Source organism: Brevibacillus laterosporus, assembly GCA_007833815.1.
Classification (GTDB): domain Bacteria; phylum Bacillota; class Bacilli; order Brevibacillales; family Brevibacillaceae; genus Brevibacillus_B; species Brevibacillus_B laterosporus_D.
This window is the reverse complement of record CP033464.1, coordinates 57,672-105,000: the sequence shown is the minus strand read 5'-3', so window position 1 is coordinate 105,000 and position 47,329 is coordinate 57,672. Positions and strand designations below refer to the sequence as shown.

Here is a 47,329-nt window from a genome sequence, read left to right as displayed (position 1 = left end):
TTCGGGAGAAGGGGCGCCTCGGTAGGGTTTATAGCCCGAGGAGGCCGCAGTGAAAAGGCCCAAGCGACTGTTTAGCAAAAACACAGGTCTCTGCGAAGCCGCAAGGCGAAGTATAGGGGCTGACGCCTGCCCGGTGCTGGAAGGTTAAGGGGATGGGTTAGCGCAAGCGAAGCTTTGAACCGAAGCCCCAGTAAACGGCGGCCGTAACTATAACGGTCCTAAGGTAGCGAAATTCCTTGTCGGGTAAGTTCCGACCCGCACGAAAGGCGTAACGACTTGGGCGCTGTCTCGGCAAGAGACCCGGTGAAATCATAATACCTGTGAAGATGCAGGTTACCCGCGACAAGACGGAAAGACCCCATGGAGCTTTACTGTAGCCTGGTATTGAAACTTTGTGCATCATGTACAGAATAGGTGGGAAGCTGTGAAGCGAGGGCGCCAGCCTTCGTGGAGCTGTCGTTGGGATACCACCCTTGATGTACGGAGTTTCTAACTTACCGCCCTTATCGGGTGGAAGGACCATGCCAGGTGGGCAGTTTGACTGGGGCGGTCGCCTCCTAAAGAGTAACGGAGGCGCCCAAAGGTTCCCTCAGAATGGTCGGAAATCATTCGTAGAGTGTAAAGGCACAAGGGAGCTTGACTGCGAGACCTACAAGTCGAGCAGGGACGAAAGTCGGGCTTAGTGATCCGGTGGTTCCGCATGGAAGGGCCATCGCTCAACGGATAAAAGCTACCCTGGGGATAACAGGCTTATCTCCCCCAAGAGTCCACATCGACGGGGAGGTTTGGCACCTCGATGTCGGCTCATCGCATCCTGGGGCTGAAGTAGGTCCCAAGGGTTGGGCTGTTCGCCCATTAAAGCGGTACGCGAGCTGGGTTCAGAACGTCGTGAGACAGTTCGGTCCCTATCTGTCGCGGGCGTAGGAAGTTTGAGGAGAGCTGTCCTTAGTACGAGAGGACCGGGATGGACGCACCCCTGGTGCACCAGTTGTCACGCCAGTGGCACAGCTGGGTAGCTATGTGCGGACGGGATAAGCGCTGAAAGCATCTAAGCGTGAAGCCCCCTTCAAGATGAGACTTCCCATAGCGCAAGCTAGTAAGACCCCTCATAGACGATGAGGTTGATAGGTTCGGTGTGGAAGTGCAGTAATGCATGGAGCTGACGAATACTAATCGGTCGAGGACTTATCCACATTGCCTTTATGCTGACTTTCATTATCCAGTTTTGAAAGAACAACCTTTATTTTTTGTGCCCTTAGCTCAGCCGGATAGAGCGTTTGACTACGAATCAAAAGGTCGGGAGTTCGAATCTCTCAGGGCACGCCATCTATATATCGGGAAGTAGCTCAGCTTGGTAGAGTACTTGGTTTGGGACCAAGGTGTCGCAGGTTCGAATCCTGTCTTCCCGACCATCTAAATAAGCCGGTATGGCGGAATTGGCAGACGCGCGCGACTCAAAATCGTGAGGGAAACCGTGGGGGTTCAAGTCCCTCTACCGGCACCATACATATCAAAGCCTCGAGACGATGTTATCATCTGTCTCGGGGTTTTTTCCATATAGAGGAACGGAACTGTATACTTATAAAAATATTCGCACATATAGATTGAACCTGCGGTAGTAGTATGGTACATTCGGTCATGGTAGAGTCATTTAGATGGAGTGATTACAAGTGATCGGATACACGGAAGATATAAAGCAAGGAAATAAGAAAGCACTACAACAACGAGTGGGGCAGCTAGAACATATGGCGTTGCTTATGCGCCAAAATGGCGATGAGTCACATGCACTCAAAATAGAACAACTTGTGGCAAAAGGGAATGCTGAAGAGATGAGTATTGCTTTTTGTGGACATTTTTCTGCGGGAAAATCTACGATGATTAACACCATACTTGGACAGGAATTATTACCTTCCAATCCAATTCCAACCAGTGCAAATGTAGTAAAAATTCGTGGTGGACAACCTGCCGCCAATGTATATACTCGTCACAGCGGAGTTCTTCATTTTGATCCACAGACGGATCTGGAGGAGTTAAAAAAATTTGCTGTAGACGGTGATCAAGTAGAGTGGGTAGAGATTTGCTATCCAGGACTGTTTCTTGATGAGAAATCAAGTTTATTGGATACACCTGGTATAGACTCAACAGATGCCGCACATAAAGTGGCTACGGAATCTGCTTTGCACTTAGCAGACGCAGTCATATATATGATGGATTACAACCATGTGCAGGCAGAAGAGAACTTTAATTTTACAAAAATGCTTACAGATCGTAATAAACCTGTCTACCTTGTCATTAATATGATTGATAAGCACGTTGATTTCGAATTGGATTTTGATGAATACAAGGAAAGCGTAGAAGAGGCATTTTCCACTTGGAATATCAAGCCTGATGGCATTTTCTATACAACACTAGCTGAACCAGAGCATCCTGAAAATCAATATGATGAATTTCGAGACAAATTGATTAACCTGTATCATCGACGAACAGAATTATTGGCGGACAGTATCCATCATGCCGCGCTTGCTTTGATTGAGGAGCATATCCGCTTTTTCCGTCGTTCCAACCAGGCCCAGCTGGAAGTAGTGGAGGAACAAATAGAGAAAGGATTGGCAGCTCTACAAGAGAAGGGATTCGACGTAACGAGTGAAGAGAGCCTGATACAATTACTAACAGCGACTGAAAAAGAATGGGCTCATTTACAACAAAATAAAGACCAAGCTTATCAAGAGATGGAGAAGGAACTTAGTAGCTTATTACAAAATGCTCGTTTAACTTACTATAGTACCAATCAGGCAGCTGAAGCTTACGTAGAAACACGCAAACCAGGCTTTAAGAAAGGTCTCTTCTTCACAGCTAAAAAGACGGAAGAAGAGCGTCAAGCTAGGTTACAAGCCCTACTTGATGACGTGGTAGAGAAGGTAGCAGGTAATCTTGACTTCCACTATAAGCAATTGTTGTTGGCTTTTGCTGATCGTTATAACGTGCGTGACGAAGCGTACAATAGTGCTGTACATGCTAACCAGATTGAGCTTACGTCTGATTGGCTTGCCTCTTTAGTAAAAGAAGGAGCAGGAACTAGTGAGTATGTCATGAATTTCTGCCAGGATATATCTGACAGCATTAAAACAAGGTATCGAAAACAAGCCCTACTATTCATAGATCAATTGAATTCAAAACTGGCCGAACAAGCGATTGATGAGCAAAGAAAGGTAGGGGAACGGTTGGATGAACTAAGGTTATTACAACAAGCGTTCAAGCAACATAAGGCTTACCTCGACCAGGAAACGAACACGAAACATGAACTCACATCGTTGTTATCAGGGGACATATAAAGGAGACCATTATGAACCAAGTAAAACAGATGTTACGTGCAAGTGCAGGTCAATTACGTGATGCTAGCGAGTTAATCAATCAGATTACTGGGCTAAAACAACAAGCGCAAGCTATGACAGAGCGGGCGCAACGCATGGAGGAAAATCGATTTACGGTTGCTTTGTTCGGTGCGTTTAGTGCGGGAAAATCCTCCTTTGCAAATGCATTAATGGGTGATATGGTACTACCGGTATCTCCTAATCCTACCACAGCCGCCATTAATAAAATTATGCCACCGAGCGATATGTATCCGCATGGAACCGTGCGTGTCGTACTTAAATCACAGGAATCGATCGAACAGGATGTTTTGCGCTCGTTAGCTATATTTGGCAAGCATGCGCATGATTTGGCTAGTGGTTGTGAATCTGTGGCTTCTATTGATGTGTCTGATATCGCTCCGAATGCCAAACCTCATTACACCTTTTTGAAAGCAGTGATAAAAGGATTACCAGAGATTGAGAACCATCTTGGTCAAGAACTTTTGGTAGATGAAAAAGAGTTTAAAAAGTTTGTTGCCAAAGAGGAAAAGGCATGCTTTGCCGATTATATTGAACTATATTACACTTGTCCGTTGACGGAACAGGGCATGGTTTTAGTAGATACCCCGGGAGCAGATTCTATTAATGCCAGACACACAGGTGTGGCTTTTGAATACTTAAAAAATGCTGATGTTATTTTATTTGTGACTTATTATAATCATGCGTTTGCTCAGGCTGATCGAGAGTTTTTATTGCAGATGGGCCGCGTAAAGGATACGTTCGAGTTAGATAAAATGTTCTTTATTGTCAATGCCGCTGATTTGGCGCAAAACGACGATGAATTGCAAGGCGTCCTTACTCATGTAGAGAAAAACTTGCTATCCTGTGGCATCCGCCATCCCCGTATCTATCCAGTATCGAGCCAGACAGCTTTGCTTGCGCATATGCATAAAAATGGGAAGCTTACCTCTTCGTCGGAGAAAATCTATCGACAGCGCACAGGTGTTGATGAGAGTGAATCGCTACCCGATTATCATACAGGTATGAAGTTATCAGGTCTGGATAAATTTGAACAGGATTTCTTGCATTATACGGTAGATGGTCTAGCGCATATGGCTGTAGCGGCAGCTGAAGGAGAGATTAACCGTGCTCGCACGATCTTAGCAGAGTTTCTAGACCTGTCACAACAGGGAGAGAGCGTCAGGGAAGAACGACGTACACATATTGAAGAGGAAAAAGAGACCGTTTTACAACGCATACAAACGGCTCAAATAAGCTCAATTTCTCGTTATATGGAACAAGAGCGAGTCGAGCTCCTATACTATGTGAAGCAACGACTCTTTTTGCGTCTGTCGGAGCTGTTCAGTCAAGCATTCAATCCTTCCATACTGAAAGACGACGGACGAAATTTAAAGAAAACAGCTCAAGCATGTATGGATGACTTTCTTCGTTCGATTGGGTATGATCTAGCACAAGAGATGCGCGCTACCTCTCTTCGTTTAGAAAAGGTGTTACATAAAGAAGGAAATAAGCGTGTTCAGGCTTGGCAACAAGATGTGAGGGAAACCTTTCATGGACTCTTACTTGCTCCCTATACCCAACAGCAGATTGAAACACCAGTAGTACCTGAAAAGATGAAAGAAGTATCCCCTCAGTACTATCAAAGCGCCTTGCAAGTTTTTAAAAACCCACGTGACTTCTTTGAAGGGGAAGGCAGAGGCAAGATGCGAGAGCTGGTAGAAAAACTACTGCAAGAACCGGTAGATCAGCATCTTGCTTGGGGTGATCAAATTTTGGAAGATGTATTTACAAAAGCTGTTGAAGACATGTGGCAAAAGGAAAAGACTAAAGTGGAAGAGCAGGTGGAAGAATACGTAAATGGCTTGTTGGCGGCTTTAGACAGTAATATAGATATAGCCAAACTTCAAGCGGTACAGGCAGAGCTTCTTACAATTTCAACAGGCTCTGCAAGCTAACTAGAGCTCAAGCGTATAAATATTCCAACATTCAAGCCCAAAAGTCCCAGAACCTATTTAAAAATATTAGGTGAATTTTCCTTGCTGTCCCAAAAGCATTTGGGTAGATGCCTGCATAAGATGCTACAAAGCATTTGTTGCTTTACTGATTGTAAGGGAGGCATCTTTGTATGCAAGGAAAGGTAAAATGGTTTAATAAGAAAAAAGGGTATGGATTTATTGAAAGGGAAGGCGGTGCGGACGTTTTTGTTCACTATTCCGGTATTAACGGTTCAGGGTTCCGTAATTTGGAGCAGGGTGAACAAGTATTGTTTGATATCTTAGAAGGACAGCGCGGTCCGCAAGCAGCCAACGTTGAAAAAAACAATCAATAATCTTACACATAAATCACGGCTACTTTTGCCTTTCGAGGCTCAAGTGGTCGTTTTACTTTTTTACAAGACTTTCGTAATGTTCTTTGGTTTGTTATCATCAGAAAAAAGAGACAGAGAGGAGTTTTTGCTTTTGACCAATCAAGTCGTAATGCCTCTAGGTACATATTTGAAGGAATATTTTACTCAGATGGTGGATTGGCGTCGACACTTGCACCAGTATCCAGAGTTATCGTTTAAGGAAGAGAACACGCCTGCGATGATTGCCCGCATTTTAAGAGAAGCTGGCTTAGATCAAGTACGTGAAAAAGTGGGCGGCCGTGGTGTCGTTGGAACTCTAATCGGAGGAAAGCCAGGAAAGACCGTTGCGATTCGTGCTGATTTTGATGCGTTACCAATTCAAGATCAAAAAGATGTGGAGTATAAATCAAAAGTTCCAGGTGTTATGCATGCATGTGGCCATGACGGCCATACAGCAGGCTTGTTAGGTCTTGCTAGCGTTTTAGCACAACATCGTGAAGAGATTTCTGGTACTATCGTATTTTTATTCCAATTTGCTGAGGAAGAGAATCCAGGTGGAGCAACCTATATGGTGCAAGATGGAGCGATGGATGGTGTAGATGCAGTGTTTGGTGCGCATCTTTGGGCTGATTTTCCATATGGTAGTGTAGGTATCGCATCAGGTCCTGTTATGGCTAATGCTGATGATTTTACCATTCAGATTCAAGGAAGAGGGGGGCACGGTGCTCTTCCACATCAAACAGTCGATTCTATCGTAATTGGATCACAAATTGTCAATAACATACAAACGATTGCTAGTCGCAATGTGGACCCACTAGAAAGTGTTGTTGTGACGATTGGAACTTTCAACGCGGGTGATAACTTTAACGTAATAGCCGACTCCTGCAAAATGACCGGAACACTGCGCACTTTCTTGCCGGAAGTTCGTGATTTGGGTGAGAAACGTTTAAAAGAGATCGTGGAAGGTACAGCTGCTATGCTGGGTGGCACAGCAGTTTTGGATTATGACAGAGGATATCCTGCCGTTATCAATACAGCGCAAGAAGCGGAATTAGTACACCAAGCGGCTATGTCCGTTGTTGGTGAAGAGGGTCTCATACCTCTAAAACCGACTATGGGTGGAGAGGATTTCTCTTACTATTTGCAAAAGGCACCAGGAGCTTTTGTTTTTATTGGAGCAAGAAATGAAGAGATCGGGGCTTGTTATCCACACCATCATCCACGTTTTGATATTGATGAGAGAGCCATGCTTGTAGCCGCAGAAGTATTGGGCCGTGCTGCTTTAGCTTTTTTACATGTTCATCAGACCTAATGAAGCTTTTCATATAACAAAAAGGTAGGTGGGAATTATGCAACAAGCTTTTGTGTTACCCCTTGAGGATTCATTTGTGATACGTGGAGATGTGCATACAACAGCGGAGACAGGAGAGAAACAACCTTTATTAATATTTTGCCACGGATTTAAAGGATTTAAGGATTGGGGAAGCTTTCCTTATGTAGCAGATGCGTTGGCAACGAAAGGAGTGACGGTCATCCGATTTAACTTTTCGGCAAATGGGGTCGGAGAGAGCCTGACTGAGTTTGATGAGCTAGAAAAGTTCGGAATCAACACCTATGCACGGGAAGTTGCTGACTTAAATGTACTCATGAGGGCTATTCTGGAACGTGAGCTACCTTTGGCAGAGCATTTTGATACGGAGCAAATCTATGTGATGGGACATAGTAAAGGTGGCGGTGATGCTATTCTATTTGGAGCTAATCATCCTGCTATTAAGGGGATTATTACATGGAATGGTATTGCGCAGGTCAATTTGTTCGACGAAGATTTACGACAAGAATTAAAAGATACCGGCATAGCCTATATTATGAACGGACGAACAGGGCAAAGAATGCCAATCATGCCTGAGGTCGTGGAGGACGTCGATCAGAATGTAGAAGCGTATGATTTGTTGAAGAAAGTCTCCCAGCTTGATAAATCTCTATTGATTGTACAAGGCGAGAAGGATTTTGGACGTTTAGTGCATGGTGCCAAACTGCTGAAGGAAGCTTATCCACAAGCAATTCTACACTGGATTAAAGAAGCGGACCATGTAATGAATACCAAGCATCCATTTACGGGAACCAGTGCAGAGCTAGAAGAAGCGATTGATGTTACTTCACAATTTGTACTTCAATCTACTCGTAAGTAAGTAAGTAAGTAAGTAGGGGAGTCAGCGTCAATATTTTTATTCGCTGACTTCTCTACAAATTAACTTGATCTTTTTAAAATCTTGCTTTATTCATTCAAATGTCCAGCATAATTCCGGTAAATGCCTTTTGTTAGCTCTCTTGCTTATGTTATACTGGTAGGCAAAATAGAGAACATTGAAGGTTGATTTTTCAAAAAAATCTAAAAAATACAGAAAACGGAGAGGGATTAGGAATGACGGGGAGAAAAATCCATCTGTACGATACAACACTACGTGACGGTACGCAAGGAGAGGGCATCAGTCTATCTGTGGAGGATAAAGTTAAAATCGCTGTACGTTTGGATCGATTTGGAGTTGACTATATTGAAGGCGGATGGCCGGGAAGTAATCCTAAAGATATGGCCTTTTTCCAACGGATAAAAGAGGTAAAGCTAGAGCATGCAAAACTTACAGCCTTTGGGAGCACCTGTCGACCAAATGTACCAGCTTCTCAAGATGTAAATTTACGCGCAATTCTGGAAAGTGGTGCGTCTGTAGCCTCAATTTTCGGAAAAGCCTGGGATTTGCATGTATTTGAAGCATTAAAAACTACGCTTACTGAAAATCTACGCATGATTCATGAGTCAGTTACCCATCTGCACGAAAATGGACTTGAAGTGATGTTTTTAGCAGAGCATTTTTTTGATGGATACAAAGCGAATGCGAAATATGCGTTGGATGTATTAAAAGCCGCAGAAGCAGCGGGTGCAGACTGGGTGGTCTTATGTGATACAAATGGAGGAACGCTTCCTCATGAAATTAACGAGATCGTTACACAGGTAAAGGAAGCCTGTAGCAAGCCGCTTGGAATTCATCCGCACAATGATTGTGAGTTAGCAGTGGCAAATGCAATAGCGGCAGTTCAAGCTGGCGCAGAGCAAGTGCAAGGCACCATGAATGGGATTGGTGAACGATGCGGCAATGTGAACTTAGTTTCTGTCATTCCCAATCTACAGCTGAAATTGGGATATAATTGTGTTTCTTTAGAACGATTGCAGCAATTGACCAGTACCTCCCGCTATGTCGCAGAGATTGCTAACATTATGTTACCGGTCAACCAACCGTTTGTAGGTAATAGTGCTTTTGCTCACAAAGGTGGTATTCATGTAAGTGCCGTCATGAAAAACGCTAGTACGTATGAGCACATCGAGCCGGAAGTTATCGGGAATCGTAGACGAATTCTCGTTTCGGAGCTATCGGGACAAAGTAATCTATTGGCCAAAGCAGAAGAATTACAAGTGTGCTTTAATGGGGAAAAATCAGTGTCAAAAGAAGTAGTACAGCGTCTGAAGGACAAAGAGCATGCTGGCTATCAATATGAAGGTGCTGAAGCCTCACTTACCCTAATGATTTTGGAAGCATCGGGGGAAGAAGCTAAGTTGTTTCATTTAGAATCCTTTAAAGTATTTATGGAAAAAAAGCCTGACAAATCAATCGTCTCCGAAGCGATGGTTAAATGTAATATCAATGGACAAACCGTGCATACGGTGGCAGAAGGAAATGGACCGGTCAATGCACTAGATAATGCGTTGCGAAAGGCACTAGAGCAGCACTTCCCGATTCTTAGTCACATGCATTTAAAAGATTATAAGGTGCGTGTACTTGACGAGAGCGAAGCCACATCAGCCAAAGTACGTGTGCTGATTGAATCCACTCATCAGGGGGAGAGCTGGAGTACAGTGGGAGTGTCAACGAATGTGATTGAGGCTAGTTGGGAAGCACTCGCCGATAGTGTTCGCTATTTATTGTGGAAACAAGGTGCAGAAGCTCTTGATGTTGAACGGGAAGAAGTACGGATAGGCATCGTTAATCATTAAAAAACATCGCAAGGCACGACCTATTGTTTCCGCGTATGGTCGTGCCTTTTCATACATAGAATTGGCAAATAGATATATGGCTTGTAAATAAAAAGTAGAGGCACAAGGAGGAATGAATATGTTGAACGAAAAACGAAAAATGACCGCGGAAGATTTATTTCGTTTTGAATGGGTGGAGGATCCGCAAATTTCTCCCGATGGAAATAAAGTTGTTTACATACAAAGAACAATTAATTCAGAGGGAAAATACATTTCCAACTTATTTGTACGCTCTCTAGTAGATTCTGAGGAACGGCAGTGGACTTTTGGTAATCATCGGGATACGCACCCTCGATGGTCACCAGATGGTAATTGGCTTGCATTTGAGTCAGATCGTTCGGGAGATACACAGGTATGGCTCCTTTCAATAAATGGAGGAGAGGCGCGTCAATTAACAGGTAACAAACAAGGTGCTGCTAAGCCAGTTTGGTCACCAGATAGTGAAAAGCTATTGGTTCAAGTAAGGATTTCCCCAAATGAAACACTACACACTATTTTGATTGAACAAGAAGGAGACAGAGTAAGCTCCTCAACTGTAATAAAAGGTAAGCCAGTCTTACAGGTGGATTATATTCGCTATAAATCAGATGAAGCTGGCTTCTGGGATGGTAAATATATCCAATTAGCATTATGTGATCGAGAAAGTGGTCAATTACGTCAGATCACCAATGAAGAGCAGGATCATCTGATGGCTGCCTGGTCACCAGATGGGAAGCAGATTGCTTGTTGTGTTATGGAACGTAAAAATGAGCGGTTTTATCCTACCTGCGATTTATGGATTCATTCATTAGAAGACAATTCTTGGCGCAATTTGTCTGATTCAAAGGGAACGTTTATGTTACCTAACTGGTCACCAGATGGCAAAATAATAGCATGTGTAGGCTATGAGCGGGTATTCGAGCAAGAAAAATTGATGCATGTCTGGCACTTTGAGTTAGAAACAGGAAAGAGACGTTGTTTGACTGAAAAGTGGGATGTACATTTTACAGATGCAATGGTTGGTGATATGCGGAGTGGACATGTCAATCCGGGTGCAGTATGGAGTGCAGATGGTCAAGGGAACTATGTCACTGTCTCGGAACAAGGTCGAGTAAGTCTCTATTATGTAACGATTCAAGGAGAGAATATACCCATTGTTAGTGGAGAACGTCATGTGTATGGATGGACTTTTCATAAAAAGAGCGGTAAGGCTGTCATAGCAGTAAGTGATCCACTGACACCTGGAGATTTGTTTTACATTGATAGTAGTAAAGGGGAAAGTAAGCGTCTAACAACAAGTAATCAGTGGCTAGAAGAAGTGGAGCTATCTAATCCTGAAGTGATTACCTACAAAGCTGAAGACGGTTGGGAGATTCAAGGGTGGATGTTAAAGCCTGCTTTTTATAAAAGGGGTGAAACATACCCACTACTATTGGAAATTCACGGCGGTCCCCATGCTATGTATGGTTATACATTTTTTCACGAACTCCAATTGTTAGCAGCAAAGGGCTACGCTATTTTGTACACCAATCCGCGAGGTAGTCATGGATACGGTCAAAAATTTGTTAATGCAGTTCGTGGGGATTATGGCGGTAAAGATTATGAAGATTTGATGAGTGGAGTTACTTATGTTCTTGCACATTACGATTATTTAGATGAGCAACGGATGGGGGTTACGGGTGGTAGTTATGGTGGATTTATGACGAATTGGATTGTGACACATAATCAACGTTTTAGAGCAGCAGTGACCCAGCGATCTATTTCTAATTGGATCAGTTTTGCTGGAGTAAGCGATATTGGGTATTATTTTGCAAAATGGGAGGTTCAAGGTGATTTAGTCACAGATCCAGATAGACTGTGGCAACATTCTCCGTTACGCTATGCTCAACATGTTGAAACACCATTACTTATTTTACATGGCGAGCGTGACTATCGATGCCCAATTGAACAAGCAGAGCAATTTTTCACTGCCATTAAACAACATAAAAAAGCCCCTGTTCGTTTTATGCGTTTTCCAGATGCAACGCACGAATTATCTCGAAGTGGAGATCCAGCCCATCGGATTGCTCGGTTACAGGCGATTGTTGGGTGGTTTGAAGAATATATATAGGAATATAGGCAAAAGGACCACATTCCTAGGTGAACTGCACCCTGTCAAGTAGACAGTACAAAAAATAAAAAACAGTTAAGCAGCCTTAGTTCTGTATTCCATTGGACTAAGGCTGTTTAGTTTTACCTGTAATCGGTCGTTATTGTAAAAGTACATGTAGTCATCAATGTCTTTCTTAAGTTCCTCGAAGGTACTATATGAATGCAAATAATACTTCTCACATTTAAGGGTTCCCCAGAACGCTTCCATTGGACCGTTATCAATACACCTGCCAACTCGGGACATGCTGTGGGTTAGTTTGTCGGCAAATAACTTTTTGAACCTGAAAGAGGTATATTGAAAACCTCGATCACTATGAAGCATAGGCTTACTTCCTGGTACCGCTTGCAAGGCCAAATTCACTGTTTTAAACACAAGGCTATTGTTATTGGAATGGCCTAAAACATAGGAGACAATCGAGTTATCATGAAGGTCTAAGATAGCACTTAAATAGGCCTTCTGGCCACTTCCGTACTTGAATTCCGTTATATCGGTTACCCACTTCTCATTCGGTGTTTTCGCATAAAACTCACGATTTAACAGATTCTCAGCAACTTGCTGTGGAGTTGAACGCGCATATTTTTTTCTCTTTCTGCGGATCACCGATTGGATTCCTTTTTTCTTCATAAGACGTTGTATTCGCTTATGATTGATCCGTCGCTGGGTCTGGCGGCGCAAATGGAGGGTTAACCGACGGTACCCGTAGATGCCATCAACCTTCTCGTATAACGAGAGCATGGCATCAGTGAGTTGTTGATTTTCCAGTTCACGAGAACTGGTTTTGCGATTGAGCCATTTGTAATAGCTTGACCGTGAAATCTTTGCGATTTCACACAATACCTGCACGCTACATTGTTCTTCTTGCCAAACAGCTTGAATGGCAAGGTAGACATTCTCCTGCCGGTATTGGCTTAACGTCGCCACCTTTCGATTTCCTGTAACTTTTTTAAGAAAGCGTTCTCTGCTCGAAGCCGCTCATTTTCATACTCCAGCTTTTTCATTGCGAACTTTTGGCGATCCGCTTCGGTTAACTCCTCAAGCGCTTTTTTTCTTCCCCGCCCATCCTGTAAAGCATCCTGACCGTCATTTTCATACTTCTTTACCCATTGGTACACTTGTTGGTAGGAGACCTGGTACTGCTCCGCTGTCTTTTGATAGTCATGATGATGGGTAAGACAATAAAGAACAATATCAATCCTCTCCTGCCAAGTTGTAGATCGACCTTTCGTCATAGCTTTCACTCCCCCTGTATAGGTTTTTAAGCTGCTATGACCATTATACTTCTTTACCCAGTTGGAGAGTTGTGTTCGGCTGGCTATCTTGTACTTATCGATGATCTGATATTGTGACAATCCCCCATAGAGATAATCCTTCACCGCTTGAAGCTTTAGTTCCGCAGAATAACTTCTATTGTGGGTTCGAACCTCTAACCCTTCGTATCCATACACTTCATAACGACTTCGCCATTTCGCTAAGGTTGATTTGTTAATCCTGTATTTTTTAACTGTAGCCATAAGACCCAACTGGCCACTTTCAACTTCTTGTAGGATGGCGAATTTCTCTGGCGCACCATATTGTACTTTAGGCATGAAAAAGCTCCCCTCACAGTAGCAGGTTTTATTATTTCACCTGTCTACCTTTAGGGGAGCATATCAAGGGAAAGTGGTCCTTTTGCTGATTCATTTTTTCAAATATGATCTTGGATACATTCTAATTGGTCTTACGCATGCTACCTAGCTCTTCGACGATAGCAGTCATCTCGTTAACACTGAAGCTAGTTTTCTTTTGCACCATGTTATATAGATATAACAGGTCTTCATAGCTATCCATTTTAAAATCCTCTGGGCGCATTACTTGGGTATTCGCCATGTTTAGCTTGCTTTTAATTCCCTCGATAATGACAGTCAGGTTTTCTAGGGTCGCTTCTTGTAAATTGGCCATGATCTACTCTCCCTCTGTACTCATTAGTTTTGTCTATTTGGTTAGTTGTCCACGTGTTACACCAAGTTGATTTGTTGCTTTTAACGTCTTCCATACTTTTGTGCCAGAAATCTCTCCGCGTAAGGCTTTGCGATACAAGTGAATTACTTCTTGTACGCGAGAAGGGTCTTCCTCTAAGAATTCTATGCGGTAAGCCCCTACTCCTAATCGTTTAAATTCTGGAAGATATTCGGCACCGGATTGGTCAATCGCATTATAGACCGTATTACGGCAACCTGTATCTACACGGACAGGGTGAGAGAAGCCAACGCGATCTTGCAAGGAGGCACGTGATGTTTCACAAGGAGTACCACAATTCGTGTGATCTGTCCCTTCACTCATGAATGTACAATAAATGCAATGCTCGGTATGAAACATTGGCATATGCTGGTGAATGACTAATTCTAATGGAGCTGCGTCTGTATGCTCTAGCATGTCGACCATCTGTTGAATATTTAAGTCATAGGATGGTGTGACGCGCTCAAGCCCATAGCCCATAAATAATTCTACTGCTTTATGATTAGCAATATTCAAAGAGAAGTCTCCGATCAACGGAATAGGAATTTCAACACGTCGTGAGAGATAGTAGTACAAGGCTCCTGTGTTACGAATCAGAATGGCGTCCGGATTGCTTTTTGCAATAAGAGCAAGTACTCCATTTTCATCTGGCATATGAATACGCATAGTAGCAAGCGCAATTTTTTTGCCGTATTGATGCGCTAACTTAACTGCTTGCGGATATTGTTTTACAAATTCGAAATCAGCATATATAAAGTCAACATCGGTTTGTGCTGCTGCTTCTATCTGTTCCAATGAACGGCAAAGCACGGTTAGTAGCGGATTTTCCACTGGTTGATTTTTGGACACACTGGCATAAACGTCTAATTGATTTTTTTGATAAACAGGTGGTTTGCGGCGAAGATAGAGCAGTTGCTCGGTTGCTTCACGGCGCATCCGATTTAGTTCGCTGACTGGAATGATAACCTCGCCCTCCAAGTCTAGAGATAGACGATCCTCAGAAAGATGGAATAAGGTACCACCTAGTCTGCTAAATTGATCATATAAGGAGGCTTGGGTCATTGGACGCTTCATCGCCTGTTCTAAAGGCATAGTAGAAGCAATTGTTACCGCATGGTTGGCTTGCTCGTCAATCCAAACAGTTTGTAGCGGTTCTCCTACACGTCCAGAAACATGCAAGGCCACTGGGAACGTTGTATAGGGCTTTTCAGTCTCAAAGGTTTTACGGAGACGCTTGTTTAATTCGGGATCATTGGTCTTCCATACCCGATCACCTACATGGATACGACCTAGTTTAACATCATTACGGCCCATGACAATTTCGTATAAGCCTTCCTGTACTTGGCCTTCTACTTTATCCCCATGCAGTAAAATATCATAGACACGACCGCCTTCTTCCTTTTGTGTCGGATCACCTGCGTCAAATACGATGCCATCACCGCGTTTTAGTGGAGTATTGATCTCTACTAAGAGGGCGTGTTTCAACACCTTTTTTACGATACCGAGATAGACACCACGACTCTTCGGGAAGCTTCCATCTAATAAGAGGCGATTATTGGTTCCATCAAGAAAACCATGGGTGAATCCCCGTGAAAAGCTTTGTTGTAGCTCACGAATTTCATCTTTACTCGGCTTAGCATTGTTTCCAGCAAAATATCTGTCGATTGCTGCTCGATATTTGCTAACTACATTGGCTACGTATTCCGGAGTTTTCAGGCGTCCTTCAATTTTAAAGGACGTTACTCCTGCTTCAATTAATTCTGGTACGATTTCAATAGCAGCCAGATCCTTTGGGGAAAGTAAATAAGCGATGTTACCCATCTCTTTTTGGACACCATCGACTATCAAATCATATGGCAGACGACAGGCCTGTGCGCATTCACCACGATTGGCAGAGCGACCGCCCCACATTTCTGAGGTAAGGCATTGACCAGAGTAAGAGACACAGAGAGCTCCGTGTACAAATACTTCCATTGGTAGCTTTGCCTTTTCACCGATTTTCTTGATTTCTTTTAACGAGTTTTCACGTCCCAAAACCACGCGCTCCATGTCGTATGGTTTGGTAAACTCGACCGCCTCTGGAGAAGTGATGGTCATTTGCGTAGAGCCATGAATAGGGAAGTCGGGGCTGATTTCACGGATTAATTTTACTAGACCCAGATCTTGTACAATCACAGCATCTACACCAGCGTCGATACAGGCGTCTATTAATTCTTTGGCATCTTCTAATTCATTTTCAAAGACAAGAATATTAAAGGTAAGAAAGCCTTTTACTCCGTACATATGCAGGTAAGCCATAATTTCAGGTAATTCTTTCATTTGAAAGTTTTCCGCACGTGCTCGCGCATTAAACTTTTCAACACCAAAAAAAATTGCATTTGCTCCGTTGGCAACCGCAGCTTTTAGGCAATCCCAATTACCTGCAGGTGCTAGCAACTCAATATCTTCTCGTCTGATCTGATTCTTCACGAATGGTAACCCTCCAAACAAATATGAAGCTCTTTTTTAATAGAATGTAAAACTTCTTTATAAAAGAGCTATTTTCAATAGGAAAACAAGTCATTTAGTAAAAAACAGACATTTGCTTTGTGATCGTAGGGCAAATGTCTTTGAGTCTGCGATATTATCGGTATTTCAATGATTAATAGATTTATTTTGCCCACATTCTAGTATGGTTTAGACGGGCGCAAATCTAGTAAATAGGAAAAATCTCTACCCTCCATCATAGGAGAAGATAGGTTGAGCCGCAAGGAAAAGATGTGCTAAAGAAGAAATTGGTCATTGTGATATCGTATGAACATTTTTTCTACTACATTCATTCGGCAAAATATAACATAAATTTACATTTTATTCACTTTTTTGTTTGTAATTTGTGGTAAACTTAGGTATGAGTGGTAGTGATAAAAAAAGGAACAACGGCTCATAATCACCTATTGTTCCTTTTCTATTCAACCTACTATATTTATCCCTTCAATACCAGTTCACGCTCATCAACGGATACGTCCATGTGAACAAATTGCTTCACATCAAAGAGTCCCATGTCAGTCAATTTTAAAGCAGGGATCACCGGTAGAGCTAGGAAGGAGAGCGTCAGGAACTGAGAGAATTCCTGAGAGGCACCAATACTTAGCAGTGCTTTGTCTAAATGGTGTAGTTCTGCCATCACTCGTTCAGCTGGACGTATCGTCATTAAACCAGCAATTTCTAGAGATAGGGAAGCTAGAACTTTCCCGTTTTCAACAATGACCAGTCCACCTTGCATCTCTTCCAGTGTTTTAATAGCAGTCAGCATGTCTTGATCGTTGGTTCCAACGGTAATAATGTTATGAGAGTCATGGGCGATCGTGGTAGCCATTGCACCTGATTGTAAGCCAAAGCCTTTTACAATTCCGACTCCAATATGACCTGTTTTGTGGTGGCGTTCAACCACAGCCATTTTAGCTAAATCACGTTCGATGGACGGCTGGAAGAATCCATTAGCAATATCTACTTCTTCAACTAAATGCTCCGTTACAATACTGTTAGGAACTACGCCAATAATGTGCGCTTTCTTCTTACTAATAGGAAGCTGGAGCTCTTGTTTTGTCACAGGTGTAATACGTACGCTGTTGGTGATAGTAGCAGGTACGTTAGCAGGAGTAGAGATATTTCCTTCATAACGGCCGTTTTTTGCAATTAGCTTACCATTCTTCCACACATCGGTAATAGTTACTTGTTCTAGATTGTCCATCATGATCAGATCAGCTAAATAGCCTGGAGCAACTGCACCTTTTTCTGCAAGACCATAGCATTCAGCAGCAGTAAGTGTTGCCATGCGAATAGCCGTAATTGGGTCGATGCCGCATTGGATAGCCAAACGAACGTTGTAATCTATGCTTCCTTCTTTAAATAGATCATCTAAGTGTTTATCATCTGTACAGAATAGGCAACGTGCCGCTGTGCGTTCGTTTACAACTGGAATTAGACTCTTCAAATCTTTGGCAGCAGATCCTTCGCGGATGAGAAGGTACATACCTAATTGAAGGCGTTCCTTAGCATCTTGTAAGGTAACTGCTTCATGATCTGTGCGAATTCCTGCTGTCATATATACGTTAATGGCATCCTTGGAGAGTCCAGCAAGATGCCCGTCCAATTTTTTACTACGTTTTCTGGCATCATCGATTTTTTGAACCATATCATCACTACCGCTCATTACAGCCGGGTAATCCATGACCTCAGCCAAGCCTAGCACGCGAGGATGATGATAGAATGGGGCAAGATCTTTGGCATACAGCTTTGCACCAGCATGTTCAAAAGAAGTAGCAGGTACACAAGAAGGAAGCATCACATACACATCAAGGTCAAGCCCTTCTGATGCATCTAACATGTATTGAATACCAGCAGTACCTGATACATTGGCAATCTCATGAGGATCACAGACTACACTTGTAACACCATGAGGAAGAACGATTTCAGCGAACTGAGTAGGTGTTACCATAGATGATTCGATGTGAACATGTCCGTCAATGAAACCCGGAGCAATGTACTTGCCTTGAGCATCCCAGACATCTTTACCCTCATAGGCTCCGATTCCGATGATCATACCATCTGTAATGGCTACATCTGCCTCGACAATCTCTCCAGTAAAGACGTTTACGATTTTACCGTTCTTAATCACCAAATCAGCTTTAGCGCGTTTGGAGGACGCTTCGATACGTTTTTGTAAGGCAGAAGGTTGAATGTTCATCTGGATCGCTCCTCTAGTATTCAAAGTTATACATAACGAGAAAAACCCCTGGAATCGACCAGGGGCTCTACGAACACAGAAACACAAGAAAAGATGCGAGATAAGGCGGAGCGGTTTGTTACAGGTATAACAAAATAAACCGCTAGGCAAATCGCAGTTCTTCTTTGTGTCATCCGCGTAGTCAGGTTATTTACGGTAACCCGGTAGAGACTTATAGGCCATATTCCTATGATTATACGTGGCTATATTTTTTATTTTTCCGTAAGGTATGAAAGTTTTTTTAATAAAGATATTGTTTTGTATTGTAGTAGCACAAGGAGGATAAGTCAACATAAATTATCATTTATTTGGACAAGGGAGCTATTGGAAGGGAGGCGTAAGTATTTGTTAGAGAAATGAATGACATAAACAAACAGGCTACCATCAGGTGTAATGGTAACCGTTTCGCTGGGAATGAACTATTTTTTATGATTGCGTAGACACATCCAGACCTTCAAATACAATTGAAACTTTTTCTTCCATGATTTCTTCCAAAGGCCAGCCACCATCGCTGCGTACCCAATCATATAAGGCGTTGTAATAGATGTTTTCCAGCATATTGGCTGCAATTAATGGATTAACTTTACTTTTTAATCGCCCTTTCTCTTGGGCATCTTCAATCAAATCAGCAAATAATTCTCTAAGCTCAAAGTACATATTTTTCTTTTCTGACTCTAGGACTTTGCGATGCTTCATAGAGGATTCAATCAGTACTTTCAAAAAATCGTAATTCTGTATATTTACTTCGTTTAGGATTTTATAAATTCGTAGGACGCGTTGTTTACAACTCTCTCCAAAATCCCACTCTTCGCGCCTATCTTCAATTTCCTGCAAGCGTTCATAGCCCCAATTGGCAAGAATCGCTTCTTTCGAGGTGAAATGCAAAAAAATGGTTCCACGTGCCACATCTGCTTCCTCAGAAATCATATCAATCGTGGTCGCTTCAAAACCATGTTCTTTAAACAATTTAATAGCAGCATTAAAAATGCGTTCCTTTGTTTCACGCTTTTTCCGTTCTCTGCGAGTAATCAAGTTAACACCTCCTGCTAGAAGTATATCATAATCTTGAAACTCACTAGGGAGTCGTAAAGAAAATTGTGCAAGTATTTCAATAAAAAATGCTTTACGAGTAGCTTAGTTAGATTGTATATTTATAATTAATTATGAATTTTTATACGTTACGATGAGTGGAGGAGTAAAATAACCATGAGTATGACAGGCACACTTGTGATTCGCCAGGCAACCATACACGATGTGGATCAAATGTTGGAAATCATTAATTATTTTGCTGCAAAAGGATTGATGCTACCTCGCACCAAGCTGTCTATTTGTGAGCATCTGCAATCCTATATCATTGTGCATGATGGGCAAGGAGTAATGGGGATGGGGGGCTTGCATATTCTGTGGGAGGATTTAGCGGAGATTCGCTCACTTGCGATGGCAGAACGTGCGCAGGGAATGGGGATTGGGAAGAAGCTTGTACTGGCTTTGGTGGAAGAAGCAAGAAAATTAGGGATACGCCGAGTATTGTCACTTACGTATCAGGTTGAGTTTTTTCACAAATGTAACTTTCAGATTGTTCAAAAAGAATCGTTACCGCAAAAGGTATGGAAAGATTGCATCAATTGCTCCAAATTACCAATGTGTGATGAAATTGCTATGGTACGCTTTTTAGAACCAACGGAATATGTATAAAAGAAAAACAGAGCGGGAAGAATGTGCCAGACTTTACGGTGGCAGCCTTTTTCTCGCTTTTTTACTCTATGGTAATAGTAAATAAATTGATGCGTTTACATAATCGTGTAAGGGCTTTCAAAAGCAGGATTTTCTTAATTATCTGTTGAATAAATATAAGGACAAGGAATCCAAGTCGGAGGGAAAATCGTGCAAAAAATGGATTGGGACTTGTATCTAATGCCTTATGAGCAAGCTGTAGAAGAATTAAAAGTAAAATTAAAAAATATTCGTAATGAATTTGGGAAACGAAAAGTTCATTCACCGATTGAATTTGTTACGGGTCGAGTCAAGTCAATCAACAGTATCTACAACAAAGCTACTCGTCTACACTTTCCTATCAATGAAAATATTGCATGGGAAATTCGGGACATTGCTGGATTGCGGATTATTTGTCAGTTTATTGATGATATATCGTTTGTCGTAGATATGCTGAGAGAACGCAAAGATATGAAGATTTTTCTGGAAAAAGATTATGTGACACAGCCAAAAGAAACGGGATACCGTGGCTACCATTTAGCAGTGGAGTATCCCATCATGACCATAGACGGACAGAAAACCATACCGGTTGAAATACAGATTCGAACGCTGGGCATGAATTTTTGGGCCACGATTGAGCATTCTTTGCAGTATAAATACGAAGGAATCATTCCAGAAGACATCAAGTTGCGTCTTGTCGAATCAGCTAAAGCTTCCTATACGCTTGATAACGAGATGAATAAAATTCGCGATGAGGTTAAAGAGGCCCAGATCGAATTTACAAGGAAAAAGGAATCTCCGATTGATCCACTTTTAAGCATTGTGGAGCTTGATTTAGACGTGGATACCGAATCGGTCTATTTTGATCAGAAACAAATCGTGCTTCAAACAGAGAAGGAGGATGAAAATGAGCACAATTAATTGGGAACAAGAAGTAGAGAAACGAAAAGAAGAGTTAATTGCTACTACGCAGCGTTTTTTGCAGATCGATAGCGTGCTGGACCCAGATACGGCGGGGGAAGGGGCGCCATTTGGCGAAGGAGTGCAGGCAGCACTGCAATTCGCTTTGCAAACATGCGAAGAGGCAGGAATGACTATTAAAAATATAAATGGATATGCGGGTCATGCCGAGTTTGGTCAGGGCGATGAGTGCATTGGCGTATTAAGCCACGTAGATGTGGTGCCTCCGGGGGATGGTTGGACTATTCCGCCGTTTGCAGCCGACATCATCGAGGGAAAAATAATTGCACGAGGAGCTTTGGACGATAAGGGTCCGGCAATGGCAGCTATTTTTGCCGCAAAGATTATTAAAGAGCTTGGATTACCTCTTCAGAAACGAGTTCGACTTATTTTTGGGACAGATGAGGAGTCAGGCTGGGAGTGTGTGAAACGTTATTTTGAAACAGAGGAAATGCCGACGATGGGCTTTACTCCGGATGCTGACTTCCCCCTCATTTATGCAGAAAAAGGGTTAACGCATCTGGTTTTACGCCAAACGAGTGAGAGCTTTGACCAATTGACGCATAAAAATCGCCTGGACGCTAGTCAAGAAGGAGCTACGCAGCTTCTCTCCTTCCATGCTGGTATGCGTGTGAATATGGTACCAGAGATAGCAGAAGCTGAGCTTGCTTGCCACCCAGAACAAGCGGCGGCATGGACAGAAGCATATCAGATTTATTTAGAAAAAGGGCAACGTCGAGGTCATATTACTCAGACTGATAAAGGTGTAGCGTTTAGTTTACAGGGAGTTTCAGTTCATGGAATGGACCCAGGAAAAGGGGTTAATGCAGGGGCGTATTTAGCTAAATTCCTACAAAATTGCGATTTAGATGTGCGTGGACGTGCATTTGTTGATTTTATAGCGACATATTTGTTTGAACAGCATGATGGTGCGACAATGGGTATTAAAGTAGAGGATCAGGAGATGGGACCACTCACGATGAATCCAGGTATATTTCATTATGTAGCTGGTGAGGAAGTACGTTTCGATCTGAACATTCGCTACCCTCATTCTATTTTATTTGAACAGTGGAAGCCAAAGCTTGAACAAGTCGCATCTGAACATGGGTATTTTCTGGAAATTATTACTCATAAGAAACCACATCGCGTAGACCCAACTCATCCATTAGTAACAACTTTGCAACGAGTCTACACCGAGCGGACTGGAGAAAAGGCCGAATTGTTAGCGATTGGTGGCGGTACATACGGTCGTGCTTTAGATGTTGGAGTTGCATTTGGCCCATTATTCCCTGGTAGACAGGATACGGCTCATCAACGAGATGAATACCTATTGGTAGAGGATTTATTGAAAGCGACAGCGATATATGCACAGGCAATTTTTGAATTAGCGAAGGAGTAAGCCATATCTTTCTTGTCTTTTAGGAAATACTTATATTACTATAGAGAAAGTGTCTTTCTAAAGACAAACTTGAGCGAATAGGCTGGTAGGTCCAGAAATGTCCAGTAGCAGACTGGATCAGACAGTACGGTTTTCGTTAAGAAGGAAGTGAAAAGATGGCTAAGTTCGAACAATTTGGTTTACGACCGGAGATTATGCAGGGGATTTCCGACCTGTTTTATAAAGAGCCCACAGCTATTCAAGAAGCAGCGATTCCATTGATTATGGAAGGTAAGGATGTCATCGGACAAGCTCAAACTGGTACTGGTAAAACGGCAGCGTTTGTATTGCCGATCTTACAAAAGCTACAGGATGGGAAAAAAGATATTCAGACATTAATCCTAACTCCAACTCGTGAGCTATCCATTCAGATTGCTACTGAAATTGAGAAGTTGGGTAAACATCTTGATGTGAGTGTACTATCCTTGCATGGTGGTACAGATATTGAGCGTCAAATGAACAAGTTAAAAGGTACTGTTCATGTTGTAGTGGGAACACCAGGACGCGTTCTTGATCACATGCGTCGTGAAACATTACACTTTGGTCGCATTCATACTTTGGTATTGGATGAAGCAGACAAGATGCTAGAGATGGGCTTTTTAGAAGATGTGGAGAAGATTATCGTTTCCACTCCAAGTAACAGACAAGTTCTGCTATTCTCTGCGACAATGCCTGATTTGGTGAAAAAGTTGGGTCAACGATTTATGAACCAACCACCGCATATCAAGATTGAATCCAAGCAAAAAACGGTTGCTAATATCACGCAAGAGTATTATGTGATCAATCAAACGGATAAAATGGATGCACTTCTTGATCTTATCGAGGTCACAAAGCCATTCCTAGGTATTATTTTTGCTAACACGCAACAGCGTGTAAAGATTTTAACAGCACGACTGCAAGAGGCTGGTTACGATGCCAAGGCATTGTATGGTGATTTGTCTCAAAAGAAACGTGAAACCTTGATGAAGGATTTCCGTAAAATGAAGTTCCAATTCCTTGTAGCTACCGATATCGCTGCTCGCGGTCTTGATGTAGAAGGTGTCACTCATGTCTTTAACTACGACATTCCGAGTGATGTAGAAAGTTATATTCACCGTGTGGGACGTACAGGGCGTGCAAATCAGCTAGGAAATTCTATTTCCTTCGTGACTCCACGTCAAAAAAGCGTGATGGCTCGTTTTGGTTCTGCAACGAAAGCGGATATTGTAGAAAAATTACTTACACATACTCGTCATTTGGATGCAGGTCGCAAAGCTCGTGCTGCGGAACGGGAAGAGCATTACACTGAGCTGAAAGTTGAGAAGAAGAAACAACAACAGATCGAGAAGGCAGAAAAAGAGGCTCCATTAAAAGAGGCTCTCGCTAAAAATAAACAAGTAAAGCCTGGCTATAAACGCAAGCTGAAGCGCGAAATGGCAGAATGGAAAACGCAATACGAGCGTAATCAAAAGCGTGAAGAAGCCAAAAGAGCTGGTAAGGGCAAATCTAAGGGCAGACCAGGACAAGCAACAGGCCGTCCAGGGCAAGCGCCAGGCAGACCGGGACAAGCAACAGGCCGTCCAGGGCAAGCGCCAGGCAGACCGGGACAAGCAACAGGCCATCCAGGGCAAGCACCAAGCAGACCAGGACAAGCAACAGGCCGTCCAGGGCAAGCGCCGAGCAGACCAGGACAAGCAACAGGCCGTCCAGGGCAAGCACCAAGCAGACCAGGACAAGCATCAAACAGATCAGGCCAAGGTAAATCTGGCGGTTCATCCAGATCGGGTAAACCATTTAGCAGATAAGAGTCTACTTCTGATTAGATAACGAAGAAAAGTGAAAGGAAGAAGCTCTTTTCCTATTTATTTAGTAGGGATGGGGCTTCTTTCTGTTACGGAAAAGGATTTTGACGAATTATGGCGAAATGTATCGGGTGTAGAGTGAGGTGAAAAGCTTGAAAAACTCCCGATCAGAAAGACACCGAACGCGCCGCAGAGCTGATCGAGACGTAAGTCGATTTTGGATTATGGGCTTCGTCTTTAGCTTATTAGTGCTAACGGTCGAATTTTTTGTTACCATACCTGAAGATGCAAAGTGGCTGTTAGAAATGGAAATGGTACTGTTTAGTGCCAGCTTTACATTACTTGCTTTTTATCTACTGGGTTTAACCTTTGTTTTTTCAAAACAAGGTGAAGCAGGTGGTGTCAACCATCAAGTAATTATCTTTGTGTGGTTGGGAGCTATTTTGTACCATCTATTTGTACTAGTGACCAATATGGCCAATCAGCATGTATATAAAGCAGGGATTATTCTTTTTTTAGGACCCCTCTTTTTAACGATTTACCACTTTATCACTTACTTGTCTGCTTTGCTTCAGGCACGGCGAGAGGAAGAACAAACATCAGTAGCTGCTCTGGAACGATCTGCCTATCAATTTATCAATGAAGCAACCAAATTGTATGAAGAGATACGCAAGCTCAAGAATGAGTTTCCTGAAGTAGAACAGATGCTTACCGCCAATCAATTTGCACATAAGCTGGAAAAATACACGTTTGAGATGCAACAGTATTTACAAGTCGATTCGTTCCAACGAAGAGATTTGGAGTTTCTGGAAGGGCATTACTTATTCATTGAAAATATTTTGATCATTGTAAAGCAACATCCTGGTATTGCAGAATCACGTAAGTATGTAGCACGGGAAAGAGTGCTATAACCTGAAGAATGGACCATTATCTAAAGGTCCGTTTTTCGGGTTTTTTTGTTGAAAGTACATTTTTATAGAAAAATTTGTTGCATAAAAGTTACCTCTAACTTATATTATTTCGTGTACGAAATTTTCGAGTCCGAAATAACATTAGCGATTGCGAATATATGTCAGGGGTGATATGAGGTGCCTAAAGGGTTGATCATACGTGATGGGGTACGACAACTTAATAAAATCATTGGGATGATGGTTACACAAGAACTCAGCGAGGTAGGGATTACGATGCCTCAGATCAGTGTGATGCGTAAGATTAAGGATGGACCTATGACGATTGGCCAACTGAGTAAGGACCTCTATCTCTCTTGTAGTACGGTTTCCGGGATAGTCGATCGCTTAGAGAGGGAGGGATACATCGAACGTATTCGAGATACCGCCGATCGGCGAGTAGTTTGGATACACATCACTGATAAATTTGAGGAGATGGCTAATTCCATTCCGGTGATGCAAAAGGAGTATTTTACGGAACTAATAAAAGACTTATCCGATGAAGAGATAGACAAAATCGTCGATGCCCTACAACTGCTCATTAGACAATTTGAGAAGAGGATTGAGGAGAGAACATGAAAAAGAAATTTATTCTATACACCATACTGCTAATCATGGTTGTAGCTGGTGGAGGAATTGGTTATTACTATTGGTACCAAGGTACTCATTACGTTTCTACTGAAGATGCTCGTGTTGCAGGTGATACGTATCGCGTGATGCCACGGATATCTGGCAAAATTACCTCTTTAGACTTGTCAGATGGTCAAAACGTAATAGCTGATCAAATCGTGGGTCAACAAGATACGACAAACATCGCTGGTAACATGTTAGATAATGCTACTTTGCGTGCTCCGATCACTGGTACGGTGTTAAAAGTAACAGCTAAAAGTGGCGAAGTAGTAGCTCCTGGTCAATCGGTTGCAACAATTGTTGACATGAACAACCTCTATGTGTCAGCGAACATTGAAGAGACTGACTTAGGCCGTATCCATGTAGGTCAAATTGTTGAATTTACCTTAGATTCATTCAAGGGTCAGACGTTCACAGGACAGGTTTCGGAATTGGGAACAGCAACAGCCTCCACGTTCTCCTTGCTACCTGCAAGTAGCACAAGCGGTAACTTCACTAAAGTAACACAGCGGATACCAATCAAAATTTCTATTGGCGAAAAACAAAACAGCCGCATTCTGCCAGGTATGAGCGCTGTGATTAAAATTCATTTGAAAGGGAATTAGGGTGAACGAGTATGAATAAAACACAAAAAGGGATAGCTGGTACTTTTGCCATTATGGCGTTGTTGCTCGGTGGCTGTAGCAACAATAGCGACAACGTAACATCGAATGCTCCGATTGTACAAACGATGAAAGTTGTAGCTACTACGAACTCGTCTGGTTTGATGGCATCAGGTAAAATTGTTCCCGATCAACAAGTTCAAGTTGTCTCGAAATTATCTGGTCGAATAGCGAATGTCAATGTGAAAGAGGGAGATCGTGTAAAAAAAGGTGCGGTGTTAGCTACTCTGGAAAACGATGAATTAGTTCAACAGGTACGTCAGGCAGAAGCAGGCATAGTAGCTTCTCAGGCTAAATTAAATGATACCAAAGCAGGCGCACGCAAAGAGGATTTAGATCGGTTAAACAGTGCGTTACAACAAGCAAAAGTAGGATGGGATGTAGCCCAAAAATCATATGATCGTATGAAAGCTTTATTTGACACAGGAGCCTTGCCACAAGCTGATCTGGATAAAGCATCGCTTGCACTAGAACAAGCAAAATCAGGGTACGAACAAACAAAGGCACAGCTTGACTTAGCCAAAGCAGGAGCTACCTCCAATTCCATAACAGCCTTACAAGCAGATGTAACACGCCAACAAGCTGGTTTGGATTTAGCCAGAACAACGCTCTCTAATTCAGCTATTACATCACCAATCGACGGGATGATTGCGATTCGTAATATTGAACCAGGAGAACTGGCAGCGCCAAGTATCCCACTAATGACCATCGTTAACATGGATACAGTGGTAATCAAAGCAAGTGTTCCCCAAGAACAAGTGAATCATCTGAAAAAGGGAGAAACGGTACAGGTTGTGGTAAACAAGGATAAGAAAATGGAAGGCACCATTGACTTTATTAGTCCTGTATCAGATTCAAACAGCACGACGTTCCCTGTTAAAATCAGGGTGAAAAATGATGGTACGTTATTAGCTGGAATGATTGCTGAAGTATATTTTGGAAAAGACGCTTCTCAAGTAGCAGTAGGCGTGGAAATCCCAAAAAGCTCTGTCATTGATCAGGCTGGTAAAAAATTTGTTTATAAAGTAGATGGAAATATTGTTCACATGACTCCTGTTGAAGTAACAGAGAAAAATACTGATTGGTTATATGCGAAATCAGGTGTTACTGCTAACGATCAGATCGTTACACAACCAGCAAAAGATCTTCAGGATGGTAGTCAGGTTCAGGTGAACTAGGAGGCGATCGGTTTGTCTGCTTCTAACAACAAGGAGAATGCTTCCTATAAATGGTTGGCGTTGGCTGCTATTGTAATGGGTACATTCGTGGCCGTATTGAATAATAGTTTAATTAACATTGCCCTACCTAAGTTGGTAGCTGTATTTGGTTCCACGACAGATACCATTCAATGGGTGCTAACAGGATATATGTTGGCATCTGCGGTTGTTATTCCGATGAGTGGTGCACTTGGTGATAAATTTGGTTATAAAAGAGTTTTTGTTACTTCACTTTTTCTATTTACGATTAGCTCTACATTTTGTGGATTTTCATGGAACGACAGTAGCATGATTTTCTTCAGGGTTGTGCAAGGAATAAGCGGTGGTTTCATCATGCCGATAGGGATGTCTATCATCTACACCATTATGCCACGAGAACAAATCGGGACAGCACTCGGTTTGTGGGGGATTTCTGCAATGGTAGCCCCTGCTGTTGGACCAACGCTGAGCGGGTATGTCATCGAGTATTTCAACTGGCGCTTTCTCTTTTTCATGGGTGTACCAGTTGGAGTCTTGGCAGTTATCATGAGCAGTATTATTTTAAAAGAAACACCGCTGAAAAAGGATTTAAAATTTGATTTTCCCGGTGCTATCTTGTCTATCATTGGTTTTGCTTCGTTACTGCTAGCTTTGTCAAAAGGACAATCAGAGGGCTGGACGTCACTGTATATCGTTAGCTTATTGTTTGTGGCCGTCTGTAGCTTAACTTTGCTGGTTTATGTAGAGTTAACTACTGAGCAACCGCTGATCGAGTTTCGCATTCTAAAGAATGGCACCTTTTCACTTAGTTTGTTAATTGTTAGTTTTCTTACTATGGGGATGTTCGGTGGTATTTTTATGATGCCGTTGTACATGCAGAATATCCAAGGCTTGTCAGCCATGCAGACAGGTATTTTATTGATGCCACAGTCAATTGCAATGGCTTTGATGATGCCAGTAGGGGGTAAATTATTTGATAAATTTGGCGTCGTCCCACTTGGACTGATTGGATTGACGCTCGCTGGTATAACCACCTTCGAGCTTCAACACCTAGCTCAAGACACTCCGCATCATTGGATGAATGTGTTATTGACCATTCGGGGTTTGGGAATGGGACTATGTATGACGCCACTTTCAACGATTGGGATGAATTCCGTCGAGAGGTCTATGGTTGGTCGTGCCTCTTCCTTATCTAACCTAATTCGTCAGGTAATGGGGTCCTTTGCTATTGCGATATTGACAGCACTTATGAGTAACCGCCAAAACTTCCATGCTGTGCGAATCAGTGAAAATGTGCAGGTGACCAATGATACAGCTAATCAAATGATGAGTATGTTGTCAGGTGTATATGCACAAAGTGGAGTGGATTCCGCTACCTCCATGGGAGGTGCTTCTGCCATACTTGCTGGTTTGATTCAAAAGGAAGCCTTCACGAGAGGGATTGCCGACACCTTTATGGTTTCAGCCATACCAATCCTTATATCCATTCCTTTGGTGTTATTTTTCTTGAAAAAGCGAAAAGCCCAAAGTGATTTGGCACAAACAAAAGGAGTTCCCGTCGATAAACCATTGGAAGAGTCCACAAAAACAGCTTCACCTACATCAGGTGCTACCTCGCCTGTGGAAGGATAGATGTAACTCTACCTCAGTCAATTTTCAACTAGCTGGGGTCTTTTTTTACATAAAAAGAGAGAACAGCCCCTCCTATTAGAAAGGTGCTGTTCTCTCTTTTGCACTTGGTACGGTCAACACTTGCTGATTGTTTTGTTTCTGACAGATACAAATGCCTTCACGCTGTCCCTCTTACTTTATTCAAGAATAGCTAAAACATGTACAGGACAATGTAATTGTTTCCTAAATTCCTCAAGTAGTTCAGATGACGCTGAAAAAATGACACAAGTGGAAGGACCCCCAGATTCCTCCAAATCAAGAGTGAGAGGAGATATTAGATGATATGTAAGGGAGGCGCTTGATGCTAGTTGCTTCATTTCATAAGAGATTCCTTTTGAACCAACAGGCAAGAGATCGTGAACATCGGGATGAGCACGTAAGCGGATCAAGTCAGCTAGAGAAATGATATCAGGATCATCTAGTCTAACCTCATGCTTTGGCCCACTTTTGGGAAGACCGGCACACATGATAGCCTCTGTAGGTTGGGCTGTTCCGGGAGAAAATTGTGATTGCTGTACCAATCCAAGTACGGTAATACCAACCCCTGTCTGCATGGTCGGAACGTTCTCCTCTGTACTACCTGTAAACTGTATATCTTCTGTTACACCTGCTTCTTTCGCATACTCCTTGATCCCGCGTAGAATTTCTTCTCCGTAGCCTTCGAACTCCACCGATAGCGTATCGCATATCATAAAAGGAGAGGCTCCACATGCAAATAACTCAAACAGGGGCACACGAACAGCGAAACGTCCCAATATATCAGGCGCAATTTGGACAATATCATGTGGTTTGGTGCCAATGCCGCCATCTGAATCGCATGCGATGACGATGCTTTGTTCTTCATTGATCCGAAATAGCGTCAGATCACGTACCTTTTGCAAATGTTGTAGTGGCTTTGTGAGATATGGTACTCGCATAACTAGCTCCTTTACAAATGTGTTAGCTGTTTATTGGTGCATGTGTTTACGTAATGCAAATAAGGTTACAAAACTGACTGCTTCTCGCAATTCCATGCTCAAGGATTCAGCCAGTTCATCAGGAAAATCATCTTTATACACATGAGCTTCCTTTTGTAAGATAAATCCATTTTCTTGTGCTAGCTTATTCGCTTCCCATGGCATGATAGTGTTTTGAATAGCAGCTTTTCCATACAAACGTGGATAGCTGTGTGCCCGTGGTCCTGCTGTAGGTCCCAATACACCCAATAATAATAATCCATTTGGTTGCAGGATGCGGTGAAATTCTTGGAGGACAGCAAGGGGAGAGGGTGTGAACTCCATCGCGTTAATAGAAAGGATACCTGCAAATGTTCGGTCTGAATATGGAGTAGCAGCGACATCCCCTTCCACAAATTGTAGGGAGGTAGATAAGCTAAGCTGTTTAGTTTGCTCTGTGGCATAGGCTATCATTTCTGTGGAGATATCCAAACCTGTTACATCATACCCCAGGGAGGCTAGCTTGAAACTAGCATATCCATCACCACAGCCAGCATCCAGGATTCTACCGGGTTGGTCAGACAGTAGCTGTGTAAATAAGGGCAGGATGGTTTTGCGACTGCCTTGCTCCCACATTCCCCTACTACGCTCATGCCAGTCACTAGCCATTTGATTCCATTGTTGTGAGACAAAGGTATTCCACTTTTCCAACGCACTTCGCTCCCTTCAGATATCCTTCTTTATATCATAACTGATTGGAGTAGGTTGACAGAAGCCTGATATTGATACTACATGAAAGCGTTTAAGCGTTACCCCATATTCTTGCATGAAAAAAACAGAACAGGTAATCTCAAAGAAAGCGATTTAAAAATTCAGAATAGTCGGAGGTTGAGCGGTGTGAGCGGAACAGACTTTTTCCCCATTCAAGATTGGGACTATGTAGAGTTGTATGTAGGAAATGCGAAGCAAGCGATGTACTACTACGCGAAAGCATTCGGATTTGAGCCATATGCTTTTAGAGGTTTGGAAACAGGGAGCCGTACTCAAGTCTCTTATGTATTGAAACAAAATCACATTCGTTTAGTGTTGACAGGAGCACTAGACCCTGATCATCCGATAACTGATTTCGTTAAACTACACGGAGAGGGAGTTAAAGATATTGCCCTGCGTGTGGAAAATTGTGAAAAGGCTTACCAAGAAGCCATTTCTCGTGGAGCCAAGTCCGTGATGGAGCCTACTGAATTTAGTGATGAACATGGAACAATAATAAAAGCAACGATTGCCACTTATGGGGAGACGGTTCATTCCTTTATTGAACGTAAGGATTATAAAGGAGTATTTTACCCAGGCTTCAAACCATATCAAGCTCCGTTTGCCTGTAAGACTACCGGACTAATCGGAATCGACCATATGGTAGGTAATGTGGAGGTTATGGACGAATGGGTTGGATTCTATGAGAAAGTCATGGGCTTTACGTCTTCTCAAAACTTCAGCGATGACGATATTTCTACTGAATACTCTGCACTCATGTCCAAAGTGATGCAAAACGGAACGGGGCGGATTAAATTCCCGATCAATGAGCCAGCGGAAGGCAAGCGCAAATCGCAAATTCAAGAATATTTGGAATTTAATAAAGGGCCCGGGGTTCAGCATATCGCTGTGCTAACGAATGATATTTTGACAACTGTGGCGGAGTTAACGGCAAATGGTGTGGACTTTTTAAGTGTACCTGATACGTATTACGAAGATTTAGTCGAACGCGTAGGTGCGATTGAAGAAGACATTGAGAAATTAAAAGAGCTGCGAATTTTAGTAGATCGTGATGATGAAGGCTATCTATTGCAATTGTTCAGTAAGCCCGTAGTAGATCGTCCGACACTATTCTTTGAAATCATCCAGCGTAAAGGTAGTCGTGGCTTTGGAAATGGAAACTTCAAAGCGTTGTTTGAAGCCCTCGAGCGCGAGCAAGAGTTGCGTGGAAACTTATAATTCAACAAAATGGGATGCAAAGAAGCCATTTCCTCAAGTGCCACATGGGAATGGCTTCCTTTTTTATAATCAGATTCTTTTTTGGAAAAATGTATAAAATTCTAAAAAAAGCTTTTCAGTCTATCTAAAAGTAAGGTATCATAATAAGGCATATAGTTATTTGATTAAGAGTCAGATAATTTAGATTATTAATACATACCTAATTTTGTGAAAGGGGCCCAGTTTATGAAGAGAAAGATACTATCCATTATCCTTTGGACGGTAATTTCTGCGTTAGGAGGCATTGGATTTGGTGCATTGGCTCTATCCAAAGGGGAACAAGTAAGTTCCTTCTGGCTATTAACGGCTGCCTTGTGTACATATGCAGTAGGTTATCGATTTTACAGTCGTTTTATTGCGCGAAAAATTATGGGTTTGGATGACAGACGAGCTACGCCTGCTGAATTAAATAATGATGGTAAGGATTTTGTGCCGACAAATAAATGGGTTTTATATGGTCATCATTTTGCGGCGATTGCAGGTGCAGGCCCGTTAGTAGGACCTACATTGGCAGCCCAAATGGGGTATTTGCCAGGTACAATATGGATTATTGTTGGGGTTGTATTAGGGGGAGCTGTGCAGGACTTTATTATTCTGTTTGGTTCTATGCGTCGTAATGGAAAATCATTAGGTCAAATTGCTAAAGAAGAAATTGGGCCTATAGGGGGCGTATTAGCACTAATTGGGATACTAGCTATCATGGTTATTCTCATTGCAGTATTGGCGCTCGTTGTTGTCAATGCTCTAACTCATTCACCTTGGGCTACCTTTACGATAGCTATGACGTTACCGACCGCTATTTTGATGGGGTTATATATGCGTTATTTCCGACCTGGAAGAGTGTTGGAGGCTTCTATTATTGGGATTGTACTTTTGCTTGCTTCCCTTTATTTTGGTCAAGTAGTAGCTCAATCACCAACTTGGGCTCCTATGTTTGATTATGAAGGTACGCAGCTTGCTATCATGATTATCATTTATGGTTTCATCGCATCTGTTTTACCTGTTTGGTTTTTGTTAGCGCCACGTGATTATCTCAGTTCCTTTTTAAAAATTGGTACTATTGCCTTTCTTGCTATAGGTATCATTTTCACAATGCCTACTCTACAAATGCCTGCTTTGACTTCATTCATTGATGGTACGGGCCCAGTATTTACGGGTAACCTATTCCCATTCCTATTTATTACCATCGCTTGCGGTGCCGTCTCGGGGTTTCATGCCTTGGTTGCTTCCGGTACAACACCAAAGATGATCATCAAGGAAAGTGACGCTCCATTAATCGGCTATGGGGCGATGCTGACTGAATCTATGGTAGCCATTATGGCGATGATTGCGGCATGTGTATTAACTCCGGGACTCTATTTTGCAGTGAATGCACCGGCTTCAGCGATAGGGGCTGATGCAGTAACAGCGGCAGCTACTATTACTAACACATATGGATTCCCTGTCACACCGGAATTATTAATCGAAACAGCCAAAGATGTAGGAGAGACGAGTATTTTATCTCGAACAGGGGGGGCGCCTTCCTTTGCTTTGGGAATGGCACATATTTTTTCGGGATTTATAGGAGGAAAGGCTTTCATGGCCTTCTGGTATCATTTTGCCATTCTATTTGAGGCAGTCTTTATCTTAACTACCATCGATGCTGGAACGCGTGTTGGACGCTTTATGGTACAAGATATGCTGGGCAATGTGTTCCCGAAATTAAAACGTATGGATTACCTACCTGGTAACTTGATTGGTTCTGCTGTCGTAACAGCTGGCTGGGGTTACTTCCTGTATCAAGGGGTTATAGATCCATTGGGTGGAATCAAAACACTTTGGCCATTGTTTGGTATTGCGAATCAAATGTTAGCAGCAATTGCTTTTGTAGTCGGCACAACGCTCATTATTAAAATGGGTAAGGCTCGCTACGCTTGGGTTACGCTACTCCCCATGGCATGGCTCTCTTCTGCCACCCTATATGCGGCTTGGCAAAAGATTTTTTCTAACGATATTACCATTGGCTTCTGGGCACATGCAATCAAATTTAAGGAGATTCTGGCTTCGGGTTCTTTGCCGTTAGGTGTAAAATCTGTTGAGGATGCAGAGAAAATGATCTTTAATGATACAGTGGATACTATTGTTTGTGCGGTCTTTTTGATCATTACCATCGCGATTATTGTAGATGGGGTACGTCTGTGGTTCTCAATTGCGAGAGGAAAGAAATACGAATTAAAAGAGGAACCCTTCGTGCTGACCAAGCGTGATCAAAAAGGAGACGTAATCGCTTAGTTTACACAACAAATAAAAGCCGAAAACCGCTTGTAGGCTGGGTTTTTTGCTTTTATTTGTCTTCAAAGTCTTTGTTGTCATCCCGCTCCAGAACTGTTCAAAAAATGCTGTGAAGGAGAACTGTAGGGGTGCGTTTGACGCAAGTTTGGGATAAAGTTCTACACTTTAGGAACAGGAAGCGGACTGACAACAAAACTAAGAATCGTTCTGTCTATATCATAAAACAGTCTTAACCCATAAATCTATATTTTTAATCAAGAAACTTTAAATAATATAATAAAAAATAATATTTCTTTTTATAGAGTTCATATTCAATAAAGTTATGATTCATAAAAATATAGAAATGATAGATTTTGTATAAAAAGTTAAAAAGGGAGGTGTGTAGTAATGCAAAAGAAACTAAGATACTGGAGACGCAGATTCAAAAAAGTTAGCTCTGTCATCAAAACGATTTTTGGCATGCCAGATTATGATCGTTATCTGGAGCATTGGTATAAGACACACGGTGCTCCTGGCGTGTTTCCTATGTCAGAGAAGGAATATTATCTTTTTGCTTTAAAAAACAAATATGAAAGCGGCGAAATGAATCGCTGTTGCTAAAATGTACAGGGCTAGAGTAGTGAATGATCGGATGCTACTCTAGTCCTGTTTATTTTTTTTGCCAAAAAGAATGTAGCAGGGTATGAGCTTGAGCTTCATCTGTTTTCAATACTTCTACATAGGAAAGTCTTTTGTTAGTAAACAAATGGTGGTCGCCAAACAGATTCGCGTTTACAGAATTACGGATTCGGCAGCGGATGCCCTGTTGTCGTAAAAATGTATATAATTCAAATGCCTTTAATTCAGGGCCCTCATAAACCATGTGATATCGATAGGGATCTATCATGTCCGTTATTTTAAGACTACTAAATAGTACCACGAGCAAAATAAAAATGGTCAAACATACATCACCTTCCGTTTATATACAAGTAAGAGATATGAGATGATATGACTAGTGTAGCATTTGTGACAGACAAACTATTCATGGTAGTTGTTTTGTATTGTAAGGTGTAGGGGATAATAAAATATGATACACTAAAGAAAATTGGATGGGTTGGGTGGCGATATCTTTGCAACCGAATATGGAACAATGGAAAGAACTGGCGATCGCATGCGCCAAAACAGCCGGTAAGTTAAGTTTGGAGAAAATGAATCAGCCCTATGAAGTGAATTATAAGACCTCTGCCTCGGATTTGGTCACGGCTGTGGACGAAGAAGTAGAGCAGATGGTTATTGATATGATCCTTAAACAATATCCTGAGCATGGCATTTTGGGCGAGGAAAATCGTTTTCAGGGTATGGACCCGTCCCAATATGATACATTGTGGATTATCGATCCCATTGATGGAACAACTAATTTTGTTCATCAGCAAATAAATTTCTCTGTTTCGATTGCTGTGTACCATAAAGGTGAAGCGGCGGTTGGTGTTGTATATGATCCATCACGTGATGAGTTGTTTTATGCAACTAAAGGCGGAGGAGCATTTTTAAATAATCGTCGGTTACGTCTTGAGCGTCAAGTAAAATTAGAAGAAGCACTACTTTGTACAAGCGTATTTTGGAATAAACGAGCTGAGCAAATAGGTATTGATGTTATTTTTAAAGAGTTGGCAGGTAAGGTTCGTGGTATGCGCTTGCTAGGAAGCGCAGCTTTGGAGCTGTCTTACGTGGCAGCAGGACGACTTGATGGTTACGTCAGTTTGCAGTTGAATCCATGGGATTTTGGGGCAGGTAAGCTCATCATTCAGGAAGCAGGCGGTACTGCTACTACTATGACAGGCAAAGATTTGCCATACGATGCCAAAAGTAGTGTAATGGGTTGTAACCCTACCTTTTATGAGGAATTACAACAATATATTCGTAGCAATATGATCCTCATTCGTTCGGCAAAAGACGAGGAAGATCATACATAGGTATTTTTCCCTAGCAATCTGCCTTTTTTTATCTCTTCTATGCGCTTATCCAAGCATCATATGACCAAATTTCATAGTGTACTAGCAGGAGTCTGTGAGTCCATGCATTCTCCACTACTAGACACGTGACAAGGAGGAAGGATCATGGGATGCGATAGAAGAGGTGGCTTTTTCGGTGGCAGCTTTCTATGGATCATCGTTATTATTGTGGTGTTGGTGTGTTTCTGTGACAATTAATCACACTTAGTAAAATATGTAGAAATAATAATAAAGCCTTACCCGTAGGGGTAAGGCTCTTTTTCTACTAATTAAGATTTATAAGCGAACATTCGTTTATGGTGCTTATCTACGTAGTCATTTTGAGTTGTGGATAACTCCCATAAATGTGCGGAATACTCCATCTCAACGATCATACGATTTATCTCTGCGTACAGACTGCCAACTTCTCGTAAAGAGGAGATACCAGCTGTCTCTATCGATATGACAAATTGTTGGGATTGTTGTTGTTTTACCCGGTGTAACAAGGTCAGTAGCTCTTGGTGAGCTTCCGAAGATGGATTGGCAACAAAGGCACCATATGTTGAAATGGCGGCACTTACATCAAGCAGAGGTTGATCTAGAGAATGACGAAGCGTAGGAAGATATTTTAATTCCTGTGCTGTATATAAGATACTACATATAGAAATCAACATCTTTTGTACTGAATCAATTTGTTGTTCCAATCGTGACAGCGTGTTAATGTCTTTTCGACAAAAGACATTATATTTTAGGCTTTTTTTTGCATGTACCATTGAAGATTCCAGTTCATTGTTCCATTTTAACAGAGAGGACGGTTCTACTAAGGGCATATCCGTTTTACCAGAGTGACTATTTAGCGCAGTTGCCATTAATATTAATGTATCTGCTAATTGTTTACAGGACTCCGCATGTTTCTTTTGAGCTGTAGGTACATAGTTCTCTGGTCGAATTATCATTTGAATAAAGACGGCTACGAGCGCTCCAATAATGGTTTCTACAATTCGACCAGTCGAATATCCCTGCATTTGTTGAAAGGTCATTAACATAACAGAACTTACGCCAATTTGTGAAATAATCTGTGGATTCAAGCGTAGAGCAGTAGCCGTGCCCATTCCTATCAATAGAACAAGAACGAGACCAACTAATCCATTTTCAAAATAGGGTAGAATAAGAATACTGGAGATGACCCCCCCAATGATGCCAATTACGCGATAAATTCCCTTTTCTAGGGTATCTGCAATGGTAAGTTGCATGGTTAATACCGCAGCAAGCGGAGCGAAATAGGCAAAATGATTGCCAAACAATAGAGAGGCGATCAACAATGACAAGCCGGATGCTAATACGGTTTTACACACATGAAACGTGAGACCAAAGCGAGCGCACCAATTCATACTGCGCTGCACCATGGAACTCACCTCCTCGTTTTTCTAAGCTGTTTTAGGTGTCATTACACTCATCATGGTAAACCAAAAATGTTGACAGGGAAGCTTATAATTTTGACAGATTTCCGATAAAGTTCTTTTTTTCACAAATGTCAAGGTTTTGTACACAAATGAAAGCGAATACATTTACAAACAAGTGAAGTATTCGTATTTTTGTAAAGGAGAACGTGCTTAGATATGCTAAACTAAAGGATATCTTTTGACAGCAAAACAGGTGGATAAATGAGCAGAAGTAGGAAATTCTATCATTTACTGATGTTGGATTATTTTGAACAATATTACTTTGATAAGGTTGAACATACAGATAAAGGGGCGAGGCGATTGAACGATTGGCGAATGTACACAGATGAACGCAAAGAGGAAAGAAAACATGTGTCTTGGCATGAGGTACTAAGAGAAATAGCTAGTTTGGATGGGCAAGAGAGGACATTAGTACATGCTGCCTATGGAGATCATGTAGATTTGGTCGTATCAGGTGGGGATGCGGGATACGTACTAATTCAATGGAAAGAGTATGCGCGTGAAATACGTCATTATGTACTTACTACTAAACAGATTGATGTCGAAGTGACAGGACGAATTATCACGGTAGAGGGAGAAGGGCTTCCAGTACCAGCTGATTGGGCAATCTCACTGGAACAAGCGATTCCTTTACTTGGGGATTTATTACAAACCTGCGAACAAAAAGAGAACGCAGACTTGCAATGGTTGTTACTTGAGACAGAACCTGCGCAAATGTCATAAGGTCATCAGGCATAAAGACTAATTTTCGTCATACTATTGTAGTGTAACAGGAGGAGAAGTTGATTGACCCTTGCACCGTTATTTTCATCTGTGGGTATCATCAACGTAGCAGTTCCATGTATTATTCTGAACGGAATTTTTCATACTCCGTTGAATCAGCAACTCTTACATCACATTTTTCTCATCTTTTTTATTGCAGTTGGTTTGAGCTGTTTGGGAATGTTTCTTGCTTTTTTTGTTCGCTGTTCTATGTAAAGTGCCCATTAATAAACGCCGAGAGTTTTCCTTAGCCTAAATTATTACCTGTTTGATTCATGGTGCGATTTTTATGGTATAATAAAGTTGTAACTTTACAATGAAAGGATCGGATAGTGATGTTACCGCGAAGGACCATCTGGAAACGGTTTGATCTCTCAGACACGTAGCGTAGTAGTTAGAAGCGTTCCACTCTTGACCTGTGAACCCTAACTACGAAAGAGAGATGCTTTATGATACAAACAAGCGATCCTGTCAGGACCTGCTTCGTAGTTAGTGGAGACAGTGACTAACTAACTACGAAAAGGGGAAGCCTCGATGAGGACAAAACCATACCAACAAACCTTCATGATTTTACTAGGAACTTTTTTATTGGCCTTTAGCTATTACCACATTAACTTTCAGAACAATTTAAGTGAAGGTGGATTTGTGGGGTTATCATTACTTGGAAAATACGCTTTTGACTGGTCACCGTCCATTACGATGTTAGTATTAGACATTCCAATCATTTTAGTTGCAATGATGATCAAAGGACGTACGTTTTTGATTAATACCATTGTAGCAGCGACATCTTTTTCCTTTTTCTATGAACTATGCGAGCGTTTTTCGCCGCTAGTATTTGACTTTAGCAATGCCATGTTGCTAGCTGTCGTATTATCAGGAATCAGCACGGGCTTCGGTCTAGGATTGGTTCTTAGATTCGGTGGAGCAACAGGTGGGGATGATATTTTATCCCTATTCATAAGTAAGTGGACGGGTATGTCAGTAGGTACCGTTTTATTAATATTTGACGTACTTGTGTTGATGCTTTCGTTATTTTTCTTACCAGTACCTCAAGTTCTGTACACACTTTTGGCGGTCTCAATCGCTGGTAAAGTGGTCACATGGACTTATGAATATGGTACAAAAGAAAAACAAACGAAGCTGGCACACAGTGCAGCATAAAGAAAAAACCAGTTAACAAGATGAATGTGAGTCTGCTGAGCAGATAACAACGATCTTTGTTAATTGGTTTTTTTATAGAAAAAATTTGACAATGATAATGAGAACCAATATCATTTTAAGGGAAGGTATTATATTTCAGAATATTTTAGCGTGACATCGAAAGGGAGATGATCATGGTTCGCTTGCATACGCAACAATTAAACATAGGTTATGCTGATAATCTTATTGTAGAGGACTTAAACATATCGTTACCAGATGGAAAAATCATTGCCTTGGTCGGTGCGAATGGATCAGGTAAGTCTACCATTTTAAAAACGATGGCACGTCTTTTAAAACCAAAAAAAGGCGGTGTATTCTTGGATGGCAAATCCATTCATCAACAGGATACCCGCAAAGTAGCCAAGGATTTAGCTATTCTACCGCAAAATCCAGTAGCTCCTGATGGACTTACTGTAGAAGAATTGGTTTCTTATGGACGTTTTCCCCATCAAAAGGGCATGGGCAGTATGACGCCTGAGGATAAAAAAATTGTACAATGGGCTTTAGAGGTCACTGGTATCATTGAGTTTGCTACAAGAGGGGTCGATCAGTTGTCAGGTGGTCAACGCCAACGTGCATGGATTGCCATGGCGTTAGCACAACAGACGGATATCCTGTTCTTGGACGAACCAACCACGTTCCTTGACATGGCTCACCAGCTAGAAGTATTACAGTTACTAGCGAAATTAAATAAAGAAGAGAAGCGTACGATTGTCATGGTTGTTCATGATCTTAACCATGCTACTCGTTATTCCGATCATGTTATTGCCATTAAAAAAGGGAAAGTAATGGCACAGGGATCTCCTACCGAGGTCATGACGCTTGAAATGCTATGGGAAGTATTTGGCATTGAAGCTGATATTATTCCAGATCCGCGTAGTGGCGTTCCTCTGTGCATTCCATACGGTTTGGCTACGGGAAGTACTTCTACCAAACATAAAAAAGATAGTAGTGTATCTAAAGAGCATTTAAAAGAAGATAACGCTACATTGGCTGTAGCTCGTTAAACTCAAGGAGAACAGCTACATAATCTTAATCTAAGATTAAAAAGGAAAAGAGCTTGTTACCTCGAAAAGATAGTAGAGGTGACAAGCTCTTTTTTTGTAAAAAAGAATGAATATAGTTATTCCACACCACATGGTTAATAGGTTTAATCAAACTTTTTTTCCAGGTGGTTTATTTATTTTTGTAGATCTGCTAGCACACCGTCCCATAGGGATATGCGACTACTGAGCGCTTGTATAGCTGTTACCTCTGCTTCTTTCCATTTTTGTGTATCATCTTTACATAGGGATGCCAGAAGCTTTTCAGCTAAAGGTCCATGTTCATCTCCGTCTAGCTCAATGTGACGATTTAGATAATACAGCAGGCAGGCAGGAGCTTCTCCTTTTGCAGTCAATTCTTGTACAAGTACCTGAAACATATCCGGTATAATATCTTCACGACCAAAGAAAAAAGCGGCACATACTTCGTGAGTTCCTCCCGCTTTAGCCAAGTGAAGGGTTTGTTTTACGAACTGTTGCACACTGTTAGGAGCATTGCATAATGCCAAAGCCTCGTCAGGAGTGGTACCACCTTCAAGCAACGTGAGGAATTGCTCTATTTTGGATGTATCAGCTCCTACTTCTTTCATAGCTCGTAGGTACAATTCAAAATGGCTGGTAAAGCCCCCGTTGCCATCTTCATCAGTTTCTTCTCCCAGCACAATTTCATTAATGAAGCGTGCATATTCAGCATGAGGAGCAGGAAGCCAAGGCACACTTGTGCAAGTTACGTCTAATTGTAAACGTTTTAATAAACTCATGAAATCCCATACAGCAAACACATGGTGTTCCATAAAGGTACGTACGCTTTCAGGTGTTTGCATAGCGATAGAGATAGGATGAGCAATTAATTGTTGGCGAACTACATCAACCTGTGGCATAGACATAAGTGTTGTCATATGAAAACTCCTTTTGTTATCGAGCCTTTTAGTCAAAATCTTTTGTTATTACGATTATCTCATAAATAAAAACATGCTAAAGAGCTCTATGATAAATGTCACTCTTTTGCCTTATTTGGGTAAATATTTGGAAAAAAATGTATAGACGAAGTGACTATCTATATTATAGTAGGAAAAAAGATCCTGTTAAATACGTAGAGAAATGAAACATTATGGGAAATCCTTAAGTCAAACAAGTAACAGAGAAAAATATGCTGAAAAAAAGCGAAGGGATTGAGTGAAAATGTTAAGAAAAACGACAGTAGTTGCTGTGATGGGGCTGGCACTTGTAGGCTCAGCTATCCCAGGTATGGCTGAAATAGTGATGAAGCCTGTAACCACTTCTCTTATGATAAATGAGAAGAAGGTGATTAAGCACTCGCCACTGATTAGTGTTAATCAACGCACAATGATCGACCTACAGGAGCTAAGTAAATTAACAGGTGGCAAGGTAACAGAAAAATCAGGAGCGTATCAGTTGCAAGTAAAAGAAAAGACTTTGGTATTTCAGACTGGAAAACAAACTGTTCTGGTAAATGGAAAAGAACAAAAAGTAGAAGCTGGAGCAGTGGTTTATCAAGGAAAAGTATATGTGCCCCTACGCTGGACGATGGAATCCTTATCTGCGCAAGTAAAATGGGATGCAAAAACGGATGAAATCCAGGTTACGAATCTATCTGTTGTTCAGGGTGAGCAACCTGCTTCTAAATTTCAGACATTACAAGAAGAGCAATTAAGTGCAGAGGAAAAAGCCTTTGTAGAAAGCGTAAAAGAAGAACGTGGTGTCCATCAACAAGGTGATTTGTACGTGATCGCACATGGTGAAGCCCCTAATGCTGGATATGGTTTAGTTGTGGATCATACTGAACAGAGCTGGGAGATGGTAAAAGTATATGTGAAACAAACCAAGCCAGAGGCTAATAAAATGTATGCGATGGTCATTACCTATCCGTATGTAGTAGGGAAGATCAGTGCGCCACCTTATACAACGGTTACGTTCTATGATGTGGATACAGGTAAAATGTTGTTTGAAGAAGAAAAGAGTTCCTCTCAGAAAGGGAAGTAAGGTATGTCTGGGAACAATTTTTGAGAGGTAATCTATACAAGGCGAAAACGCATCCGGATACTCAGGATGCGTTTTTGATGTTTTTACGTTTTATCAGTGTAGTGTTCAAAGCATCGAGATATGTGTCGTCAAAGTCGGTTGAAACTCCTTTTGGCAATAGGACATATTGAATAGCAAGTCCGATTATCATGAGAACGAGAGAAATCATCTGCCTGTAATAAATAAAAAAGGAACCAACTGGATTATTCCAGCTCGTTCCTTTTTCTATGTATTCACGATATTTTTCATTACTGAGAGGCTGGAGAATACGTGTCTGCCTCAGATTCTGGCTCTGGCTCTGGCAAGTGATGCACTCTACCAAAATATACTGCCAAAAGACCAATGCACAGTATCCCACTGATTACAAATGGCATGCTGTGTGAGAAAGTAAAGAGCCATCCAGCCAAAATAGGGCCAACAATTCTCCCCATGGTATCCATGGCGCTCATGTTACCAGATGTAGCTCCTTGTCCGTCACGCGTACGTTGCGAGATCATGGCGGTATTGGTTGTTCTCATCATACCTTGCCCAAGACCAAACAAGCAAAGGGTAAGAGCGAATTCTAGGAACGTAGAAGATAGCAATACACAGAAGAATCCCATTACGTAAAAGAATATCCCAGTAGCAAGCAACTTTGACTCGCCAAATCGCTTTACTAACTTGCCAATAACACCTTGCAAACCAGCAGAAATCAACCCCATGATGAGGAACATATAGCCCATGTCTTTGGAGGTAAGACCAAATTCATATGAAATGAATAGGGCAAAAACCGTCTCCATGGCTGCAAAAGCTAGCGAAGTAACCAGCATGATCTGATACAATAATCCTAGATTACTAAATATAGCTCCCAACGAGCTGACAGGTTTTTTCTTGAGAAATTTTCCCCGCTTTTCTTTTGGTAAGCTTTCGGGAAGTAACATCCACGTGAAGATCAAAGTAATAAAAGCAAGTCCACCTGAAACGAAGAATGGTAGTGACAAGCTAATATCTCCTAGGATACCGCCGAGTGCTGGACCGAATACGAAGCTTAGTCCTACACCAGCTCCTACAATTCCCATCCCTTTAGCACGTTCCTTAGGAGGGAAAATATCAGCGACCATTGCTGTGATGGTTGGAATGCCAGCTGCGGAAGTAATCCCAGCTAGGACGCGATAAAAAAGCATTTCGTAGTAGTTGGTCGAAAAACCAAACAGGATGAAGCTAAGAGAGAATCCGAATAAAGCTAGCAAAATGAACGGTTTTCGTCCATATCGATCCGATAAGCGTCCCCAGACGGGTGCAAATATAAACTGCATGATATTATAGCTGGCGGATAAAATCCCCAATTGTGTCGTAGTCGCACCAATCTTAGTAACGAAAAAGGGTAAAATGGGGATAATAATTCCAAAGCCAAGCATCATTAAAAAGATAATGCTAAAGAGAAGGAAGAGATGTTTCTTTTCCACAGGAAAAACCTCTTTTCTATACAATCAAAAAGTTCAAGCTACTCTCCACCATACGAAATGGAGGGAAAGAAGTCAAGGCGACAACTGGGGTCTGATACAGTTGCCATGTTATAATGAAGACACCTGTAAGTAAGGCAAAAGGAGAATGAATGTAAATGGTTAGTAAGATGTTATATTATCTCACAGCAGAAGAAGATCATTGGTTGGACGAGCTGTTGGATTATTTCCCTATTATGAATGCAATGGTACCTACTAAAAAGACGCTTCAAGTAATAGAGGAACAGATAGAAGCAGGTGAAATTACTCAGTCCGTGCTTGTAATCAATGTTACAGGATTGGAAGATCGCTTACCTACTTTGCTGGAAGAATGTCAAAGTCTTGAGCATGTGCAAAAACAACCTCTTTACTTGGTAGGGATAAAAGAGGGAGAAGAGGAACAGTGGAGAAGTAGTTATCCACAAGCGAAAGTCATTGTCATTACCGGTTTCTTAGTTGAGTTTGACTTTGAATTGGTATGCCGTGAAATGGAAGCTGATTTGGGAGGGAAATAAATGAGCGATATGAATACTTTTAATCTTCCTGAGTTTTTGCGTCGTTTTCACATCATGATTTATACCGGAGATCCGTTGGGAGATTTGTTGATGATTGAAGATGAGGTACGTGAACTTTTGACATCTAAAGTAATTGATAAAGAAGAGTTTGCTCTTGCGATGAAAGAGATTGATAAGCGTAAAAGGATATATGCAGAGGGGATTCAGTAATAATAAGCATCGATACCTTATTATCTCTAATAAAATACCTAGTTCTGCATCACACTAACCTAGCATGTAAAAATAGGGCATTGGTTCGTTCATAGAAAATACTCTGTTTTTGTAAAGCGTTTTTTACTCTACTAGCTTTTCCTATGTTATAATCACACTGCAGTTACTTGTAGGGGGGAATTAACCGTAATGACTACTCAACAAATGAATGTAGACCAATTGGCAATCAATACTATTCGTACACTATCAATCGATGCTATTGAAAAGGCGAATTCTGGCCATCCGGGGATGCCAATGGGATCAGCGCCTATGGCACACGTGTTGTGGAGCCGTTTTATGAAAGTAAGCCCAAAAAATCCATCATGGATTGATCGTGATCGCTTTGTATTATCTGCTGGTCATGGTTCTATGCTGTTGTATTCTATGCTACACCTTATGGATTATGGCGTAAGCATGGATGATCTGCGCAACTTCCGTCAATGGGGAAGCAAGACGCCTGGTCACCCAGAATTCGGTCACACTCCTGGTGTAGATGCAACGACAGGTCCATTGGGACAAGGAATTGCGATGGCTGTTGGTATGGCGATGGCTGAGAGACATTTGGCAGCGACATACAACAAAGATGACTATGAGTTAATTAATCACTTTACATATGTTATCTGCGGGGATGGAGACTTGATGGAAGGCGTTTCTTCTGAAGCTTCTTCTCTTGCTGCTCACCTTAAACTAGGTAAAATGATTGTTCTTTATGATTCTAACGATATTTGCCTAGATGGCGATTTAAGCCAATCCTTCACAGAAGATGTTGCTGCTCGTTACAAAGCATACGGCTGGCAGTATATTCGTGTAGAAGATGGAAACAATGTGGAAGCTATTGAGAAAGCTTTGGCTGAAGCTCGTACAGTTTTGGATCGTCCAACGCTGATTGAAGTGAAAACAACAATTGGGTTCGGTTCTCCAAATAAAGGTGGTAGCAGTTCAAGTCACGGGGCTCCACTTGGTACAGACGAGGTTGTTTTGACAAAACAAGCATATGCTTGGGAGCATGAGGCATTCCACGTACCACAAGAGGTGCAAGAGTACTATGCTTCTCTAGTAGAAGCAGGTCAACAAAAAGAAGCTGAGTGGAATGAGCTATTGTCTGCATACGAAAAAGCTTATCCAGAACTAGCTGCTCAATTTAAACAGGCAAGTAACGGTGAGGTATCCGAAGACTTTGATGCAGACCTTCCAACTTACGAAATCGGTAGCAAGCTAGCGACTCGTGCTGCTTCCGGTAATGCAATCAATGGTTTGGCAAAACGTCTACCTAATTTGATCGGTGGCTCTGCCGACTTGGCACACTCCAACAATACTTTGATTAAAGGTGCTGGAGATTTCTTGCCAGGTTCTTATGAAGGTCGCAATCTTTGGTTTGGTGTTCGTGAGTTTGCTATGGGCGCGGCTCTAAATGGTCTGATGTTACATGGTGGTGTGAAAGCTTTCGGCGGTACGTTCTTTGTCTTCTCTGACTATGTTCGTCCAGCTGTTCGTCTATCCGCACTAATGAAACTTCCTACTACGTATGTATTTACTCATGACTCTATTGCAGTTGGAGAAGATGGACCAACTCACGAGCCTATTGAGCATCTAGCTGCATTCCGTGCAATGCCTAATCTTACTGTTTTGCGTCCTGCTGATGCGCATGAAACAAACGAAGCTTGGCGTTATGCGGCAT

The 47,329-nt window shown here is 41.9% G+C and carries 38 protein-coding genes, 3 tRNA genes, 1 rRNA gene, 3 pseudogenes and 1 riboswitch (2 of these 46 only partly in view); of the genes and pseudogenes, 33 read left to right on the top strand and 12 right to left on the bottom strand.

From position 1 onward, the window contains the following. From EEL30_01650 to EEL30_01600, 11 genes are all read left to right on the top strand, one after another. Positions 1 to 1,194 (top strand): 23S ribosomal RNA (locus EEL30_01650) (it extends 1,738 nt beyond the left edge of the window). Positions 1,195 to 1,249: 55 nt separating this feature from the next. Further along, positions 1,250 to 1,326 (top strand) — tRNA-Arg (locus tag EEL30_01645). Between the two features lie 9 nt (positions 1,327 to 1,335). Next, positions 1,336 to 1,412 (top strand) — tRNA-Pro (locus tag EEL30_01640). A 9-nt stretch (positions 1,413 to 1,421) separates the two neighbouring features. Continuing rightward, positions 1,422 to 1,504, top strand: a tRNA-Leu gene (locus tag EEL30_01635). 166 nt (positions 1,505 to 1,670) lie between these two features. Further along, a complete protein-coding gene (locus EEL30_01630) occupies positions 1,671 to 3,332 on the top strand; it encodes a dynamin family protein (protein QDX91199.1) in 1,662 nt (553 codons plus the stop codon). An 11-nt stretch (positions 3,333 to 3,343) separates the two neighbouring features. Beyond that, entirely contained in the window at positions 3,344 to 5,326 is a 1,983-nt protein-coding gene (locus EEL30_01625) for a dynamin family protein (GenBank protein QDX91198.1), read from the top strand. A gap of 170 nt (positions 5,327 to 5,496) precedes the next feature. Continuing rightward, positions 5,497 to 5,700: a cold shock domain-containing protein gene (locus EEL30_01620; protein ID QDX91197.1), complete on the top strand. Its 204-nt coding sequence runs from the start codon at positions 5,497 to 5,499 to the stop codon at positions 5,698 to 5,700. A 148-nt stretch (positions 5,701 to 5,848) separates the two neighbouring features. Next, positions 5,849 to 7,030, top strand: coding sequence for an amidohydrolase (locus EEL30_01615; GenBank protein QDX95640.1), 1,182 nt, complete (start codon positions 5,849 to 5,851; stop codon positions 7,028 to 7,030). 34 nt (positions 7,031 to 7,064) lie between these two features. Then, a complete protein-coding gene (locus EEL30_01610; protein QDX95639.1) occupies positions 7,065 to 7,907 on the top strand; it encodes an alpha/beta fold hydrolase in 843 nt (280 codons plus the stop codon). Between the two features lie 233 nt (positions 7,908 to 8,140). After that, positions 8,141 to 9,763, top strand: a complete 1,623-nt coding sequence (locus EEL30_01605) for a citramalate synthase (protein ID QDX95638.1) — start codon at positions 8,141 to 8,143, stop codon at positions 9,761 to 9,763. 118 nt (positions 9,764 to 9,881) lie between these two features. Further along, positions 9,882 to 11,891: a S9 family peptidase gene (locus EEL30_01600; protein QDX91196.1), complete on the top strand. Its 2,010-nt coding sequence runs from the start codon at positions 9,882 to 9,884 to the stop codon at positions 11,889 to 11,891. A 75-nt stretch (positions 11,892 to 11,966) separates the two neighbouring features. Here the strand turns inward: EEL30_01600 and EEL30_01595 are convergent, their stop codons facing one another. The 6 genes from EEL30_01595 to EEL30_01570 form a co-directional block, all read right to left on the bottom strand. Further along, positions 11,967 to 12,854: an IS3 family transposase gene (locus tag EEL30_01595; GenBank protein ID QDX91195.1), complete on the bottom strand. Its 888-nt coding sequence runs from the start codon at positions 12,852 to 12,854 to the stop codon at positions 11,967 to 11,969. Then, positions 12,842 to 13,519: a transposase gene (locus EEL30_01590; protein ID QDX91194.1), complete on the bottom strand. Its 678-nt coding sequence runs from the start codon at positions 13,517 to 13,519 to the stop codon at positions 12,842 to 12,844. Before EEL30_01590 ends, EEL30_01595 begins: the two co-directional genes overlap by 13 nt. A 121-nt stretch (positions 13,520 to 13,640) precedes the next feature. Then, positions 13,641 to 13,871, bottom strand: coding sequence for a DUF1128 domain-containing protein (locus EEL30_01585; GenBank protein ID QDX91193.1), 231 nt, complete (start codon positions 13,869 to 13,871; stop codon positions 13,641 to 13,643). Positions 13,872 to 13,904: 33 nt separating this feature from the next. After that, positions 13,905 to 16,397 carry a U32 family peptidase gene (locus EEL30_01580; GenBank protein ID QDX91192.1) on the bottom strand — a complete coding sequence of 831 codons (2,493 nt, stop codon included), beginning with the start codon at positions 16,395 to 16,397 and terminating at the stop codon, positions 13,905 to 13,907. A gap of 493 nt (positions 16,398 to 16,890) precedes the next feature. After that, positions 16,891 to 18,654, bottom strand: coding sequence for an adenine deaminase (gene ade / locus EEL30_01575; GenBank protein ID QDX91191.1), 1,764 nt, complete (start codon positions 18,652 to 18,654; stop codon positions 16,891 to 16,893). A 158-nt stretch (positions 18,655 to 18,812) separates the two neighbouring features. Then, positions 18,813 to 18,914: riboswitch (purine riboswitch) on the bottom strand. A gap of 205 nt (positions 18,915 to 19,119) precedes the next feature. Next, on the bottom strand, positions 19,120 to 19,725 hold the full coding sequence (locus EEL30_01570; protein QDX91190.1) for a TetR/AcrR family transcriptional regulator: 606 nt from the start codon (positions 19,723 to 19,725) through the stop codon (positions 19,120 to 19,122). 174 nt (positions 19,726 to 19,899) lie between these two features. On the opposite strand from EEL30_01570, the gene EEL30_01565 reads away from it, so the two are divergent. From EEL30_01565 to EEL30_01525, 9 genes and pseudogenes are all read left to right on the top strand, one after another. Beyond that, positions 19,900 to 20,388, top strand: coding sequence for an N-acetyltransferase (locus EEL30_01565; GenBank protein ID QDX91189.1), 489 nt, complete (start codon positions 19,900 to 19,902; stop codon positions 20,386 to 20,388). Positions 20,389 to 20,577: 189 nt separating this feature from the next. Continuing rightward, entirely contained in the window at positions 20,578 to 21,327 is a 750-nt protein-coding gene (locus EEL30_01560; protein ID QDX91188.1) for a GTP pyrophosphokinase family protein, read from the top strand. Beyond that, positions 21,314 to 22,765, top strand: a complete 1,452-nt coding sequence (gene pepV / locus EEL30_01555; protein QDX91187.1) for a dipeptidase PepV — start codon at positions 21,314 to 21,316, stop codon at positions 22,763 to 22,765. Before EEL30_01560 ends, pepV begins: the two co-directional genes overlap by 14 nt. Before the next feature lie 155 nt (positions 22,766 to 22,920). Next, positions 22,921 to 24,363: pseudogene (locus EEL30_01550) on the top strand (DEAD/DEAH box helicase). A gap of 374 nt (positions 24,364 to 24,737) precedes the next feature. After that, positions 24,738 to 25,496 (top strand): hypothetical protein, encoded by a 759-nt coding sequence (locus tag EEL30_01545; GenBank protein QDX95637.1) that lies wholly within the window; start codon positions 24,738 to 24,740, stop codon positions 25,494 to 25,496. Between the two features lie 177 nt (positions 25,497 to 25,673). Beyond that, positions 25,674 to 26,111 carry a MarR family transcriptional regulator gene (locus tag EEL30_01540; GenBank protein QDX91186.1) on the top strand — a complete coding sequence of 146 codons (438 nt, stop codon included), beginning with the start codon at positions 25,674 to 25,676 and terminating at the stop codon, positions 26,109 to 26,111. After that, positions 26,108 to 26,767: an HlyD family secretion protein gene (locus EEL30_01535; protein QDX91185.1), complete on the top strand. Its 660-nt coding sequence runs from the start codon at positions 26,108 to 26,110 to the stop codon at positions 26,765 to 26,767. The genes EEL30_01540 and EEL30_01535 overlap by 4 nt, the downstream gene beginning before the upstream one ends. Positions 26,768 to 26,778: 11 nt before the next feature. Beyond that, a complete protein-coding gene (locus EEL30_01530) occupies positions 26,779 to 28,002 on the top strand; it encodes an efflux RND transporter periplasmic adaptor subunit (GenBank protein ID QDX91184.1) in 1,224 nt (407 codons plus the stop codon). Between the two features lie 12 nt (positions 28,003 to 28,014). Continuing rightward, a complete protein-coding gene (locus tag EEL30_01525) occupies positions 28,015 to 29,652 on the top strand; it encodes a DHA2 family efflux MFS transporter permease subunit (GenBank protein ID QDX91183.1) in 1,638 nt (545 codons plus the stop codon). 176 nt (positions 29,653 to 29,828) lie between these two features. Here the strand turns inward: EEL30_01525 and EEL30_01520 are convergent, their stop codons facing one another. Continuing rightward, positions 29,829 to 30,608: a hypothetical protein gene (locus EEL30_01520; protein QDX91182.1), complete on the bottom strand. Its 780-nt coding sequence runs from the start codon at positions 30,606 to 30,608 to the stop codon at positions 29,829 to 29,831. 30 nt (positions 30,609 to 30,638) lie between these two features. Further along, positions 30,639 to 31,337 (bottom strand): class I SAM-dependent methyltransferase, encoded by a 699-nt coding sequence (locus EEL30_01515; protein QDX91181.1) that lies wholly within the window; start codon positions 31,335 to 31,337, stop codon positions 30,639 to 30,641. Between the two features lie 186 nt (positions 31,338 to 31,523). On the opposite strand from EEL30_01515, the gene hppD reads away from it, so the two are divergent. The 3 genes from hppD (at position 31,524) to EEL30_01500 (ending at position 35,525) form a co-directional block, all read left to right on the top strand. Continuing rightward, positions 31,524 to 32,615, top strand: coding sequence for a 4-hydroxyphenylpyruvate dioxygenase (gene hppD / locus EEL30_01510; GenBank protein ID QDX91180.1), 1,092 nt, complete (start codon positions 31,524 to 31,526; stop codon positions 32,613 to 32,615). A gap of 225 nt (positions 32,616 to 32,840) precedes the next feature. Next, the gene (locus EEL30_01505) at positions 32,841 to 34,925 is read left to right on the top strand and encodes a carbon starvation protein A (GenBank protein ID QDX91179.1); all 2,085 of its coding nucleotides are present in this window, start codon (positions 32,841 to 32,843) and stop codon (positions 34,923 to 34,925) included. Between the two features lie 387 nt (positions 34,926 to 35,312). Continuing rightward, the gene (locus EEL30_01500; protein QDX91178.1) at positions 35,313 to 35,525 is read left to right on the top strand and encodes a YbdD/YjiX family protein; all 213 of its coding nucleotides are present in this window, start codon (positions 35,313 to 35,315) and stop codon (positions 35,523 to 35,525) included. Positions 35,526 to 35,574: 49 nt separating this feature from the next. On the opposite strand, the gene EEL30_01495 is transcribed toward EEL30_01500, so the two are convergent. Beyond that, positions 35,575 to 35,787: a hypothetical protein gene (locus tag EEL30_01495; GenBank protein ID QDX95636.1), complete on the bottom strand. Its 213-nt coding sequence runs from the start codon at positions 35,785 to 35,787 to the stop codon at positions 35,575 to 35,577. 226 nt (positions 35,788 to 36,013) lie between these two features. Between EEL30_01495 and EEL30_01490 the strand changes: the two genes are divergently transcribed. Both EEL30_01490 and EEL30_01485 read left to right on the top strand, forming a co-directional pair. After that, complete coding sequence (locus EEL30_01490; GenBank protein QDX91177.1) at positions 36,014 to 36,877, top strand: inositol monophosphatase; 864 nt, start codon at positions 36,014 to 36,016, stop codon at positions 36,875 to 36,877. A gap of 60 nt (positions 36,878 to 36,937) precedes the next feature. Then, positions 36,938 to 37,124 (top strand): annotated as a pseudogene (locus tag EEL30_01485) (hypothetical protein). A 61-nt stretch (positions 37,125 to 37,185) separates the two neighbouring features. On the opposite strand, the gene EEL30_01480 reads toward EEL30_01485, so the two are convergent. After that, positions 37,186 to 38,301, bottom strand: coding sequence for an FUSC family protein (locus tag EEL30_01480; GenBank protein ID QDX91176.1), 1,116 nt, complete (start codon positions 38,299 to 38,301; stop codon positions 37,186 to 37,188). 372 nt (positions 38,302 to 38,673) lie between these two features. On the opposite strand from EEL30_01480, the gene EEL30_01475 reads away from it, so the two are divergent. From EEL30_01475 to EEL30_01460, 4 genes and pseudogenes are all read left to right on the top strand, one after another. Then, on the top strand, positions 38,674 to 39,081 hold the full coding sequence (locus EEL30_01475; GenBank protein QDX95635.1) for a hypothetical protein: 408 nt from the start codon (positions 38,674 to 38,676) through the stop codon (positions 39,079 to 39,081). Positions 39,082 to 39,177: 96 nt separating this feature from the next. Next, positions 39,178 to 39,367, top strand: a pseudogene (locus tag EEL30_01470) (AEC family transporter). Between the two features lie 287 nt (positions 39,368 to 39,654). Next, positions 39,655 to 40,281 (top strand): YitT family protein, encoded by a 627-nt coding sequence (locus EEL30_01465; GenBank protein QDX91175.1) that lies wholly within the window; start codon positions 39,655 to 39,657, stop codon positions 40,279 to 40,281. Between the two features lie 173 nt (positions 40,282 to 40,454). Continuing rightward, a complete protein-coding gene (locus EEL30_01460; GenBank protein QDX91174.1) occupies positions 40,455 to 41,327 on the top strand; it encodes an ABC transporter ATP-binding protein in 873 nt (290 codons plus the stop codon). A gap of 173 nt (positions 41,328 to 41,500) precedes the next feature. Here the strand turns inward: EEL30_01460 and EEL30_01455 are convergent, their stop codons facing one another. After that, positions 41,501 to 42,262, bottom strand: a complete 762-nt coding sequence (locus EEL30_01455; protein ID QDX91173.1) for a DUF3050 domain-containing protein — start codon at positions 42,260 to 42,262, stop codon at positions 41,501 to 41,503. 283 nt (positions 42,263 to 42,545) lie between these two features. On the opposite strand from EEL30_01455, the gene EEL30_01450 reads away from it, so the two are divergent. After that, a complete protein-coding gene (locus EEL30_01450; GenBank protein QDX91172.1) occupies positions 42,546 to 43,367 on the top strand; it encodes a protease complex subunit PrcB family protein in 822 nt (273 codons plus the stop codon). Between the two features lie 287 nt (positions 43,368 to 43,654). Here the strand turns inward: EEL30_01450 and EEL30_01445 are convergent, their stop codons facing one another. Further along, positions 43,655 to 44,851 carry an MFS transporter gene (locus EEL30_01445; protein QDX91171.1) on the bottom strand — a complete coding sequence of 399 codons (1,197 nt, stop codon included), beginning with the start codon at positions 44,849 to 44,851 and terminating at the stop codon, positions 43,655 to 43,657. Positions 44,852 to 45,006: 155 nt separating this feature from the next. Between EEL30_01445 and EEL30_01440 the strand changes: the two genes are divergently transcribed. The 3 genes from EEL30_01440 to tkt form a co-directional block, all read left to right on the top strand. Then, a complete protein-coding gene (locus EEL30_01440; protein QDX91170.1) occupies positions 45,007 to 45,402 on the top strand; it encodes a hypothetical protein in 396 nt (131 codons plus the stop codon). Then, positions 45,403 to 45,612, top strand: coding sequence for a DUF910 family protein (locus EEL30_01435; protein ID QDX91169.1), 210 nt, complete (start codon positions 45,403 to 45,405; stop codon positions 45,610 to 45,612). It abuts the gene before it with no gap. A 189-nt stretch (positions 45,613 to 45,801) separates the two neighbouring features. After that, a protein-coding gene (tkt, locus tag EEL30_01430; protein ID QDX91168.1) for a transketolase crosses the window boundary here: on the top strand, positions 45,802 to 47,329 show its 5' portion. Its footprint extends 479 nt past the window's final position; 1,528 of the gene's 2,007 nt are visible here — the first part of the coding sequence; it begins with the start codon at positions 45,802 to 45,804; its stop codon lies off the right edge, out of view.

Coding starts and splice junctions, on each gene's coding strand:
- EEL30_01625 (QDX91198.1), top strand. CDS start 3,344: ATGAACCAAGTAAAACAGATGTTACGTGCAAGTGCAGGTCAATTACGT.
- EEL30_01620 (QDX91197.1), top strand. CDS start 5,497: ATGCAAGGAAAGGTAAAATGGTTTAATAAGAAAAAAGGGTATGGATTT.
- EEL30_01615 (QDX95640.1), top strand. CDS start 5,849: ATGCCTCTAGGTACATATTTGAAGGAATATTTTACTCAGATGGTGGAT.
- EEL30_01605 (QDX95638.1), top strand. CDS start 8,141: ATGACGGGGAGAAAAATCCATCTGTACGATACAACACTACGTGACGGT.
- EEL30_01600 (QDX91196.1), top strand. CDS start 9,882: ATGTTGAACGAAAAACGAAAAATGACCGCGGAAGATTTATTTCGTTTT.
- EEL30_01590 (QDX91194.1), bottom strand. CDS start 13,519: ATGCCTAAAGTACAATATGGTGCGCCAGAGAAATTCGCCATCCTACAA.
- EEL30_01585 (QDX91193.1), bottom strand. CDS start 13,871: ATGGCCAATTTACAAGAAGCGACCCTAGAAAACCTGACTGTCATTATC.
- ade (QDX91191.1), bottom strand. CDS start 18,654: ATGAACATTCAACCTTCTGCCTTACAAAAACGTATCGAAGCGTCCTCC.
- EEL30_01565 (QDX91189.1), top strand. CDS start 19,900: ATGAGTATGACAGGCACACTTGTGATTCGCCAGGCAACCATACACGAT.
- pepV (QDX91187.1), top strand. CDS start 21,314: ATGAGCACAATTAATTGGGAACAAGAAGTAGAGAAACGAAAAGAAGAG.
- EEL30_01535 (QDX91185.1), top strand. CDS start 26,108: ATGAAAAAGAAATTTATTCTATACACCATACTGCTAATCATGGTTGTA.
- EEL30_01530 (QDX91184.1), top strand. CDS start 26,779: ATGAATAAAACACAAAAAGGGATAGCTGGTACTTTTGCCATTATGGCG.
- EEL30_01520 (QDX91182.1), bottom strand. CDS start 30,608: ATGCGAGTACCATATCTCACAAAGCCACTACAACATTTGCAAAAGGTA.
- EEL30_01505 (QDX91179.1), top strand. CDS start 32,841: ATGAAGAGAAAGATACTATCCATTATCCTTTGGACGGTAATTTCTGCG.
- EEL30_01500 (QDX91178.1), top strand. CDS start 35,313: ATGCAAAAGAAACTAAGATACTGGAGACGCAGATTCAAAAAAGTTAGC.
- EEL30_01495 (QDX95636.1), bottom strand. CDS start 35,787: ATGGTTTATGAGGGCCCTGAATTAAAGGCATTTGAATTATATACATTT.
- EEL30_01490 (QDX91177.1), top strand. CDS start 36,014: ATGGGTTGGGTGGCGATATCTTTGCAACCGAATATGGAACAATGGAAA.
- EEL30_01480 (QDX91176.1), bottom strand. CDS start 38,301: ATGGTGCAGCGCAGTATGAATTGGTGCGCTCGCTTTGGTCTCACGTTT.
- EEL30_01475 (QDX95635.1), top strand. CDS start 38,674: ATGTACACAGATGAACGCAAAGAGGAAAGAAAACATGTGTCTTGGCAT.
- EEL30_01465 (QDX91175.1), top strand. CDS start 39,655: ATGAGGACAAAACCATACCAACAAACCTTCATGATTTTACTAGGAACT.
- EEL30_01460 (QDX91174.1), top strand. CDS start 40,455: ATGGTTCGCTTGCATACGCAACAATTAAACATAGGTTATGCTGATAAT.
- EEL30_01455 (QDX91173.1), bottom strand. CDS start 42,262: ATGACAACACTTATGTCTATGCCACAGGTTGATGTAGTTCGCCAACAA.
- EEL30_01450 (QDX91172.1), top strand. CDS start 42,546: ATGTTAAGAAAAACGACAGTAGTTGCTGTGATGGGGCTGGCACTTGTA.
- EEL30_01440 (QDX91170.1), top strand. CDS start 45,007: ATGGTTAGTAAGATGTTATATTATCTCACAGCAGAAGAAGATCATTGG.
- EEL30_01435 (QDX91169.1), top strand. CDS start 45,403: ATGAGCGATATGAATACTTTTAATCTTCCTGAGTTTTTGCGTCGTTTT.